The sequence below is a fragment of the Aureimonas mangrovi genome, assembly GCF_014058705.1.
Lineage (GTDB): Bacteria > Pseudomonadota > Alphaproteobacteria > Rhizobiales > Rhizobiaceae > Aureimonas > Aureimonas mangrovi.
Genome location: NZ_CP059692.1, coordinates 3,063,844 through 3,118,293 on the forward strand (window position 1 = coordinate 3,063,844; position 54,450 = coordinate 3,118,293).

The 54,450-nt window shown below is 67.0% G+C and carries 59 protein-coding genes (1 of these 59 only partly in view); 18 read left to right on the forward strand and 41 right to left on the reverse strand.

The features are described 5' to 3' along the window. Positions 1-11: 11 nt before the first annotated feature. The 5 genes from H1343_RS14775 to motA form a co-directional block, all read right to left on the reverse strand. A complete protein-coding gene (locus tag H1343_RS14775; RefSeq protein ID WP_210270044.1) occupies positions 12-1,034 on the reverse strand; it encodes a FliG C-terminal domain-containing protein in 1,023 nt (340 codons plus the stop codon). A gap of 4 nt (positions 1,035-1,038) precedes the next feature. Further along, the gene (gene fliN / locus H1343_RS14780) at positions 1,039-1,395 is read right to left on the reverse strand and encodes a flagellar motor switch protein FliN (protein ID WP_185983605.1); all 357 of its coding nucleotides are present in this window, start codon (positions 1,393-1,395) and stop codon (positions 1,039-1,041) included. Positions 1,396-1,460: 65 nt separating this feature from the next. Beyond that, the gene (locus H1343_RS14785) at positions 1,461-1,772 is read right to left on the reverse strand and encodes a hypothetical protein (RefSeq protein ID WP_210270045.1); all 312 of its coding nucleotides are present in this window, start codon (positions 1,770-1,772) and stop codon (positions 1,461-1,463) included. Next, positions 1,762-2,691 carry a FliM/FliN family flagellar motor switch protein gene (locus tag H1343_RS14790; protein WP_185983607.1) on the reverse strand — a complete coding sequence of 310 codons (930 nt, stop codon included), beginning with the start codon at positions 2,689-2,691 and terminating at the stop codon, positions 1,762-1,764. Before H1343_RS14790 ends, H1343_RS14785 begins: the two co-directional genes overlap by 11 nt. A 1-nt stretch (position 2,692) precedes the next feature. Next, positions 2,693-3,568: a flagellar motor stator protein MotA gene (motA, locus tag H1343_RS14795; protein ID WP_185983608.1), complete on the reverse strand. Its 876-nt coding sequence runs from the start codon at positions 3,566-3,568 to the stop codon at positions 2,693-2,695. A 236-nt stretch (positions 3,569-3,804) separates the two neighbouring features. Here motA and flgF point away from each other — a divergent pair, with 236 nt between their 5' ends. Both flgF and H1343_RS14805 read left to right on the forward strand, forming a co-directional pair. Further along, complete coding sequence (gene flgF / locus H1343_RS14800; RefSeq protein ID WP_185983609.1) at positions 3,805-4,530, forward strand: flagellar basal-body rod protein FlgF; 726 nt, start codon at positions 3,805-3,807, stop codon at positions 4,528-4,530. Positions 4,531-4,583: 53 nt separating this feature from the next. Continuing rightward, complete coding sequence (locus tag H1343_RS14805) at positions 4,584-5,852, forward strand: FliI/YscN family ATPase (protein WP_185985694.1); 1,269 nt, start codon at positions 4,584-4,586, stop codon at positions 5,850-5,852. Between the two features lie 6 nt (positions 5,853-5,858). On the opposite strand, the gene H1343_RS14810 is transcribed toward H1343_RS14805, so the two are convergent. Together H1343_RS14810 and H1343_RS14815 are read right to left on the reverse strand one after the other, a co-directional pair. Beyond that, positions 5,859-8,312: a putative bifunctional diguanylate cyclase/phosphodiesterase gene (locus H1343_RS14810; RefSeq protein WP_185983610.1), complete on the reverse strand. Its 2,454-nt coding sequence runs from the start codon at positions 8,310-8,312 to the stop codon at positions 5,859-5,861. Positions 8,313-8,378: 66 nt separating this feature from the next. Next, positions 8,379-8,738 (reverse strand): DUF423 domain-containing protein, encoded by a 360-nt coding sequence (locus tag H1343_RS14815; RefSeq protein WP_185983611.1) that lies wholly within the window; start codon positions 8,736-8,738, stop codon positions 8,379-8,381. Positions 8,739-8,829: 91 nt separating this feature from the next. Between H1343_RS14815 and cysQ the strand changes: the two genes are divergently transcribed. Then, positions 8,830-9,618, forward strand: a complete 789-nt coding sequence (gene cysQ, locus H1343_RS14820) for a 3'(2'),5'-bisphosphate nucleotidase CysQ (protein WP_185983612.1) — start codon at positions 8,830-8,832, stop codon at positions 9,616-9,618. Here cysQ and mnhG read toward each other — a convergent pair. From mnhG to H1343_RS14855, 7 genes are read right to left on the reverse strand one after another with little or no spacing between them, the layout of a single operon-like run. Next, complete coding sequence (mnhG, locus tag H1343_RS14825; protein ID WP_185983613.1) at positions 9,602-10,021, reverse strand: monovalent cation/H(+) antiporter subunit G; 420 nt, start codon at positions 10,019-10,021, stop codon at positions 9,602-9,604. The genes cysQ and mnhG overlap by 17 nt on opposite strands. Further along, positions 10,018-10,401 carry a cation:proton antiporter gene (locus H1343_RS14830; RefSeq protein ID WP_185983614.1) on the reverse strand — a complete coding sequence of 128 codons (384 nt, stop codon included), beginning with the start codon at positions 10,399-10,401 and terminating at the stop codon, positions 10,018-10,020. The genes mnhG and H1343_RS14830 overlap by 4 nt, the downstream gene beginning before the upstream one ends. Beyond that, a complete protein-coding gene (locus tag H1343_RS14835; RefSeq protein WP_185983615.1) occupies positions 10,398-10,871 on the reverse strand; it encodes a Na+/H+ antiporter subunit E in 474 nt (157 codons plus the stop codon). Before H1343_RS14835 ends, H1343_RS14830 begins: the two co-directional genes overlap by 4 nt. Continuing rightward, the gene (locus H1343_RS14840; RefSeq protein WP_185985695.1) at positions 10,868-12,535 is read right to left on the reverse strand and encodes a proton-conducting transporter transmembrane domain-containing protein; all 1,668 of its coding nucleotides are present in this window, start codon (positions 12,533-12,535) and stop codon (positions 10,868-10,870) included. Before H1343_RS14840 ends, H1343_RS14835 begins: the two co-directional genes overlap by 4 nt. A 60-nt stretch (positions 12,536-12,595) precedes the next feature. Then, positions 12,596-12,973 (reverse strand): Na+/H+ antiporter subunit C, encoded by a 378-nt coding sequence (locus H1343_RS14845; protein ID WP_185983616.1) that lies wholly within the window; start codon positions 12,971-12,973, stop codon positions 12,596-12,598. After that, positions 12,973-13,392 carry a Na(+)/H(+) antiporter subunit B gene (locus tag H1343_RS14850; protein WP_185983617.1) on the reverse strand — a complete coding sequence of 140 codons (420 nt, stop codon included), beginning with the start codon at positions 13,390-13,392 and terminating at the stop codon, positions 12,973-12,975. Before H1343_RS14850 ends, H1343_RS14845 begins: the two co-directional genes overlap by 1 nt. Beyond that, positions 13,389-15,764 (reverse strand): putative monovalent cation/H+ antiporter subunit A, encoded by a 2,376-nt coding sequence (locus H1343_RS14855; RefSeq protein ID WP_185983618.1) that lies wholly within the window; start codon positions 15,762-15,764, stop codon positions 13,389-13,391. The genes H1343_RS14850 and H1343_RS14855 overlap by 4 nt, the downstream gene beginning before the upstream one ends. A 225-nt stretch (positions 15,765-15,989) precedes the next feature. Between H1343_RS14855 and H1343_RS14860 the strand changes: the two genes are divergently transcribed. Next, on the forward strand, positions 15,990-18,113 hold the full coding sequence (locus H1343_RS14860) for a S9 family peptidase (RefSeq protein ID WP_185983619.1): 2,124 nt from the start codon (positions 15,990-15,992) through the stop codon (positions 18,111-18,113). On the opposite strand, the gene H1343_RS14865 is transcribed toward H1343_RS14860, so the two are convergent. Continuing rightward, entirely contained in the window at positions 18,082-18,960 is an 879-nt protein-coding gene (locus H1343_RS14865) for a LysR family transcriptional regulator ArgP (protein ID WP_185985696.1), read from the reverse strand. The two genes, H1343_RS14860 and H1343_RS14865, sit on opposite strands and share 32 nt — an antisense overlap. Positions 18,961-19,034: 74 nt before the next feature. Here H1343_RS14865 and H1343_RS14870 point away from each other — a divergent pair, with 74 nt between their 5' ends. Next, on the forward strand, positions 19,035-19,655 hold the full coding sequence (locus H1343_RS14870; protein ID WP_185983620.1) for a LysE/ArgO family amino acid transporter: 621 nt from the start codon (positions 19,035-19,037) through the stop codon (positions 19,653-19,655). A gap of 9 nt (positions 19,656-19,664) precedes the next feature. Here H1343_RS14870 and H1343_RS14875 read toward each other — a convergent pair whose 3' ends face one another. Then, positions 19,665-20,498, reverse strand: coding sequence for an SDR family oxidoreductase (locus H1343_RS14875; protein ID WP_185983621.1), 834 nt, complete (start codon positions 20,496-20,498; stop codon positions 19,665-19,667). A 95-nt stretch (positions 20,499-20,593) separates the two neighbouring features. Between H1343_RS14875 and H1343_RS14880 the strand changes: the two genes are divergently transcribed. Further along, complete coding sequence (locus H1343_RS14880; protein WP_185983622.1) at positions 20,594-21,523, forward strand: LysR family transcriptional regulator; 930 nt, start codon at positions 20,594-20,596, stop codon at positions 21,521-21,523. Here H1343_RS14880 and H1343_RS14885 read toward each other — a convergent pair. The 4 genes from H1343_RS14885 to H1343_RS14900 all read right to left on the reverse strand — a co-directional run bounded on the left by H1343_RS14885 (position 21,493) and on the right by H1343_RS14900 (position 24,604). Next, positions 21,493-22,392, reverse strand: coding sequence for a cytochrome c (locus tag H1343_RS14885; RefSeq protein WP_185983623.1), 900 nt, complete (start codon positions 22,390-22,392; stop codon positions 21,493-21,495). The genes H1343_RS14880 and H1343_RS14885 overlap by 31 nt on opposite strands. Positions 22,393-22,398: 6 nt before the next feature. Further along, complete coding sequence (locus H1343_RS14890; RefSeq protein ID WP_185983624.1) at positions 22,399-22,851, reverse strand: c-type cytochrome; 453 nt, start codon at positions 22,849-22,851, stop codon at positions 22,399-22,401. 161 nt (positions 22,852-23,012) lie between these two features. Further along, positions 23,013-23,615, reverse strand: coding sequence for a superoxide dismutase (locus tag H1343_RS14895; protein ID WP_185983625.1), 603 nt, complete (start codon positions 23,613-23,615; stop codon positions 23,013-23,015). Positions 23,616-23,728: 113 nt separating this feature from the next. Next, entirely contained in the window at positions 23,729-24,604 is an 876-nt protein-coding gene (locus tag H1343_RS14900; protein ID WP_185983626.1) for a branched-chain amino acid aminotransferase, read from the reverse strand. Between the two features lie 247 nt (positions 24,605-24,851). Between H1343_RS14900 and H1343_RS14905 the strand changes: the two genes are divergently transcribed. Continuing rightward, positions 24,852-25,562 (forward strand): L,D-transpeptidase, encoded by a 711-nt coding sequence (locus H1343_RS14905; RefSeq protein ID WP_185983627.1) that lies wholly within the window; start codon positions 24,852-24,854, stop codon positions 25,560-25,562. Between the two features lie 72 nt (positions 25,563-25,634). Here H1343_RS14905 and H1343_RS14910 read toward each other — a convergent pair whose 3' ends face one another. Then, positions 25,635-25,901: a TM2 domain-containing protein gene (locus H1343_RS14910; RefSeq protein ID WP_185983628.1), complete on the reverse strand. Its 267-nt coding sequence runs from the start codon at positions 25,899-25,901 to the stop codon at positions 25,635-25,637. Positions 25,902-25,974: 73 nt separating this feature from the next. Continuing rightward, complete coding sequence (locus tag H1343_RS14915; protein WP_185983629.1) at positions 25,975-27,621, reverse strand: helicase HerA-like domain-containing protein; 1,647 nt, start codon at positions 27,619-27,621, stop codon at positions 25,975-25,977. A gap of 169 nt (positions 27,622-27,790) precedes the next feature. On the opposite strand from H1343_RS14915, the gene H1343_RS14920 reads away from it, so the two are divergent. From H1343_RS14920 to H1343_RS14930, 3 genes are all read left to right on the forward strand, one after another. Then, positions 27,791-28,138 carry a DUF2267 domain-containing protein gene (locus tag H1343_RS14920; protein WP_185983630.1) on the forward strand — a complete coding sequence of 116 codons (348 nt, stop codon included), beginning with the start codon at positions 27,791-27,793 and terminating at the stop codon, positions 28,136-28,138. Positions 28,139-28,348: 210 nt separating this feature from the next. Next, entirely contained in the window at positions 28,349-30,241 is a 1,893-nt protein-coding gene (locus H1343_RS14925; protein ID WP_185983631.1) for a putative bifunctional diguanylate cyclase/phosphodiesterase, read from the forward strand. A gap of 81 nt (positions 30,242-30,322) precedes the next feature. After that, positions 30,323-31,105, forward strand: a complete 783-nt coding sequence (locus H1343_RS14930) for an N-acyl amino acid synthase FeeM domain-containing protein (protein WP_185983632.1) — start codon at positions 30,323-30,325, stop codon at positions 31,103-31,105. Positions 31,106-31,178: 73 nt separating this feature from the next. Here the strand turns inward: H1343_RS14930 and H1343_RS14935 are convergent, their stop codons facing one another. The 5 genes from H1343_RS14935 to H1343_RS14950 all read right to left on the reverse strand — a co-directional run bounded on the left by H1343_RS14935 (position 31,179) and on the right by H1343_RS14950 (position 35,715). Next, a complete protein-coding gene (locus H1343_RS14935) occupies positions 31,179-32,180 on the reverse strand; it encodes an asparaginase (RefSeq protein ID WP_185983633.1) in 1,002 nt (333 codons plus the stop codon). A 163-nt stretch (positions 32,181-32,343) separates the two neighbouring features. After that, complete coding sequence (locus H1343_RS14940) at positions 32,344-33,129, reverse strand: outer membrane protein (protein ID WP_185983634.1); 786 nt, start codon at positions 33,127-33,129, stop codon at positions 32,344-32,346. Between the two features lie 360 nt (positions 33,130-33,489). Continuing rightward, positions 33,490-34,338, reverse strand: coding sequence for an outer membrane protein (locus H1343_RS14945; protein ID WP_185983635.1), 849 nt, complete (start codon positions 34,336-34,338; stop codon positions 33,490-33,492). 177 nt (positions 34,339-34,515) lie between these two features. Further along, positions 34,516-34,647, reverse strand: coding sequence for a hypothetical protein (locus H1343_RS17120; protein WP_281374662.1), 132 nt, complete (start codon positions 34,645-34,647; stop codon positions 34,516-34,518). A gap of 156 nt (positions 34,648-34,803) precedes the next feature. Then, positions 34,804-35,715 (reverse strand): class I fructose-bisphosphate aldolase, encoded by a 912-nt coding sequence (locus tag H1343_RS14950; protein ID WP_185983636.1) that lies wholly within the window; start codon positions 35,713-35,715, stop codon positions 34,804-34,806. Positions 35,716-35,936: 221 nt separating this feature from the next. Between H1343_RS14950 and H1343_RS14955 the strand changes: the two genes are divergently transcribed. The 4 genes from H1343_RS14955 to H1343_RS14970 all read left to right on the forward strand — a co-directional run bounded on the left by H1343_RS14955 (position 35,937) and on the right by H1343_RS14970 (position 38,444). Beyond that, the gene (locus H1343_RS14955) at positions 35,937-36,245 is read left to right on the forward strand and encodes a hypothetical protein (RefSeq protein ID WP_185983637.1); all 309 of its coding nucleotides are present in this window, start codon (positions 35,937-35,939) and stop codon (positions 36,243-36,245) included. A 193-nt stretch (positions 36,246-36,438) separates the two neighbouring features. After that, positions 36,439-36,672, forward strand: a complete 234-nt coding sequence (gene rpsU / locus H1343_RS14960) for a 30S ribosomal protein S21 (protein WP_185983638.1) — start codon at positions 36,439-36,441, stop codon at positions 36,670-36,672. Between the two features lie 288 nt (positions 36,673-36,960). After that, entirely contained in the window at positions 36,961-37,821 is an 861-nt protein-coding gene (locus tag H1343_RS14965) for a tetratricopeptide repeat protein (RefSeq protein ID WP_185985697.1), read from the forward strand. Between the two features lie 89 nt (positions 37,822-37,910). Continuing rightward, positions 37,911-38,444: a DUF992 domain-containing protein gene (locus tag H1343_RS14970; RefSeq protein ID WP_185983639.1), complete on the forward strand. Its 534-nt coding sequence runs from the start codon at positions 37,911-37,913 to the stop codon at positions 38,442-38,444. Between the two features lie 75 nt (positions 38,445-38,519). Here H1343_RS14970 and H1343_RS14975 read toward each other — a convergent pair whose 3' ends face one another. The 4 genes from H1343_RS14975 to H1343_RS14990 are packed head-to-tail and all read right to left on the reverse strand — an operon-like array spanning position 38,520 to position 41,801. Then, positions 38,520-39,920, reverse strand: coding sequence for an NAD(P)(+) transhydrogenase (Re/Si-specific) subunit beta (locus H1343_RS14975; protein ID WP_185983640.1), 1,401 nt, complete (start codon positions 39,918-39,920; stop codon positions 38,520-38,522). A 3-nt stretch (positions 39,921-39,923) separates the two neighbouring features. Next, positions 39,924-40,343, reverse strand: a complete 420-nt coding sequence (locus H1343_RS14980) for a proton-translocating transhydrogenase family protein (RefSeq protein WP_185983641.1) — start codon at positions 40,341-40,343, stop codon at positions 39,924-39,926. Further along, complete coding sequence (locus H1343_RS14985; RefSeq protein WP_185983642.1) at positions 40,343-41,530, reverse strand: Re/Si-specific NAD(P)(+) transhydrogenase subunit alpha; 1,188 nt, start codon at positions 41,528-41,530, stop codon at positions 40,343-40,345. The genes H1343_RS14980 and H1343_RS14985 overlap by 1 nt, the downstream gene beginning before the upstream one ends. A gap of 46 nt (positions 41,531-41,576) precedes the next feature. Next, positions 41,577-41,801, reverse strand: a complete 225-nt coding sequence (locus tag H1343_RS14990; RefSeq protein WP_425484600.1) for an aa3-type cytochrome c oxidase subunit IV — start codon at positions 41,799-41,801, stop codon at positions 41,577-41,579. Positions 41,802-41,953: 152 nt separating this feature from the next. Between H1343_RS14990 and H1343_RS14995 the strand changes: the two genes are divergently transcribed. After that, positions 41,954-42,205 carry a hypothetical protein gene (locus H1343_RS14995; RefSeq protein WP_185983644.1) on the forward strand — a complete coding sequence of 84 codons (252 nt, stop codon included), beginning with the start codon at positions 41,954-41,956 and terminating at the stop codon, positions 42,203-42,205. Between the two features lie 75 nt (positions 42,206-42,280). Here H1343_RS14995 and H1343_RS15000 read toward each other — a convergent pair whose 3' ends face one another. From H1343_RS15000 to H1343_RS15010, 3 genes are all read right to left on the reverse strand, one after another. Beyond that, entirely contained in the window at positions 42,281-42,844 is a 564-nt protein-coding gene (locus tag H1343_RS15000) for a type 1 glutamine amidotransferase domain-containing protein (RefSeq protein WP_185983645.1), read from the reverse strand. A 133-nt stretch (positions 42,845-42,977) separates the two neighbouring features. Beyond that, entirely contained in the window at positions 42,978-43,529 is a 552-nt protein-coding gene (locus H1343_RS15005) for a regulatory protein RecX (protein WP_185983646.1), read from the reverse strand. A gap of 41 nt (positions 43,530-43,570) precedes the next feature. Continuing rightward, positions 43,571-44,266, reverse strand: a complete 696-nt coding sequence (locus H1343_RS15010) for a P-loop NTPase family protein (protein ID WP_185983647.1) — start codon at positions 44,264-44,266, stop codon at positions 43,571-43,573. 309 nt (positions 44,267-44,575) lie between these two features. Between H1343_RS15010 and H1343_RS15015 the strand changes: the two genes are divergently transcribed. Further along, positions 44,576-45,334 carry a gamma-glutamyl-gamma-aminobutyrate hydrolase family protein gene (locus H1343_RS15015; RefSeq protein ID WP_185983648.1) on the forward strand — a complete coding sequence of 253 codons (759 nt, stop codon included), beginning with the start codon at positions 44,576-44,578 and terminating at the stop codon, positions 45,332-45,334. Here the strand turns inward: H1343_RS15015 and H1343_RS15020 are convergent. From H1343_RS15020 to H1343_RS15040, 5 genes are all read right to left on the reverse strand, one after another. Beyond that, on the reverse strand, positions 45,331-46,374 hold the full coding sequence (locus H1343_RS15020) for a nickel/cobalt transporter (protein WP_185983649.1): 1,044 nt from the start codon (positions 46,372-46,374) through the stop codon (positions 45,331-45,333). The two genes, H1343_RS15015 and H1343_RS15020, sit on opposite strands and share 4 nt — an antisense overlap. Further along, positions 46,362-47,033: a DUF1007 family protein gene (locus tag H1343_RS15025; RefSeq protein ID WP_185983650.1), complete on the reverse strand. Its 672-nt coding sequence runs from the start codon at positions 47,031-47,033 to the stop codon at positions 46,362-46,364. The genes H1343_RS15020 and H1343_RS15025 overlap by 13 nt, the downstream gene beginning before the upstream one ends. Positions 47,034-47,120: 87 nt before the next feature. Continuing rightward, on the reverse strand, positions 47,121-48,623 hold the full coding sequence (locus tag H1343_RS15030) for an SLC13 family permease (RefSeq protein WP_185983651.1): 1,503 nt from the start codon (positions 48,621-48,623) through the stop codon (positions 47,121-47,123). Positions 48,624-48,704: 81 nt separating this feature from the next. Then, complete coding sequence (locus H1343_RS15035; RefSeq protein ID WP_185983652.1) at positions 48,705-49,223, reverse strand: L,D-transpeptidase; 519 nt, start codon at positions 49,221-49,223, stop codon at positions 48,705-48,707. A gap of 24 nt (positions 49,224-49,247) precedes the next feature. Next, positions 49,248-50,180, reverse strand: a complete 933-nt coding sequence (locus tag H1343_RS15040) for a LysR family transcriptional regulator (protein WP_185983653.1) — start codon at positions 50,178-50,180, stop codon at positions 49,248-49,250. Positions 50,181-50,701: 521 nt separating this feature from the next. Here H1343_RS15040 and odc2 point away from each other — a divergent pair. Beyond that, the gene (gene odc2 / locus H1343_RS15045; RefSeq protein ID WP_185983654.1) at positions 50,702-51,835 is read left to right on the forward strand and encodes an ornithine/lysine decarboxylase; all 1,134 of its coding nucleotides are present in this window, start codon (positions 50,702-50,704) and stop codon (positions 51,833-51,835) included. A 112-nt stretch (positions 51,836-51,947) separates the two neighbouring features. Further along, on the forward strand, positions 51,948-52,499 hold the full coding sequence (locus H1343_RS15050; protein WP_185983655.1) for a GNAT family N-acetyltransferase: 552 nt from the start codon (positions 51,948-51,950) through the stop codon (positions 52,497-52,499). A gap of 11 nt (positions 52,500-52,510) precedes the next feature. On the opposite strand, the gene H1343_RS15055 is transcribed toward H1343_RS15050, so the two are convergent. Together H1343_RS15055 and H1343_RS15060 are read right to left on the reverse strand one after the other, a co-directional pair. After that, positions 52,511-53,488, reverse strand: a complete 978-nt coding sequence (locus tag H1343_RS15055; protein ID WP_185983656.1) for a WD40 repeat domain-containing protein — start codon at positions 53,486-53,488, stop codon at positions 52,511-52,513. Then, positions 53,488-54,450 carry the 3' portion of a CobW family GTP-binding protein gene (locus H1343_RS15060; RefSeq protein ID WP_185983657.1) on the reverse strand. The gene runs 162 nt beyond the window's last position, so only the last 963 of its 1,125 coding nucleotides appear in the window; the start codon falls outside the window, past its right edge — the gene reads right to left on this strand; the stop codon is at positions 53,488-53,490. The genes H1343_RS15055 and H1343_RS15060 overlap by 1 nt, the downstream gene beginning before the upstream one ends.

The following is a 54,450-nucleotide window of genomic DNA, read 5'->3' on the forward strand; positions in this document are numbered from 1 at the left end:
GCCCCCGTGCATCAGGCAGCGTCCGGCAGTGCGATGCGGCCTTCGCCGGCAAGCCGCAGCGCGAGGGCGGCGATGGCACGCCGGGCCGAAACGACGGCCGTCGCGTCGAGTTCTCGCGGCTGAGCAAGCTCGGCCTCCACCATGCGACGGGCGCGCGCGGCGAGCGAAGACAGGACCGCTTCGCGCAATTCGCCCTCCGCACCCGCGAGCGCTGTGGTGACGAGGTCGGCCGACACGTCGTCGAAAAGGACGAGGCGCGAGCGGGCGCTGAGCGCCACGATGTCCTCGAAGGAGAACAGGAGCCGGCGCACCACTTCTGCTTCTTCCGGTTTGGTCTCGGCGATGGTGGCAAGAAGCTCGTCAGCCTCGCGCTTGTCCATCCGGTTGACGATCTCGGCGAGGCCGACATGGCGGGCGCTGCGGCTCGCCCGCTCGCGATCTGACAGAAGAACCTCGCGCATCGTCGTCTCGACCAGCGCCTCGATGGCCGGCTGGAGCGGCTTGACGAGCAGCATGCGGCGCAGGACGTCGTTGCGCAGCGGCGCCTCGAAGCCGGCGGCGACGAGCGCGGCGGACTCGGCCGGGAGCTTCGTCAGCACCAGCGCGACGAATTGCGGGTGTTCCATGGCGAGCGAGGCGCGCATTGCCTCGGCGCCCGTCTGCACAAAGGCTTCCCATACGGAAAGCGCGGGGTCGACGGCGGGACCTTCCTCGTCCTGGAGGACGGCCGTCAGTTCCTCGCTTGTCAGCGAAACCTCGAGCAGCTTGCGCATCTCGCGGTCGAGCGCGGTGATGCCCGGGCCGGACTTGAAGGCCTCCTGAAACTCGGAGACGAGTTCGTCGAGTTCGAGCGGCGAGACCGGCGTCTGCCCGGCCGCGCTGCGTCGCAGCGCCCGAATCTCTTCGGGCGAAAGGTGCTTCAGGAGGCGCCCGGCGCCGGCCGGCCCCATTGCCAGCAGCAGCACCGCCGCGCGTGCGGGCCCGGCCAGGCGCGCCGGCGACATGCCCCGTTCGTCGTAGGCCGCGACGCTCATGGCCTCAGGCGGCCGAAGCGCGGGTGCGGGCTGGGCGGGTGCCCGGCGAGACGATCTCGGTGAGGGTGATGCCGAAGCGGGTGTCCTCGTTCTCGAGCACCACCACCTCGCCACGCGCCACGACGCGGCCGTTCACCATCAGGTCCACCGGATCGCCGACATTGGTGTCGAGCTTGACGACCGCCCCGCGGCCGAGCTTGACGAGGTTGGCGACCGGCATCACCGCCGTTCCCAGCACCACCTGCATGGTGACGGGAATGTCCATGATGAGATCGAGGTTTGGCTTGCCGTCCGAGACGGTTTCGACGGCTTCGGCGTCGATCGTGTAGGGCGCGTCGGCCTGGGTCTGGTCGTCGGTCATTTCGGGCTTTCCCTTGCAAGGGATGGATCGGGGCAAAGGGTCGGGAGGACAGCCTCTGTCGCTGCTCAGGCGGCGGAGCGTTCCTCGTGTTCGACGAGCGCGAAGCGCAGATCGGCCGCGCGGATGGCGTGGTCGAGCCGGTCGGCCTGGCGGCGCGCCTCGATGGTTCGCTCCTCCAGCGCGCAGATCGTAGCGAGGCCGTCGCTCTTCAGCGTCACCACCGCGAGCGCGGCCTTGTTGATGGCGCTGTCGGCGGAGGCGAGCGTCTGACGGAAGACGGAGTTCTCGCCGCGCAGCTTGCGCAGTTCTCGGTACATCACGCCGGTGCGCCAGCTCGTGAAGACGAGCGCCGCCACGAGAACGACGTCAGTCAGCAAGGATATCATCGATGAACTCCTCGGTCGGGTCGATCGTCTCTTCGATACGCACGAGATAGGCCTCGCGGCCTCGGCCCATGCGGCCGCGGAACAGGCGCCGGTCCTCGCATTCGACGGTGATGAGACCGTCGACGCGCGTGCCGAGCACGATGGTCTGGCCGACGGCGAGGCCGGCGATGCCGCCGAGCGTCATCGGCTTCTCGTCGAGAAGGGCGGTGAGTTGCATGTCGGCGTGCTGCAGGCGCTCCTCGATCTCGCGCGCCCAGTCGGGGTCGATGGCGGGCGCGGCGGCCTCCGGCAGGCGGTCGAGCTTGCGGCGATGGAGCGCGACGACGCTCTCGGGCAGCGCCACCCGCAGGCGGCTTTCGGCGCGGCCGAGCGAGAAGCGGAAATCGAGCTGGATGTAGTCCACAGGCTCGTCCGCGAAGATTTCAGTGAGGCGAGCGCCGGCCTCGTGCGAGAAGGTGCGTTCGCAGGCGAGTGCCACGTCCATCACGGGGGCGAGGGCGGCATTGCCGAGCGACAATGTCTTTTCGACCACGAGCTTGCAGAAGCGGAGGTCCATCTCGCTCGCGCGCCGGCCGGCGGGACGCCGGGCCGTACCGTCGCCGCCGAACAGGAGCTCGGGCACGAGATCGGCGAAGCGATCGTCGGCAAGGACGAGGGCGGGGTGCGGCCATCCGGACGAAGGGGCAAGGACCGCGATCGTGGCCGGCTCGGCCGTTCCGGAGCCGATCCGCAGAGCCGACGCACCGGCGAACTCGACATGGCCCTCGCTGGAGAAGTCGTGCGCCAGCCAGTCCCTGAGGCCTTCGGCCCACGCGGTGGCGATCGCCTTGAGGCGCGGTAGCCGCTCGGCTTCGACCCGCGAAGCGGAGCGCAGCTTGGCGCCCAGATTGTGATCGGCCGTGAGCGTCATCTCAGGCCGCCTGCGCGGCCGGCGCCGGCGCACCGAGCGTCTCGCTCTCGACCTGGTCGATCGTGGGCCTGTCGTAGGCTGAGATGGTCTTGCGCCCGTACTCCAGCGCGACCTGCGGCATCGCGCCGTTCATGTAGGCGATCAGCGTCTGCTTCACGATGACGTACATGCGCACCTTCTTCTCGCGCACGCTCTTCACCTTGGCCGCGATCGGGCCGACGACGGCGTAGGAGAAGAAGATGCCCGCGAAGGTGCCGACGAGGGCGGCGCCGATCAGGTGGCCCAGAATTTCCGGGCTCTGGTCGAGCGCGCCCATCGCCTTGATGACGCCGAGGACGGCGGCGACGATGCCGAGCGCGGGCAGGCCGTCGGCCATGTCCTGCAGCGCGTGCTTGGGCTTCATCGTGTCGCGCGAGATCGTCTGGATCTCCTCGTCCATCAGGCTTTCGATCTCGTGCGGGCGCACATTGCCGATGATGATGAGGCGGCAGTAGTCGCACACGAAGTGCGTCATCGCTTTGTCCTTGAGGATGGCGGGAAATGCCATGAAGATCGGCGAGGTTTCCGGGCTCTCGATATGCGCCTCGACCTCCGAGCGCGGCTTGCCGCGCATCTCGCGCATCAGCGAGTGGAGAAGGCTCAGGAGATCGAGATAGTCGCGCTGCTTGGGAACGGCGTTCTTGAACGCCTCCATTACCGCCTTGCCCGTATCCTTCACGACCTTCATCGAGTTGGCGACGAAGAAGGTGCCGATCGAGGAGCCGAGGATGATGACGTACTCGAAGGGCTGGACGAGGACGCCGATATGGCCGCCCATCGCCATGAAGCCGCCCAAAAGGCAGGCCAGCGTCACGACCAGACCGAGAATGATGCCCATCGACCCCTGAATCCTTTCGCGCCGAACGCTTTCGGAGGTACGCGGGACGACTTGCGCGAGCCTGTCGGGCGCTGGCATGGTTCCAGGCATACCGTTTCGACCGCAAATACGGCCGCGGCCAGTAGGAAGCCGGCCTTCTGACAGGCTCGGACAAGGCCGCTCGCCGATGCTGGGGCGAAGAGGCCGACGGCATTCGCCGCGCGCTTCGATCCGCCCTTTCATCAGGACCGGCCTTCATGCAGACCTCGATTCCCGTCGCCCTCTCGGCGCAGATCGCGACCGAGAAGCGTCTCGACACGATCGCCCACAATCTCGCCAACCTGCGCACGGCAGGCTTCCGCGCCGAGGAGGTGAAGTTCGAGACGGTCTTGTCGACGACCGAGCGCAGCCGCGTTGCCTTCGTCTCCAGCGGAGATCGTTATCTCTCGACGAGGGCCGGCGAACTCACGGCAACGGGCAACGATCTCGACATCGCCGTCTCGGGCGACGGGTGGCTTGCCTTTCAGGGGCCGAACGGCCCGGTCTACACGCGCGACGGGCGCATGATGATGGGCATCGAGGGCGACCTCACCACCCTCACCGGCCGTCCGATCCTCGATGTGGGCGGCGCGCCGCTGCAGCTCGACCCGGCGGGCGGGCCGATCGAGATCGCACGCGACGGCATGATCATGCAGAACGGCGCTCAGGTGGGAGCCGTCGGCCTCTTCCAGATGCAGCCGGAGACGCAGCTCACGCGCTTCGACACCTCCGGCGTCCTGCCGGACAAACAGCCTGTGCCGGTGGTGGAGTTCGGCGAGACGGGCGTCGTCCAGCGCTTCGTGGAAGGCTCCAACGTCAACCCAATCCTGGAGATCACGCGCCTCATCGAGGTGCAGCGCGCCTTCGAGCAGGCCGCGAGCCTGACACAGGCCTCCGAACGCGCGCTCGATAGCGCGATCGCCGCGCTCGGCGGCGGGCGGTGACGCAGGCAAAGGCCACCTGCGTGGCCGGCCTCGACGAGCCCTCCATCCGCGTCATGGGCCATGTGGTCGACGTCGCGCCCCAGGCGGTGAAGGTCTCGGGGCTCTCGCCCTTCGTGCGCCTCGGGGACTGCATCCTGTGCGAGGGGCCGGAGGGTGAGGAACTCGGCGAGGTCGTGCGCGTCGAGGCCGAGACGACGACCGTCAAACCTTTCGCCGTCGGCTTTCGCGCGCGTGTGCGGGCCCGCGCATGGCGAACAGGCCCCGTCACTCTGTCCCCCTCCCCCGCCTGGAAGGGCCGCGCGGTGGACGCCTTCGGCCACCCTTGCGACGGGCTCTGCCCGATCGAGACCGGCAGTAACCCGCAGGTCGCCGACCGCCTGCCCGACGCCGCCATGAGCCGCGGCCGCATCAAGGATCCGGTCAAGACCGGCGTGAAGGCGATCGACATCTTCACGCCGCTGGTGAAAGGCCAGCGCATGGGCATCTTCGCGGGATCGGGCGTCGGCAAGTCGACGCTGATGGGCATGCTCGCGCGGGCACCCGGATTCGACACGGTGGTCGTCGCGCTCGTCGGCGAGCGGGGCCGCGAGGTGCGCGAGTTCCTCGAGGAGACGATGAAGGGCGAGCTCGGCCGCGTCGTCACCGTGGTCGCGACCGGCGACGAGAGCCCGATGATGCGACGTCTGGCGCCCAAGACCGCGATGTCGGTCGCCGAATATTTCCGCGACCTCGGAGACGATGTCCTCCTCATCGTCGATTCCGTCACCCGCCTCGCCCACGCCGCACGCGACGTGGCGCTCGCGGCCGGCGAGCCGCCGGTCTCGCGCGGCTATCCGCCGAGCGTCTTCTCCGAGCTGCCCCGGCTTCTCGAACGGGCCGGCCCAGGACAGGAGGGCGGCGGCACGATCACCGGTCTCTTCGCCGTCCTCGTCGACGGCGACGATCACAACGAGCCGATCGCGGACGCCATTCGCGGGACGCTGGACGGGCATATCGTGCTCGACCGCGCGATCGCCGAGGAAGGCCGCTTTCCGGCCGTCGATCTCCTCAAGTCGATCTCGCGCCTCTCGGATCTCTCCTGGAGCGCGCAGGAGCGCGATCTGGTCGGCAAGCTGAAGGCGATGATCGCGCGCTTTGAGGACACGCGCGACCTGCGCCTCCTCGGCGGTTACAACAGGGGCGCGGACGGTACGCTCGACCAGGCGGTCGATCTCGTGCCTCACATCTACGCCGCGATGGGGCAGCACCCTGCGGACGGGCCGACGAGTGATGCTTTCGACGTGCTTTCGCGGGCGCTCAAGGCCGGCCTCGGCGTCGCCTGAGAACTTCTATGCCGCGCTCGCCTTGCGCGCGCGGCGCGAGGTCTGCGCGACCTTCGGCAGCTCGCCCGACGCGAAGGTGCCGTCGATCGTCAGGATCAGCCTAGCGAGATCGGAGACCGGGCGAGGCTTGGAGAAAAGATAGCCCTGCATTTCGCGGCAACCCTCGCGACAGAGAAGGTCGAACTGGGCGCGCGTCTCCACGCCCTCGGCGATGACGGCCATGCCCATCGCCGACGAAAGCCCGATAACGGCGCGCACGATCGCCTCGTTTTCGGGCTTGGCCATGCCACGCACGAAGGACTGGTCGATCTTGATCTTGTCGAAGGGAAAACGCGACAGATAGCCGAGCGAGGAATAGCCGGTGCCGAAATCGTCCATCGAGATGGTGGGGCCGAGCGCGCGCAGGGCAGAGAGCGTTTCCAACGTGCCCTCCACCTCGTCGAGGAACACCGATTCCGTCACCTCGAGCTGAAGCCGTGCGGGCGCGAGGCCGCTTTCGCCGAGTGCGCGCGCGACCTTCACCACGAGTTGCGGGCTGCGGAACTGCAAGGGCGACAGGTTGACGGAGACGGCGAGACCTTCCGGCCATGTCGCGGCCTGGCGGCAGGCTTCACCGAGCACCCAGCCACCAATGTCGTCGATCAGGCCCATGCCCTCCGCGACGGCGATGAACTCGCCGGGGGCGACGAGCCCGCGCACAGGGTGGCGCCAGCGCAGGAGCGCCTCGAAGCCGGAAACCTTACCGCGCGCCACATCCACGAAGGGCTGGTAGAACAGTTCAAGCTGGCCCTGCGGCACGGCCAGCTTCAGATCCGCTTGAAGCTGGCGCAGCGCCTCGCTCTCTCGCCGCATCTCTTCGGAGAAGAGGCATAGCCCCCCAGTGCCGCGCGCGCGCTCCATCGCCATCTCGCCGTCGCGCATCACTGCGAACGGGTCGAGCGGCGCGCGTTGGCCGCGCGCCTTCAGATGCACCATGCCGATGCCGACACCGATTTCGATCTCGCCGCCATCGACAGGCACCGGCTCCGCGAACGCCTGCGCGATCGCGCGTGCCAGCGTTCCGCATCCGCCAGGCTGAGGCGCGCGCGTCTGGATCACCGCGAACTCGTCGGCGCCGGTGCGCGCGAGCACGTCACCCTCTCCCAGAAGCGTGCCCAGCCGTTGGGCGGCAACCCGCAGCACCGTGTCACCGACGCTGTTGCCGTAGACGGCATTGATCTGGCGAAAACCGGCGATATCGACGCACAGAACTGCAAGGTCCTGCCGCGTGTTCGCACCCTTCAGCGCCGAATCCAGCGTTTCAAAGAGGCGCTCGCGGTTCGGCAGGCCCGTCAGTGCGTCGCGCCCGGCCAGTTCCTCGATCCGCCTGCTCGCCGCGTGCTGCGCCGTGACGTTCTCGACCGTGATGATGGTGCCGCGCCCCGAAAGGCCGTGACGGCGCACCTCGATCACCTGCCCCTCCGCCGTCTCGCGCACGACGACGCTCGGAGCCTGCGGCTCCATGACGGGTTCGAGCGCCGGATCGGCGGCCAGATCGCTCGCCTTCGCGCCGGGCTTGAGATGGGAGAACATGCGCCGGAACGGGCCGTTGGCGGCGACGAGATTGCGCTTCTCGTCCAGCAGGCAGTAGCCCTCGCTCATGTTGTCGATCGTCGCCTCGAAGCGACGCCGCTCGCGCTCAACATCGTCCTGCAACCGCGCGACCTCGGCCGCACGCATTCGCTCTCCCTCGCGCTTGCGCTCCGCGAGGCGAGACTGGAGCGAGGAGAGCGCACCAAAAACCTCGGCGAAATGCCCCCGCCCCTTCTGCGTCACCGGCCGCTCGACATCTTCCTCGATGGAGCGCACGACCCCTGCTGCTGCGCGCAAGGGGCCGGCAACGCTGGCGGAAAGGAACGCGGCGAAGACGCCGAGCGCGGCAAGAAGCACGACGAGGCCGATCGCCTGCGTTTCCATTGCGCCCGCAAGGCTCGCTCCCGTGCGGTCGCGCATCTGCACGACGTCGGCGCGAAGTTGCGTCACGGCGGAATCGAAGCGGATGCCGATATCCGAAAGTTCTCGCCGCAGCAGGCGCTCCGAGATTTCGCCGTGCGTCGCGCGCAGGCGGCTGACCGAGAACCGCAGCTCGTCGAGCGCGCGCAGGGAGGCGCTGCCGGCCGGCAGGGGCGCGGCTGCCTCGCCCAGTCTGTCCAGCATGATGGTGAGCTCGGCGAGGAGTTCGTCGGCCTGCGGTGCGTCCAGGCGGCCCGTCTGCGCGGCCGTCGCGAGATAGCGCGCCTCCAGCGTACTCGCGCGGGTGTGCGCGGCCTGCACCGCCGCCAGCGGCTCGACGCCGCGCGCGAAGACCTGCCACGACAGGCTGCGGACCCCGAACTGGCCGGCCTGACTCTGCACGAAGAAGCCGAGGGCGATGGCCGCGATCAGCAAGCTGCCGGCGAAGAGGCGGACATTGATCGACATGGAACCCTTGCCCGCGGCCGGTCTCGACGAATTGAGACAATCTGGACGCGTCGCGTTAGGGTTCCGTTACTGCCGCCGCGCCGTGATCCAGCCAAGCGGCACGAGCGACAGCCAGCCGGCCATGAGAAGAAGCCCCCCAGCCGGAGCGGCGGATGCGAAGAGGCGTGTGCCCCATACGGCGCGCGAGACGAGGTCGCCGCCGAACAGGAAGAGCCCGACCAGCCAAAGGGCGGCGGTGAGAAGGGAGAGCGAGCCGGCCCGCGCGGCGAAGGCGGCCAGCGCCAGGAGAGCTGGGGCATGGAGAAGCGTCATGCCCGCCGCGATACCGAGGAGCCGCGGATCGCCGCCATGCGAGGCATAGGCCGCGCCCGCGACACCCGCGGTGCCGACGAGGCCCGCAAGGGCTGCTATCAAGGCTGTCGGCATGGTCTTTCCCGTTTCGATTCACGTCCGGCTCTTCAGTCGCGCTGCGATGGCCTGTATGCCGGAGATAGAGCAAGCGGGAAAAGGAACAGCGATGCCGGCGCCGGAAGAGATGATGCCGGTGATGCGCGAGGCGGCGGTGGCCGCCGGACGGCTGGCGCTGGCGCTGCGCGAAAACGGGCTTCTAGCCGAATCCAAGGCCGACGACAGCCCGGTGACGCAGGCCGACCGTGCGGCCGAGGCGATCATTTCAGAAGCGCTCGCCGGGCATTGGCCGCAAATCCCGGTCGTCGCGGAGGAGGCCTGCGCCATCGCGCTGCCGGACTGCGATCCGGACGCACCCTTCTTCCTCGTCGATCCGATCGACGGCACCCGCGAATACATCTGTGGACGCGAGGAGTTTACCGTCAACATCGCGCTCGTCACCGGCCGCTATCCTGTGGCGGGCGTGGTCTATGCTCCAGCCCTCGACGAGCTTTTCGAGGGCTCGCCCGCCGGCGCGTTCCGTCGGCGCGGGGCGGAGGAGGCCGAGGCGATCAGAGTGCGGAGGGCGGCAGGCCCCATCGTCGCGCTGGCCAGCCGATCGCACCGCACGGCCCAGACCAACCGCTTTCTCGAAATGCTCGGCCCGGCCGAGATCGTCGCGATGGGCTCTTCCCTGAAATTCTGCCGTCTCGCCGAGGGCGCGGCCGACGTCTATCCATGCTTCGGCAAGACCATGGAATGGGACACGGCGGCGGCCCAGGCCGTTCTTGAAGCGGCCGGCGGGGCGGTGGTGGACGCGGCCGACGCACGCCTTTCCTACGGCAAGGGCGCGGGCGGCCGGCCCGACTATCGCAACCCGTTCTTCCTGGCGCGCGGAAACGTCACGGTTCGGATGTGACGGACGTTTCGGTCCGCTTCGGCCGTTGCGGCGCATCGGCCTCGGGGTCGACCCGCTCCACGTTCCGCTTGGGCTCGACGGGCGGCATCTCGTTCAGGACCGAGCCTTCCCACAGCTGATAGCCGGCCGAATGCGCCGCCTTGCCGAGAAGGTGAGCGGACAGCGGCGCGGTCAGGAAGAAGAAGAAGATGGCCGCGATGGCGCGCAGCACTTCGGCGGTCTCCGTCGACAGAATCGCCAGTGCGACGAGCGTCAGCGCCGAACCGACCGTGCCGGCTTTCGCCGCCGCATGGACGCGGGTGTAGAAATCGGGAAAGCGCAGGATACCGATGGCGGCGACCAGCACGAAACTCGTGCCGGCGATGGCGAAGATGCCTGCGACGATGTTTGCGATCGCGGTCATTGCAGCATGTCCTCGCGCGGGAAGGCTTCACGGCGCGGATGGCCGACCTGGTTCTCCTCCTTCGGCGCCTCCTGCACCGGAGAGCGCTCCGTGTCGCCGCGCGCCATGATGAAGCGCGCGAAGGAGATGGTGGCGAGGAAACCGACGAGCCCGAGGGCGATGGCGATATCCACATAGAGCGTGAAGCCGGTATCGATGCCGATGACCGCGACGAAGCCGATCGAGCCGGCGGTGAGCACATCGAGGCCGAGCACGCGGTCCGGCAGGGTCGGGCCCTTCCAGATGCGGATGATCGTCAGCACGAAGGCGATGCTCAGGAGCGCCAGCGACAGGCTCAGCGCGACGTCGAGGAACCGCTCGGAGAGTTCGATGAAGGTCATCGCAACGCCTCCAGAAGCTTGCGCTCGAAGCCCTCGGCGATGCGCCGGCGCTCCATATCGGGGTTCGAACAGTCGAAGGCGTGGATGTAGAGCGTCGTGCGATCCTCGGAGATATCGAAGACGAGCGAGCCGGGCGTCAGGCCGATGAGGTTGGCGAGAAGCGCGATCTCGAAGTCGCGGTCCACCATCAGGCGATAGGTGAAGACGCCCGGCTTGAGCTCCTGCTTCGGCCTCAGGACAGCCGCCGCGACCTTCACCGCCGAGGCCGCGATCTCGTAGATCAGGTAGAACAGGAGCGAGAGAACCTTGCCGCCGCGCGAGAGGTAGCCGCCCGTGCCGATCTGCTCACGGATCAGGAAGAGCGTGAAGGCGGAAAGCGCGAAGCCGAAGAGGAGATTGGCGAGGGAGAATGTGGCCGTGACGACCACCCAGACCAGTGCCAGGACGATGTTGACGACGAAAAGCGTCATCGCTGATCTCCCAGGACGGAGGAGAGGTACGCGCTCGGCGACAGGAGTTCGTTGGCGGCCGTGAAGGTCATCTGCGCGAGCCATTGCGGCCACACACCGGCAACGACCACGAAGAGCGTCAGCCCGACAAGCGGGATCAACGCCAGCGGGCGCCCCGGCGGCGGCGCGCGGAACGTGTCGTCGACGATGGCCTTGGCCTCCACGGGATCGGCCGCGCGACTCAGCGCGGGGAGCGGGCGCCAGAAGGCGAGCGCAAAGATGCGCACGACCGCGATGGTGATGAGAAGGCCGGAGAAGAGCACGGTGAAGGCCAGCCACGGCAGGTCGGCCGCCAGCGTCGAGCGCACCAGGAGCATCTTCGGCCAGAAACCGGAGAAGGGCGGCAGGCCCGCAACGGCGAAGAGGAGGATGAGGAACAGCACCGAGAAGAGAGGGTGCCGCCGCCATAGCCCGCCCATCTCGTGCAGCGAGGAGGAGCCGTTGCGGAAAGCGGCGACGCCGGTGGCCAGATACAGGGCCGTCATCACCACGATGGAATGGATGGCGTAGTAGATCGAGCCCGCGAGCCCCGTGGCGAGCGTGCCCTGCGCGGCAAGGTTGTTCGCGCGCTGCATGACGGTCTGCGTCTCGCCGATGACAGCCGCGGCCCCCGTGACGATGGAAGCCGAGCCGCTTTCGAGAAGCGGCGGCACGGCGAAGCCAACGAAGATCGTTCCGATGCCGGCGATGACGAGATAGTTCAAAAGACGGCGGATGTCCGTCTGTGCAAGGGCGCCCAGTGCACCGACCATCATGGTCAGCCCCGCGATCCAAGCGATGAGCAAGCCCATCCCCTCGCGCTCCGGCGGGAAAAGCATCAGGACGATGCGCAGCATCGCGTAGACGCCGACTTTGGTCAGAAGCCCTGCAAACAGCGCCGACACGACGAAGCGAGGCGTGTGGTAGGAGGCGGGCAGCCAGAAGTTCAGCGGGAATGCCGCCGCCTTCATCGAAAACGAGATGAGGTAGAGAACAGCGATCGTCTGCAGCGCGCCCTCCCCTTCCAGCGCCGCCGACTTCACGGCGACGTCGGCCATGTTGAGCGTGCCGAAGACGCCGTACAGGTAGCCGGTCGTCAGGAGGAAGATCGTCGCCGCAATGAGGTTGAGGAAGCAGTATTTCGTCGCGCCGTCGAGCTGCTCGCGCTCCGAGCCAAGGATCAGGAGCCCGAAAGAGCCGATCAGCATCACCTCGAACCAGACGTAGAGGTTGAAGATGTCGCCCGTCAGGAACGAGCCCGACACCCCGGCCATCAGCATGAAGAGGAAGGGGTAGAAACCGTAGCGACGCTCTTCGGAATCGATCGAGGCGATCGCGTAGATGCCACAGGCGAGCCCGACGAAGCCCGACACGGTCAGGAACAGAGCGCTGGTCATGTCGGCCGTGAAGACGATCCCGAAAGGCGGCCGCCAGCCGCCCATCGCCATCGAGATCGGGCCTGAGCGGGCCACTTCCACCAGAAGCGCGATGTCGGCGACGAGGAGGAAGGCGAGCCCAACGATGGCGACGGTCGGATGCATGCGCATCTGACGGCGCATCATCAACAGCACCGCGCCGAACAGGAAACAGATCACGATCGGCATGATCAGGAGCCATTGGCCGAGCGTGCCCTGGTCGAGGACCATGGCTTGGGCGATCAGTTGGTCGAGGCTCTCTGTGGCGGTCAAGTCGGCTGCTTTCGGGCGTCAGTAGCTGAGGGGCGGCAGCCCCTCGTCTTCGGGTTCGGCAACGCGCATGCGCTGCGTGTCATCGGTTTCAAGATCCTGATAGGCGCGGTAGGCCAGCACCAGGAGGAACACGAAAAGCGAGAAGGAAATCACGATCGCCGTCAGGATCAGTGCCTGCGGGAACGGATTGGCAGTCGCCATCGCCGGCATGTCGAGGCCGGGCGGGATGAGCGGCGGCGCGATGGACTCGATGCCGCCGGCCACGAAGATCGAGAGGTTCACAGCGTTGCCGAGGATCGTCACGCCCATCAGCATGCGAATGATGTGACGGGAGAGGAGAAGGTAGATCGCGAAGGCGAACATGATGCCGACGACGGCGGAAAGGGCGACGACCATCAGTCCGAATACCTCTCTTCCAGCGAGAGCGCGATCGCGCAGATCGCACCGACGATGACGAGATAGACGCCGATGTCGAAGAGAAGCGTTGTCGAAAGCGCCACGTCACCGCCGAGGATCGCCGGGAAGGCCCAGAGGCCGGTCATGAACTGGAAGCCGGCGAAGATCGACACGAAGCCGGCCAGGACCGCCAGCACCAGCCCGAAGGCCGCATAGGCAATCGGGTGGAAGAACAGCGCGCGGCGCACCGCCTCCACACCCACGGCCATGCCGTAGACCGCGATGGCGGATGCCGCGATCAGCCCTCCGATGAACCCGCCGCCGGGCTCGTTGTGCCCGCGAAGGAGCACGAACAGCGAGAACAGGAACATCAGGCTCGTCAGATACGGCGCGGTGACGCGGAAGATGACGGTTCTCACAGGCCCCCTCCCTCCAGTGCCCGGCGCTTGCGCTTGACGCCGGCGCGATCCTTCTTCGAGACGCGGATGCGCACCAGCGCCAGGATCGCCGCGCCCGTGGTCAGGACCACGGCGATCTCGCCCATCGTATCGACGGCGCGGAAGTCGACAAGGATGACGTTCACGATGTTACGCCCGTGCGCGATGACATAGCTGTAGCGTGTGAAGAAGTCCGACACGGAAGTGTCGAGTTCGATCTGCGACACGGTGATGAGGAACAGCGCGAAGCCGAGGCCGCCGGCGATGGCGATCGTCAACTCGGGGATCACCTCCCGGAAGGGCCGCCTGTCCGCCGGCATCAGGCGCAGGCGCGTCATCACGAGGGCCAGGATGGCAACCGAGAGGATCTCCACCATGAACTGCGTGAAGGAAAGGTCCGGCGCGCCGAGCAGCATGAAAAGGAGCGCGACCGCGAGGCCCTGGATGCCGAGCGAGACGACGGCGGCAAGGCGGCTCGGCGCATTCGCCACGACCACGAGGCCAAGGACGAGAATGCCGAGCACGGCCCACTCGTAGAAATAGAGCCTGGGGAATTCGGGGAGCGCGGGCAAGGCGTCGGACCGGATGAGGCTGAACCACAAGGCGCCGATGATCACCACGAAGGTGACGCGCATATAGTAGTCGAGCCGGCCGGGCTGGAGGAAGTTCGTCAGGCGGAACGCGCCCGAGATGAGCCCGCGCATCACCTGGTCGAAGCCGCGATCCGGACCCCAGCCGATGCGTGCGAGGAGGGTGGCGATGCGTGCGCGCACCACTTGTGAGCGGCGATAGAGGAGGACGCCGAGGATGATGGTGACGATTGAAAGGTATAGCGCTGCGCCGAGATGGAAGCCCACCGAGATGGTGATCGCCACCGCCTCGTCGAGCGAGGGCGGCGCCATCGGGTTCGAGATGAACTGGTGCGTGACCTGCGAGAAGATGCCCGCGAAGAGGCCGACCACGCCGAGAAAAAGCGGGCCGAACCATACCAGAATCCCGGTCTCGTGCGCCTTGCGCAGGCCCGTCGGCAACTGGCCGATGAAGGGCTTCAGCGCCACGATGAGGACGGTGGCGAACATCACCGAATTGCCGATGAGCGCGGCGCCCGTCACGAACCAGGCATACAGGCCGCCGGCCTCGGCCGTCGCGGCGTACACCTCCTCCTTGGCGAGGAAGCCGAAGAGCGGCGGCAGGCCGCCCATCGCGGCGGCACCGAGAAGGGCGGCGGCGAAGGTAACGGGCATGGTGCGCCACAGACCGCCGAGCGCGCGGATGTCGCGCGTGCCGGCCCCGTGGTCGATCGAGCCGGCCACCATGAAAAGGCAGGCCTTGGCCAGCGAGTGGGAGATCAAGTAGAGGACCGCCGCCTCCAGCGCGAGCTCGGAGCCGATGCCGATCATCATCACCAGAAGGCCGAGCGAGGCGACCGTCGTGTAGGCGAGCATCAGCTTCACGTCGCTCTGCCGGATCGACAGGAGCGCGCCGACGACAAGCGTGACGCCGCCGAAGACGGGCAGGATGATCTCCCACATCGGCGTACCCCCGAGCACGGGGAAGAAACGCATCAGCAGATAGATGCCCGCCTTCACCATCGTCGCCGAATGCAGATAGGCCGAGACGGGCGTCGGCGCTTCCATGGCGTTCGGCAGCCAGACATGGAACGGCATCTGCGCGGACTTGGTGAAGGCGCCGATCAGGAGGAGGATCAGGACCGGCACGTAAGCGCCGCTCTCGATGATCGCCTCGGGCTGATCGAGGATTTCGGACAGCGACGAGAGCCCTGTCGTCTCGCGGATCATGATCAGGCCGGCGAGAAGGGCGAGGCCGCCGCCGCCCGTGATCACCAGCGCCTGGATCGCACCGCGACGTGCGGCCTCTCGCTCGTGCTCGAAGCCGATCAGAAGGAAGGACGTGATCGACGTCAGCTCCCAGAAGATGAAGAGCGTGATGAGGTCGTCGGCAAGCACGAGGCCGAGCATCGACCCCATGAACATAAGAATAAACGCATAAAACTGCCGAATACGTGGGCTCTTCTCGAGATAGCCCCCCGTATAGACGACGATCAACGCACCAATGCCCAGGATCAACAACGCGAAGGCGTAAGAGAGACCGTCCAGTCGGAAGGACATCCGCACGTCGAACGCGGGAATCCAGTCGAACCCGGCCAGCATGATCTGCCGGCCCTGAACTTCCTCGCTCAACGCAAATATCAAGAGGAAGCCGGCGACAGGGAAGAGCGCAAGAACGAGCGCTGCCATGCGGCCGAAAACTCGCCCGATGGGCGAAGAGAGTGCGGCACCGACGAAGGGAAGAGCGATCGCTAGGTAGAAAAATTGCTCATACCAAGCGCCCATTTCAGCTCTGTCCCCTCGATTCTCGGATCAACTCCGGCCCGTCCGACCCCGATAGCCGATTTTGTATCCAAAGACGTGCTTTTCAAGGCTGAAAAGCTTGTGAACGACGTTCGCGCAAGCTTTTTCTCGCGGTTGGTGGCGCTTCCGCCCCGTTGTGTCGCGCACAGGCCGAACCTACTTTGCGCACGCCGCCCTCCCCTTCGCGTTCATCCGAGACGACATCCCATGTCCAAGCCTGCTTTGCCCGCCGTTCCAGCTCCCGAGCGCCGCCCCGTCGAGAGCGAGTGGCACGGCGCGCAGCGCGTCGACGACTACGGCTGGATGCGCGCCGACAACTGGCAGGAGATGTTCAAGGACACGACCCTTCTCGATCCGGCGATCCGCGCGCATCTGGAGGCCGAGAACGCGTATCAGAAGGCAGCGATGGCCGGCAGCGAGCCCTTGATCGCCACGCTCGTCGCGGAGATGCGCGGGCGCATCAAGGAGGATGACTCGTCCGTACCGGCTCCGGACGGCCCCTTCGCTTACGGCGCGTCCTATCGCGAAGGCGCCGAGTATCCGCGCTTCACGCGCCGGCCGCGCGACGGCGGCGAGGACGAAATCCTGCTCGATGCGGAGAAGGAGGCTGCCGCGCGCGCCTATTTCTCTCTCGGCGGCGTGTCGCATTCGCCGGACCACCGTCATCTGGCCTGGGCGCATGACGACAAGGGCTCGGAGTTCTATTCGATCTCCGTGCGCGACCTTTCGACCGGCACCGATGCGCCGGACCGCATCGAGGACACGAGCGGTTCGGTCGCGTGGGACGATCGCGGGGCGGGCTTCTTCTACACGCGCCTCGACGCGAACCACCGCCCCAGCCGGATCTTCTATCACCGCCTCGGCTCCGATCCCGCGAGCGACGCGCTCGTCTTCGAGGAAAACGACGCTGGCTTCTTCATGGGTATCGGCGAGACGCAGTCACGCCAGTTCGTGGTGATCGACATCCACGATCACGAGACGAGCGAGGCCTGGCTGATACCCTCGGCCAACCCGTCGGCCGAGCCCCGGCTGATCGCCCCGCGCGAGACGGGCGTCGAATACGACGTCGACGAAGGCGAAGGCACCCTCTACATCCGCACCAATGCGGACGGCGCGCGCGACTTCAAGATCGTGACCGCTCCGCCGCACGCGACCTCGCGCCGCGAGTGGCGGGAGTTCGTGCCGCACGAGGACGGACGCCTCATCCTCAACCACCTCGTCCTCAAACGCCATCTCGTCTGGCTGGAGCGGCGCGAAGGCCTGCCGCGCATCGTCGTCAAGCGGCTCTCGGACGGCGAGGAGCATGTCGTCGCCTTCGCGGAAGAAGCCTACTCGCTCGGCCTTTCGGGCACTTACGAGTACGATACGGACACGATCCGCTTCGGCTATTCCTCGATGACGACGCCCTCGCAGACCTTCGATTACGACGTGGAGACGCGCGAGCGCACGCTCCTGAAGACGCAGGAAGTGCCCTCCGGCCACGATCCGCAGGACTACGTGACGCGGCGCATCATGGCGCCGGCGGCCGACGGCGAGACCGTGCCCGTCACGCTCCTCTACCGTGCCGATACGCCGCTCGACGGCTCGGCCCCGGCAATGCTCTACGGTTATGGCTCCTACGGGATCACCATTCCCGCGAGCTTCAACACAAACGTCCTCAGCCTCGTCGACCGTGGCTTCGTCTACGCCATCGCCCATATCCGGGGCGGCAAGGACAAGGGCTTTCGCTGGTACGAAGCGGGCCGGCGCGAGCACAAGGCGAACACCTTCACAGACTTCATCGCGGCAGCCGACCATCTCGTCGCGGAGGGGTTCACGCGATACGAACGCATCGTCGCGCAGGGCGGTTCGGCGGGCGGCATGCTGATGGGCGCCATCGCCAACATGGCGCCCGAGAAGTTCGGAGGCATCGTCGCCGTCGTGCCCTTCGTCGACGTCCTCAACACGATGCTCGACGACACGCTGCCGCTGACGCCCCCAGAATGGCCCGAATGGGGCAACCCCGTCGCCTCGCCGGCCGACTATGCCACGATCGCCGCCTACAGCCCTTACGAAAACGTCGCCGCGCAGGACTATCCGCCGATGCTCGTCCTTGCCGGCCTGACGGACCCACGCGTGACCTATTGGGAACCGGCCAAGTGGGTGGCGCGTCTGCGTGCGACGAAGACCGACGACAATCCGGTCATCCTGAAGGTCAACATGGATGCCGGCCATGCCGGCGCGTCGGGCCGGTTCGCGCGGCTGGAGGAAACGGCGACGATCTACGCCTTCGCCATCGGCCTCGTCGAAGCCGAGACAATCAGGACAGCGCCTGCAAGGCAGCCTGCCTGACGGCCGCGGTCAGCCTGTCGAGCGCGCGCACCGGCAGGCGCAGCGCGATCCAGTAGAGCTCCACCTCGATCCGCGCGCCGGGCACCAGTTCCATGAGGCGCCCGGCGGCGAGATGCTCTTCGGCGAGGGAAACCGGCTGCATGCCCCAGCCGAGGCCGGCGAGTGCGAGATCGAGCATTCCGTGCGTCGAGGGTGCCCACGCCGTCGGGGCGGCAAGGTCAACCCCGAGGGTTTCGCGTGCCCATCGCGCCTGCAAGCCGTCGCGTCGGTCGAAGCGCAGGTGCGGCGCGGTCGCGAGCGAGGCGGCGTCGACGCCGCCGGCGAAATGCCGCTCGACGAAAGCCGGGCTCGCGCAGGCGGCATAGCGTATCGCGCCGAGTCGCACCGTGCGGCAGCCCTGCACCGGTTTCGGGTCGGCGGTGACCACGGCGAGCACTTCGCCCGAACGCAGGCGCTCGGCCGTGTGGTCCTCGTCATCCAGCGTCAAATCGAGAAGAACGCCGGTTTCCTGCGCGAAAGCCGCGGCCGCCTGCGGAAACCACGTGGCGAGGCTGTCGGCATTGACGGCGATGCGCAGGGCCTGCACTTCGGCGCCGCCGCTCAGCGCGGGGGCGAGATCGGCCTCCAACAATCGCACGCGATCGAGATGAGCGCAGAGAGCTCGGCCGAGTTCGGTCGGCCGGCACGGCTGGCTACGCACCACGAGGATCGCGCCCAGGCGCTCTTCCAGCCCGCGCACGCGCTGCGAAACCGCCGAAGGCGTGATGGCGAGCGATGTCGCGGCCCGTTCGAACGAACCTTCGCGGATCACGGCGCCGAGCGCCGCGAGAGACTGGTAGTCGAGCATGAATGAAGCCATGCTTCACTGAATGTAGAAGAACAAGTTTTTCTTTTTTTCGCACTCGGGCGATGAGCCTGCGCATGTCGCCCTCGCTCGCTCCTCTCCTCGCCGGTTTTGCACTCTCGCTGGCGTTGATCGTCGCGATCGGCGCCCAGAACCTCTTCGTCCTGCGGCAGGGCCTTCGCGGCGAGCATGTCGGGCCGATCGTGCTGTTCTGCGGCATCTGCGACGCGGCTCTGATCCTGATCGGCGTCGCCGGCGTCGGGGCCGCACTCGCCGCCATCCCTCAGCTCACAGTGATCATGACGCTCGGCGGCGCGCTTTTCCTCTTCGCCTACGGGCTGATCGCGCTTCGCCGGACGCTGCGGCCCGGCGCGCTCGTCGCCGATCCGTCCGTCGGCGGGAAATCGTTGAGGACCGCGCTCCTCGCGACGGCCGGCTTCACATTCCTCAACCCGCATGTCTATCTCGACACAATGCTCCTGATGGGTACGGCGGGCGCCGCGCAGCCCGCCGCCACGCGGCCGCTTTTCGTGGCGGGCGCGGTAGCGGCGAGCTTCCTGTGGTTCGCAGCCCTCGGCTACGGCGCGCGCCTTCTGCAACCGCTCTTCGCAAGGCCGGCCGCCTGGCGCGCGCTGGACGCTGGCGTCGGCGTCACCATGCTGACGCTTTCGGCGCTGCTCGTGCGCAGCGCGTTGTGAAAGTGCCGGTCAGGCGTCCGGGCGGTCGGCCGAGAAGGCGACCTCCTTCTGCGCACGCACCGCGTCGAGCCGCTTGCCGAGCTCGCGCTCGATGCTCTCATAGGCCGTGCTGCCGAGGGTGAGCCGCAGCGCCGGGTGCTCGGCGTCCCCCGCCGCGATCATCGCGTCCACCGTGCGTTCCGCATCGCCCTTGATGGCGAAGCTGCCGTCGCTCAAGGCCCTGCGGATCGCGCCGGACGGCGTGTCGGCATAGGCCGTGATTGGGTCGGCCATGTCGAGGCCGGCGGCGAAGTTCGTTCCCGTCGGCCCCGGCTCGACGATGACGAAATCGATGCCGAGCGGAGCCACCTCCTGCGCGACGCCCTCGACGAAGCCTTCGATACCCCATTTCGTCGCGTGGTAGAGCGAGAAGTTCGGATAGGCGATCTGGCCGCCTTCCGACGAGACCTGAAGGATGCGCCCGCCGCCCTGGGCCCGAAGATGCGGCAGGCTCGCACGGATGACCGCGATGGAGCCGGTGAGGTTGGTGGCGATCTGGCGCTCGATCTGCACGTCGCTCAGTTCCTCGGCTGCGCCGAAGAGGCCGTAGCCGGCATTGCTGACGATGGCGTCGATGCGTCCGGCTCTCGCGAAGGCCCTGTCGATGGTCGCGCGCACGGCCTCGACCTCGGTGACGTCGAGCCGCAGGATGGTCAGGGCCCCGCCGTACTGAGCGCTGAGATCGTCCATCGCGCTCTCGCGCCGCACGGTCGCGATGACCTTATCGCCGCGTGCCAGAAGCTTCTCCGCCATGATGCGGCCGAGGCCGGAAGATGCGCCGGTGATGAGCCAGGTCTTCGTCATGAAACTCTCCTTCATTGGATGAGCCTCACTTAAAGACGGACGAATTATCCTGTTAGATACGGCAATCGATATGCGCCGGTGAAAGATTGGCACCAATGGGAAAACCCAGCCTCGCGGATCTCTCCGCCTTCGCGGCCGTCGCGCGCCGGCGCAGCTTCCGCAAGGCGGCCGATGCCCTCGGCGTTTCGCGTTCCTCACTGAGCCACACGGTGATCGCGTTGGAGAAGGCGCTTGGTGTCCGGCTTCTCAATCGCACCACGCGCAGCGTCGAGCCCACGCAGGCGGGCGCCGCCCTCCTTTCGCGCATCGAACCGCTGCTCGGCGAGTTCGACGCCGCGATCGACGCCATCTCCGAGGTGGGTGGCACGGTTTCAGGCGCGCTGCGCATCAATTGCGGCGAGGAGGCCGCCGACCGTCTTCTGCAGTCCATCGTGCCGGCCTTCCTCGGTCGCTTCCCGAATGTCGAGCTGGAGATCGCGACCGACGGCCGCCTGGTCGACATTGTCGCGGAAGGCTTCGACGCGGGCGTTCGCCTGCACGAGAGCGTGCCGCAGGACATGACCGCCGTGCCCTTCGGCGGGCCGATGCGCTTTCTGGCCGTCGCCGCGCCCGACTATCTCGCTCGGCACGGAGGACCGATGACGCCGGAGGACCTGCACCGCCATCGCTGTATCCGCCACCGCCTGCCGAGCGGACGGAGCTATCGCTGGGAGTTCGAGCGGCATGGCGAGGCGATGACAGTCGACGTGCCCGGCGCGCTGACGCTCAGCCATACCGGGTTGATGGCCAAGGCTGCCGCTGGCGGCAACGGAATCGCCTTCGTGCCGGAGCCCGTCGCCCGAGAACGGCTGGCATCCGGCGCGCTCGTCGCGGTGCTCGAAGACTGGAGCCCGCCCTTCGCGGGCCTGTGCCTCTATTATCCCGGCCATCGGCACGTGCCGGCGCCGCTGCGCGCCTTTATCGACACCCTAAAGGAGATCGACGGCGACCGCCTCTACTCGACGGCCGGCACCGCGCGCAGATAGGCCGCGATCGCCTCGCGATCCTCAGCCGCAAGAAGCGCCATGTTGTCGATCACATCGGCCATCGCACCGCCCGCGACGTCGAAATCGGGCGTGAAGCCGCTTTCGAGATAATAGGCGATGTCGCTCTCGCTCCAGTCGAGGCCGCCCGGCGTGATGTTCGGCACCGTCCCCTCGCCTTCCGGATTCGGCCCGCCGCCGAGCCAGCGCGCCGTATCGAGCCCGCCATAGCCGCCGAGCGTGCGCGGGGTGTGGCACTCGCCGCAATGCGCCGGCCCCTCGACGAGATAACGGCCGCGCTGGAGTTGCGCGGACGCATCCGACGGCAGGTCCACGACGGGCGCATCCGACAGGAAGGCGCGCTTCCATAGCCCGAGGCCGAAGCGCAGATCGAACGGGAAGGCGATTTCGTTCTGCGGCGCGCGCCCTTCGACGGGCGGCAGCGTCAGCAGGAAGGCGTGCAGATCGGCGACGTCGCCCGGCGTCATCCGCGCATAGGAGGTGTAGGGAAAGGCGGGATAGAGATGCTGGCCGCCCGGCGCGACGCCGCGTTGCATCGCATTGGCGAAATCGGCCAGCGACCAGGCGCCGATGCCGTCCGTCTCATGCGGCGAGATGTTGGGGCCGTGGAAGGTGCCCACGGCGGTCTCCAACGCCTCGCCACCGCCGAGTTCGGGCGCCTCGGCGTCCCCACCGCTCATGTGACAGGAGGCGCAGCCGCCGGCGTTGAAGACCACACGGCCACGCCTGGCATCTCCGCTGCCCTCAGCCGCGACGGCTTCGGGCGGCAGGCGTTGCGGCAGGGCCAGCGCCCACACGGCGCCGGCCGCGACGACGACAACCGATGCGCCGATCGCGACCGCCCGGCGCATCGCCGATCAGTTCCGGCGGACGCGGAAGTCTTCGTGGCAGGCGCGGCAGTTCTGCGAAACCTCGCCGAAGAGCGTGCGGAACTCCTCCAGCGTCTGCGGCGCGGCTTCAGCAGCCCCGGCGGTCGCGACTTCCATCGCCTCTGCGCGTTCGCGGAACTCGTCCGGCCTCTCGAAGATCGCAGGCGCTGCCTCGGTCTCGTCATCCGTCTCGGTGCCGGCCGGGAACAGATCGGCAAAGCCGGTGATGGCTTCGTTCATGGTCGTCAAGACCTCGGCTGCCGTCTGCGGATCGAACTCGGTGTCGCCGCGGATCATCTGGCCGCCGGTGCGAGAGGCGTCACCGATCACGTCCATGCGCTGCTTGCGTTCGGCGATCGGGTCGTGCGTCTCCTGCGCGAAAGATGCCCCGGCAACGCCTGCCAGAAGGCCGACGCAGACGATCAGCGTGGTGCGGTTCATGCGAGCGATTCCCCGAGCTGTCCCGAAGGCGAAGATGGCACGACGAGCCGCATTCAACATGCCGCCAGGATGGAATCGTTCTCAAGAAGGCGTGATGCCAAGGGAAAAGGCCCCGCTCGGGTGAACGGGGCCTTGTCATTCCGGTAACTGCTGGGCTGCGATCAGCCGCGCGCGGCCTCGTAGCGCTCGAGCACGTAATCCCAGTTGATCAGGCTGTCGACGAACGCCTCGAGATATTTCGGGCGGGCGTTGCGATAGTCGATGTAATAGGAGTGCTCCCAGACGTCGACGCCCAGGATCGGCGTCGCGCCCTGGACGAGCGGGTTCTCGCCGTTCGGCGTCTTCACGATCTGGAGCTTGCCGTCCTTGACGGCGACCCAGGCCCAGCCCGAGCCGAACTGGCTCTTGCCCGCCTCGATGAAGTCCGTGCGGAACTTGTCGTAGCCGCCCAGATCCGAATCGAAGGCGGTCTGCAGCGCGCCCGGCAGGCTCTTGCCGCCGCCGTTCGGCTTCATCCACTTCCAGAAGTGGATGTGGTTGTAGTGCTGGGCCACGTTGTTGAAGAGCGGCTGGTTCTGCCCGTGCGACTTCTTCACCACCTCTTCGACGGAGGCTTCGGCCATGCCGGCTTCGGCGGCCAGCTTGTTGCCCATGTCGACATAGGCCTGATGGTGCTTGTCGTGATGGTACTCCAGCGTCTCCTTCGACATGAAGGGCTGAAGGGCGTCGTAGGCGTAAGGGAGTTCGGGAAGGGTGAAGGCCACGGGGCGTCTCCTTTTTCGTCTGCCTTGTGGCAGGGGCGACCGGCGGCCCTCCCCTGCACTGAACTTCGCGCGCGTTACCTAGGGCCGCAAAGGCCCCATGTCAGCACCAAGCGTCACGCATTCGTGCCGGCGCTCTCGCGCGCGAAGCGCCAGTAGAGCTCGCGTGCGCGCTCGGCCACCTTCCCGCTCGGCAGCGCACGTTCCTCGAAGCGGGTGACCGGGACGACCTTGGAGTGGTTGCCGGTCGAGAAGATTTCCTCCGCGGTCTCGAATTCCTCCACGCTCATCGACTTCTCCACCACCTCCATCCCGTCGGCGCGCAGGAGAGCGATGATGCGCTGGCGCGTGATACCGTTGAGGAACGTGCCGTTGGGGATCGGCGTGAAGACCGTGCCGTCGCGCACGGTAAAGACGTTAGACGTGCCGGTTTCGGCGACGTTGCCGACCGCATCGCGGATGAGCGCGTTGTCGAACCCGCGCGAACGCGCTTCCAGGATCGCACGGCCGCTGTTGGGATAGAGGCAGCCGGCCTTGGCGAGCGTCGGCGCCGATTCCGGCGTCGGACGGCGGAAGGGCGAGAGGCCGAGCGAGAAGCCGGCCGACGGGATCATCGGCGATTCGTAAAGCGACAGCGCGAAGCGCGTGGAGGCGGGGTCCGCCGGCACGCCCATGTAGCCGCCGTCCTCGGCCCAGTACATCGGCCGGATATAGACCGCCGTCTCGCCGTCGAAATTGGCGAGCCCTTCCATCGTCAACCGCACGATCTCCTCCGGCGCTACGGTCGGCTCGAGGCCGAGCGCGCGGGCCGAAGCGTTCACGCGCGCCGCATGGCGATCGAGATCGGGGGTGAGCCCCTCGAACCAACGCGCGCCATCGAAGACGGTTGAGCCCAGCCACATGGCATGGCTGCGAGGGCCGACGAGGCCGGGATTGCCCTCCAGCCAGCTCCCGTCAAAGAAGGTGAAAGTGCGCGAAACTTGCGTCGACATGCGGGCTCCCTCGGCTTCCAGCGCCTCGGGCACACAGCCCCGACGGCTCTCCCGTCCCCTTAGGCGCTTCTGAACGCCTTGTCAGCCGCAGGCGTGGGCGGCTCATGCCGCGGACGTGATCGTGACCGCAGGAACGAATGCGGCATTCGCGTGTTCGGATCTCAATCGTAAGTCAACCTGCGCAGCGTAAGAGAACAAGTCCGATCAACGGGCGAACGCGCGCCTCAGGAAATCTCGGTGGCTGGACATGACCTCATCCCTGACAGGCGGGCTAACCCGCCGACATCTACTCATGGGCCTCGGCCTCGGTTCAGCTGCAGCGCTGACGGGCTGCGTTTCAGGGGCCGGTCCGCTGGCCGTCGCCAATTACGCGCCGATCTCGAGCGGCCCGCGCGTTTCGCCCGAATATCTGGCAGCCTACGGCCCGATCTCTGACGGCGGCTACAACATCCCCGGCATCGACTTCACCAAGGTCGATCTGCGGTATCTGCGCCGCGAGGTCGACTATTTCGGTGGCGAGGCACCCGGCACGATCATCATCGATACGCCGACGCGCTTCGCCTATCTCGTGCAGCCGGGCAACCGCGCCATGCGCTACGGCGTCGGTATCGGTCGGGAGGGTTTTGCCTGGGACGGCCGCGCTCGCGTTCAGTGGAAGCGCGCCTGGCCGACCTGGACGCCGCCGAAGGAAATGATCGCGCGCCAGCCGGAGCTCATCGAGTTCGCCGACGGCCAGGCTCCCGGCCTCAACAATCCGCTCGGCGCGCGCGCCCTGTATCTGTTTCAGAACGGCGAGGACACGCTGTACCGCCTGCACGGCACGCCCGAATACTGGACGATCGGCCGCGCTGTCTCCTCGGGCTGCGTGCGCTTCATGAACCACGACATCATCGATCTGTATGATCGCGCGCAGAACGGTGCGACGGTGATCGTCAATCAAGGCGCGACGACGGCCTGATCTGCGTCGGACAATCGCTGAGAAAGGGGGAGTGCCAGCCGGCGCTCCCCCTTTTCTCATGCGTTCAGCAGTTCAGACGCGGTCGAGGCGCTCCCCGGTGATGACTTCGGCCTGACGGCGACGCTCTCCGTCCATCACGTCCAGCCGGCGCTCCAGATTCTCCTGCCGGATCATCGAGGGCAGCAGGAACAGATCGATCAACTGACCGATGCCGAGAAGGCCGAAAGTGAAGATCCACAGGATTCCGGTCCAGAAGCGGCCGAGATAAATCCGGTGCAGACCGCAGATGCCGAGAAGGCAGCACAGCCAGAGAACGAAGGCGGTGGGGCCCGATTTCATCGCGAGGTCTCCCGATAGGCCGCAAGAGGGCGTTCACCCTCATATAGGGAAGAAGAACGCCTCCCGAAATCCGTCAGCGTCCGCGCTTGAAGCCGCCGAGGAGGCCACGAAGGATCTCGCGCGTGACCGTGGAGGCGACCGTGCGGCCGACCTGCTTCATCACTGTCTCGCCGATGCCTTGCCGCTGGTAACCCGAACGCGCGGCGCCCGTCGTCGTGCGCCGCCGCGGCGTCGGCTCGTCCGGAAAATCGGGGATCGGCAGGCGGAGATCGTCATCGGCGGCATCTGCACGCCCCCGTCCCTCTTCGGCGCGACGGGCAGCCGCATCGGCCCGGCGCTCGGCCTCCCTTGAACGCCTTTCGTCGCGCTCGCGCTCCTCGGCCTTGCGGGTTTCCTCCTCGCGGGCGAGTTCGGCCTCCGCGCGGCCGGTGAGAAGCTCGTAAGCCGATTCACGGTCGACCGCCGTGTCGTAGCGCCCGCGCATCGGGCTCGCGGCCATGAGTTCGGCGCGCTCGGCGTCGGTGACGGGCCCGACGCGAGCCGCGGGCGGGCGGATGAGCGTGCGATGGACGACGCCCGGCACGCCGCCATCGCCGAGCGTGGAGACCAGCGCCTCGCCGACGCCGAGTTCGGTGATCGCGGTTCCGGTGTCAAAAGCCGGATTCGGACGGAACGTCTCTGCGGCGATCTTCACCGCCTTCGCCTCGCGCGGCGTGTAGGCGCGCAGCGCGTGCTGGACACGATTGCCGAGCTGGGCGAGCACCGTGTCGGGCAGGTCCGCCGGGTTCTGGGTGACGAAGTAGACGCCGACGCCCTTGGAGCGGATCAGCCGGACGACCTGCTCGACCCGTTCCACCAGCGCGCGAGGCGCGTCGTTGAAAAGAAGATGCGCCTCGTCGAAGAAGAAGACGAGCTTCGGCTTTTCGGCGTCGCCCACCTCGGGAAGCTCCTCGAAGAGCTCGGAGAGGAGCCAGAGAAGGAAGGTCGCGTAGAGGCGCGGATTGCCCATCAAACGGTCGGCGGCCAGCACGTTGACGGTGCCGCGTCCGTCGCGGTCAACATGCATGAGGTCTGCGATGGAGAGCGCAGGCTCTCCGAAGAAGTTCGCCGCACCCTGGTTCTCAAGGATCAGAAGCTGACGCTGGATCGCGCCGACCGAGGCCTTCGCCACGTTGCCGTAGCGCGTGGAGACCGTGTCTGCGTTCTCACCGAGATGGGCCAGCATCGCCTGAAGATCCTTCAGGTCTAGGAGCAGGAGCCCCTCGTCGTCGGCGATGCGGAAGGCGATGTTGAGGATCCCCTCCTGCGCCTCGGTCAGCCCCATCAGCCGCGAGAGGAGCAGCGGCCCCATCTCGGACACCGTGGCGCGCACCGGATGGCCCTTCTCCCCGTAAAGGTCCCAGAAAACCGCCGGATAGAAGTCGTTGTAGTAGGGATCGAGGCCGATCGCCTCGGCCCGCTTGACGAGAAAGTCCTTGGCCTCGCCACGCTCGGAGATGCCGGACAGGTCGCCCTTCACGTCGGCGCAGAAGACCGGAACGCCCGCTTCCGAGAAGCCTTCGGCGAGCACCTGCAGGGTCACGGTCTTGCCGGTGCCTGTCGCGCCGGCGACGAGCCCGTGGCGGTTGGCGTAGCGCAGCTCGAGATAGGCAGGCTCGCCAGGGCTTCCCGTCTCCCCGCGCGCAGCCGATCCCAGATAGATGCGTCCCTCTTCGAGCATTCGGCATTCCCCCGGATATCACCGCCGCAACTGTAGGATAACGCGGCGTCGACAGAAACGGATTTTCCATCGTCGTACCGTTCTTGGTCGTTGCCAGCCTTCGTGCGGTTTGCCATGTTCGCGCCTCGCGGCCTCGCCTTCCGGCGGCCTAAAAGGATTCGTCACGTCCATGCCCGAAATCTTCACCCGCATCGCCGACGCCGCCGACATCTCGCAGGAGACGGCCCGCCAGGCGGTGAGCCATATCCTCGCCTTCATGCAGACGGAAAGCGACGACCCGGCGGTGGGCAAGATGATCGCCGACACGCCCGGCGCGGCCGAGGCTCTTGCCGCCAGCGATGCGGACGGCAGCGGCGGCATCATGGCGCTCGGCGCCAAGCTGATGGGTCTCGGCCTCGACATGGGACAGATCCGCGCGGTCGCCGAGGAGCTCGTGACAGCCGCCAAGGCCAGCGCCGGCGAGGAAACGGTGGATCAGGCGATCGCCTCGGTGCCAGCCCTCGCCCAGTTCGTCTGAACTGCCGGCAAGTCCTCGCCCACCGAATGCCCCTGCGCCTTGCTGTCCTATTGCAGCAACTGCGAAAAATGCAAAGTGTCTCTTAAAGGTCGCTTACGACTCCGCGTTTAAGCTGCCCTGGTCTCGACTTCGGGACGGACACTGGTGCGTAGGATGAGCCTGGACCCGCTATCGACGCTTTTGCCCAGGCCCCGCCATCGGCGGGTGCACGTGACCGAGTCGCTCTACGGCGACCGCAAGAGCTTCGTCGTCGGTGGCCTGGCCGTGTTCTCCGCGGCCTGCGTCACGGCCTGGCGCACCGGCGTGCCGCTCGTCTGGGTCATCGCGGCCGCGATCGGCACGATGACGCTGATCCGGCTCGTGGCCTTCGAGCTTTTCCTCGCGAATGAAACCCATGCGGACCGCCACCCCGCCTTCTGGCGCCGGCTCTACTCGATCCTCGGCGTTGCCCACCTCCTCATCATCGGCTCGTGGTCGACGGCGATCTACTGGCTGGCCGGCGACCACTTTTCCGAACTTTTGTCGATCACGGCGACGCTTGCTTACCTGATCGGCACGCAGGGGCGGAACTTCGCGTCGATCGCGCTGGTGCGCGCCCAGCTCCTCGCCGGCCTGATCCCGATGATCCTCGCCTTCTACGCGCGTTCGCCAGGCTGGTCGATCAGCTTCAGCATCTTCGTCGTCGCCTTCTACTTCTCGGTGATGCAGACGACGCGGCGCATCCGCACGATGTTCCGCCAGGCCATCGAAACCGCCGAGGAGAACTGGCGGCTCGCCCACACGGACCCGCTGACGGGAACGGCCAATCGCATCTCGATGCAGGAGGCGATGGGGCGCGCGGTGGAAGAACGGCAGTCCTTCACACTGCACTATATCGATCTCGACCGCTTCAAGCGCGTGAACGACACGCTCGGCCACATCGCGGGAGACCAACTCCTGCGCCAGACGGCGAACCGTCTGCAGAAGATCATCGGCTCGGGCGGGCTCGTCTCGCGCGTTGCGGGCGACGAGTTCATCGTCTTCCAGCTTGCCGACCTCGACATGCGCACCCCCGCCGACTGCGCGGCCGAAATCATCGACGCCCTGAACCGGCCGGTCGTCATCAACGGCGCGACCATGCCGAACAGCGCCAGTCTCGGCTATGCGCGCTACCCGCAGGACGCGGCCACGATCGACGCCGTCTCGCACTGTGCGGACATGGCGCTCTACGAGGCTAAGTCGAAAGGGGGAGGCCATGCGATCGCCTACCAGCTCGGCACGCCGGACCGCGCGGCCGACCGGCTGCAGCTCGAGAACGACCTGCGTCGCGCACTGCGCGAGAATGCGCTGGAGCTCTACTTCCAGCCGATCGTCCACAACGGCTCGTTCAAGATCTCCGGCTGCGAGGCGCTGGTGCGCTGGCACCACCCCACACGCGGCGCGATCCCCCCGGCCGAGTTCCTGCCCGTCGCCGAGGATGCCGGCCTGATGGGCAAACTCACCGACCAGACTTTCCGCGCGGGCTGCCGCGCTGCGATGCGCTGGCCGGACCATGTGGGCGTCTCGATCAACCTCTCGCCCAGCCAGCTCACCCGCGTCGATCTCCTGTCGATGATCTGCCAGGCGCTGTCCGAGGCTGGCTTGCCACCCGAGCGGCTGGAGGTGGAGATCACCGAAAACCTCTTCATCGAGGATCGCGAGGATTTGCGCGAAGCGCTGGAGGGCATTCGAGGCCTCGGCGTCCGCCTTTCGCTCGACGATTTCGGCACGGGCTATTCCAACCTCGTGCAGATCGCCCTCCTGCCGATCAACAAGATCAAGCTCGACAAGAGCTTCCTGAAGAACATCTCGACCGACGAGCGCAAGGCGGCCGTCCTGCGCGGCGCCGTTCGCTTCATCGCCCCACTCGGGCTCGACGTCGTCCTGGAAGGTGTCGAAACGCCGGAACAGGTGGACTTCGCCGCCTCGCTGGAGGGGCTGACCCACCTTCAGGGCTATGCCTTCGGCGCGCCGATGCCGGACCATATCGTCGAGGGATTCCTCGCCTCGTACAAAGCGCGCCCCGTACTGCCCGCAGTCGCAGAGGCGCCGGTCGACAACACCTCGTTAAGGATAAATTTCTAATTTGATTAAAATTAGCAGGGAATAACCTTTTTCGCACTGCAGCGGCCATAGGGTCCTTCCGTAAGGATAGGAGACGGACCGTTGGCCGACGCGAGCAGCATCCCCCGGCAGTTCCCCCAACCCCGGCCCGATGACGGGTCGATCGTCTACCGCCGGGCCGTCGAGCGCGAGGAACTGGAGGCGATCTACCGGCTGCGCTACCAGTGCTACCGCGCCGAAGAGTTCATTCCCGCACGCGCCGACGGGCGCTTCTCCGACAAATACGACGACGACCCCAACGCCTTCGTCTTCGGCGTCGAGCACGATAGCGCGCTGGTCGCCTCCATTCGCCTGCACATCATTTCCGCCGAGATGCCCTTCGGCGCCGCGCTCGATGTCTACCCCGACATCATCGGCCCGGCGATCGACCGCGGCGAAACCTTCGTCGACCCCTCCCGCTTCGTGGTGGACCGCTCAATGCGCCGCGCGATGGGGCAGATGCCCTTCGCCACCGTGCGTCTTGCGGCGATGGCGGCCGAGCATTTCGAGACCGACCACGTGCTCGCCACCGTGCGGCTGGAGCACATCCCGTTCTACCGGCGCTTCTGCGACATGGAACTGGTGACCGAGCCGCGCTCCTATCCCGGCCTCATCCGCCCGCTGGCGCTGATGGCCGGGCGCTCCTGCGATATCCGCGAGAGCGTCTACCCGCGCCAGAGCCATTTCGCCTCGACGCATCGGGACCGCATCCGCCTGTTCGGACTGTCACGCATGATCGGCCTCGGCATGGCCGACCCGCCGGCCTTCAACGACAACACCGTTGCCGCGTCGCGCAGGCCTTCGGGTCATGCGAAGAACACGGAAGGCGGGAGCGGGTCGGACTGACGAGACTGTCGAGGGTCCGAAGGCGCCTCGCACACCGCTGCAAGGCGCTCTTCGACGAACGTGCGGTGTGACCTCAGGCGCGCCGCACGCGGATTTCACCGACCTCGCGACCCTCCCAGTTCTTCAGCGTGCGCCGGGCCATCGCGTCGTAGCGCTCGGCGAGAGCGGGTTCGCTTTCGCGCAGCATCTCGGCAAGGAGATGAGCCACCGCCGCCTCGGCCGCGCGGGACGTGCCGTCCTGCGCCTTCAGGGCGAAGCCGAGGCCGAGTTCGGGCACAGCGCCGCAGAAGACACCCTCCGCACCGGTCTTGGCGAAGACGCGGCCGGGCGCCGCTTCCATCAGGGTGAGGCACGCGCGGCCGGTGCCTGACATCAGCCAGGGCTCGGCCATGCACGCTTCGATGAGCCGGCGTCCGGCCGCAAGACGTGACGGCTCGGCCCCCTGCCGGGCCGCGAGCTTGGCAAAGCCGCGGGCAAAGCCGGCAAGCGGGGCGGCGGCCGTCGGGATCGAGCAGCCGTCCGTGCCGCACATGGAGGGCGGCAGCGCAGAGCCGGTAAGGTCTTCCATCACCGCCAGCGCGCGGCGCTGCACGGGATGCGCCGCCTCGACATAACCGCGCGTCTCCTCGCCGAGATGGACGGCGGTGCAGAGGAAGCCGGCATGCTTGCCGGAGCAGTTGTTGCCGAGCGGCGTCGGCGCCCCGCCCGTGCGGGCAAGATCGAGCGCGACGGACATGTCGAAGGGCCAGTGGCAGCCGCATTCGAGTGTGGGTTCGCCTAGGCCGGCACGCTCCAGCATCTCGGCCGCGAGGCGCCGGTGCCCCTCCTCGCCCGAATGGGACGCGCAGGCGAGAGACAGCTCGCGATTCGTGAAGCCATAAGCGTCGGCAGAGCCGCTTTCCACGAACGGGATCGCCTGGAAGACCTTCACCGCCGAGCGCGGGAAAACGGGCGTCACGGTATCCCCGTGCGAAAAGACGAGCGCGCCGGCCGCGTCGCAGACGGCCGCCGAGACCCTGTGCAGGCTTTCGACGCGCGCGCCGCGCGTCACCTCGATCACAAGGGGTTCGGCCATCGCATCTCTCCGGTCTTGTCGGGCTTCATCGACACGCTTCGTAGAAGATGGCGGGCGGCTCGGCCAGAGGCTCCATCGGTGGTTGAAACGACGAAGGCCGCCGACCCTTTCGGATCGGCGGCCTTCGCTTTGGCTCACGCCGCGAGCGCGGCGCGTGTCCCGCTTAGTTGAAGCGGAACGAAGCCTTGGCCCACACGGTGTGGAAGTCGAGGTCGTTCGACGAGTTGGTCGAGAAGTCGAACTCACTCGGGCCGCTGGCCTGGGTGTAGTCGACGTTGAAGTCCGACGAACCGAGGTCGGTGTAGAGGTACTCGACGCCGATCGAGAAGTTCTGCGTCACGAGGTAATCGACGCCACCACCGACGGCGTAGCCGACGTCATCGGAGTCTTCCGAGTAATCGACGTTATACAGCGCGCCATCGACAATCGCCGTGGACGGGCCAGCAATGTTGCTGTCGATGCTGGCGTAGGCGAGGCCACCCGTCGCGTAGAGAGCGAAGCGATCGAGCGCAACACCAGCCTTCAGGCGGGCCGTGCCGACGAAATCGATCTCGGACGAGGACGCGACCGAGCCCTGGATCGAGCCAGGAGCGGCACCCGGGATGTCGTAGAAGGCGACCGACTCGGCGTCGATGTAGTTGATGTCCGCAACGGCACCGAAGATGAAGTTGTTCACCTGGTAGTCGTAACCGACGTGCACGCCGCCGATGAAGCCGGCGTCGCCGTCGTCGTTACCGCCGACGAAGCCGCTGTCGCCGATGGAGAACGGGCCGGAGTCCGGGTTGAAGGCGGCGCCAGCCTGGCCACCGACGTAGAAGCCGGTCCAGGTGAAGGCCGGCTCGAAGACGACCGGAGCGGCCGGAGCCATCGGCTCCTCGTAGATCACGTCAGCGGCCATCGCCGGGGTGACGAAAGCGGCGGACGCCAGAAGCAGAGCGAAACGTTTCATGACTGATACTCCAATTGTCGCCTTTGGCGACGTTCGATCATGCGGGCCGATTGTCGTCGTCCCCCGATGATGTGACCCAGCCCGATTAGGCGGCGGTTGAGGCGAATTATGGTCCGCGCGAGACGAAAGTAAGCCTCCGTTCCGCGATCCAGACCGTTGTGTGTCAATCCGGCAACAAGGAACCGAACCGACCATCAACGTTCGCAGACAGAAATACTCCGCCAACCTTAAGGACCACTTAAACGGTTGAGTTAACGCGATTATTTTGAATCGAAGTCGCGTTAACGATTGGCCTGAGGGCAACGAGAAAGGGCGGCCCGGAGGCCGCCCTTCCATCACGAACTGTGTCTTTCGACGACCTTAGTTGAAGCGGTAGGAGAGCTTCGCCGTGATCGTGTGGAAGTCGAAGTCGCCGCCCGACGTGAAGGCGGTGAACTCGCCATTGGCGTTCGCGCCGTTCGTCGTCGAACCGTCGAACGGGCCGCCGTCCAGGACGGTGAGCGAGTCGCCGCCGCCGAGGTTGGTGTAGAGGTACTCGGCACCGAACGAGAGGTTCTCGGTGAGCTTCACCTCCATGCCGCCGCCGACGGAGTAGCCCCAGTCGTCCTCGCCCTCGTAGACGTTGGCCGGACGACCCGCCGCACCGACGACAGCCGGGCTGTTGGTCGAGAAACCGTAATCGACCTCACCGTAGGCGACACCACCGGTGACGTAAGCGAGCGCCATCGGCGTGATCAGGTAACCGGCGCGCAGACGAGCGGTCGCCAGGTAATCCAGGCTGCGCTCGGCCTCGTAGAAGGCGGGCGTGTTCGAGAAGGAGTTCTGGTTCACCGCGATGTCCATCGCGTTGATGTCCAGGATCGCGCCGACGACGAAGTCGTTGATCTGGTAGTCGTAACCGATATGCGCGCCGCCGATGAAGCCGGAGTCGAACGAGGAGTCGAACGAGCTGCCGAAGGCGCCGGCGATCGAGCCGCCAGCCAAGCCCGGAACGGGCGTGTCGTTGCCGAAGGAGGCGAAGATGCCCTGGTCGTCAGGGCTCGACGGGTTGAAGGCGCCGCCGGCCTGGAGACCGAGGTAGAGGCCGGTCCAGCCGGACGCGACCGGAGCGATCGCCACGGGAGCCATCGGCTCTTCATAGATGACGTCCGCAGCGAGGGCCGGTGCCGAGAAGGCGGTGGCAGCGAGAAGAAGAGCAATGCGCTTCATGACCGATACTCCATCGGGCGCCTTGTTTCCGCGCCCCGTTTGTGAGGGGAAGGTCGTGCTTTCGCAGTGAAGCGATCACCCCGCCTTCCGATGACGAGAAGATGCGCCCGTCACATTCGATCAGCAATGGGGGGCGTTGCGCGGTGGATACAGGCTGTTGCATCGGAGCCACTCCGCTCACGAGCGCGGGATCTGCAACTGGCGAACTAAATGACTGACTTGTTTGATCTTTTTGAAAAAAAACGACCTCCTGTCGCCGGTCGCCAGCGCTTTCACGCAAGTGTCATCCAGCAAAATGACCTCGGCCATGCATCCGAAACGGTTCGGAAACGTTCACGCGGCCGCAATGCAGCGGGAGTACCGTCCTCGGCCCCCAAACGCGGCCTTGCACATGAAACCGAGCGCCGGAATCGAAAAAGGCCGGGCTCACCGCCCGGCCTTCCCGTTCCTGCCGCGCCTGTCGGTTCAGGCGTAGATGTCCATCACCTCACCGAGAAGCTTCAAGGCATCTTCCTTCGAGCGCTGGAAGGAGTTGCGGCCGATGATCGAGCCGTTGCCGCCGCCCTCGCGGATGGCCCGCACCTCGTCGAGAAGCTCGTGCGTGTTCTTGGCCGCCCCGCCGGAGAAGACCACGATGCGCTTGCCGGCGAAGGACGCCTGCATGACGTGGCGCACGCGGTCGGCCTGCGAGACGTGCGGGATCTCGTTCTTCTCGTAGGTCGCTTTGGCTTCCGGCAGATCGACGTGGTCGCTCGGCAGCTTCACCTTGATAATGGTGGCTCCCATCAGCGCCGCCATGTGCGCGGCATAGGCGATGATATCGAAGCCCGTCTCGCCCTCCTTCGTGACCTTGCCGCCGCGCGGATAGGACCACACGACCGTCATCAGGCCACGGCTCTTGGCGTAGAGCGTGATCTCGCGCAGTTCCTCCATCATGTCGTAGGAGGCATCCGCGCCCGGATAGATGGTGAAGCCGACACCGACGCAGCCGAGGCGAAGCGCATCCTCCACGGTGCCCGTCAGCGCCTGGTCCTGGGTCTTCACCAGCGAGTTGCCGGAGTTCAGCTTGAGGATCAGGGGCACTTCGCCGGCAAAGGTGTCCGCGCCCTGCTCGAGAAGACCGAGCGGCGCAGCATAGCCCGAGACGCCCGATTCGATCGCGAGTTCATAGAGATAATGCGGGTCGTAGGCGACCGGGTTGGGCGCGAAGGAGCGGGCCGGGCCATGCTCGAAGCCCTGGTCCACGGGAAGAATGACGAGGCGGCCGGTGCCGGCGAGGCGCCCGTGCATCAGCAGACGGGAAAGGTTGGCCTTCAGGCCCGGCGTTTCGCCTTCGTACCAGGACAGGATCTTGCGAACGGTATCGGTTCTCAGCATGGGGCCTCTCGGTTCGATATCGCTGACGCGATCGCACGCGGACGTCCGCCGCATGCTTCGGCAAAGCTTTTGCGGGGCGCGGACGGGATCGGCAACCCTCCGGGCACCTCACCATCGCATTTATATCGGTTCAAAAGCAGGAGGATGACAATTCTCCCTCCCCGCACGCAACCGGGGAGCCGGTGACGAGTTGCAGGAGATGGGAGGCGACGAGGTCCGCCATGGCCAAGCTCGACGACATGCCGCGCGGATTCGGGATTGATCCCGCGGTCTTCGCGCGCCCGCAGAAGCCGGCCGCCTCCGAGCCCCTGCGCCAGGGGCAGCAGCCCGAAACCCGGCAGGTTGATCGCGCCGAACGTCTTCGGGCGGCTCGGCGGCACAGGGATCGCCTCATCGCCGGGATCGAACACGGATTCGAGGTCGAAGGTGAGATCGCCCAGGAACCGAGGCCGCGCCCGTCGATCATGCTGATCTCTCTGACCGTAGGCCTGGTGATCGCCGGCGCTACGCTGGCTCTGGAGTGGTTCTGAGGCGGCATCACCTTCCTTTCGCGCGGCAAACGCGAACGCGCGCGTGGTGCATGAATGAGCCTCGACAAGACCCTCGCAAGCTGCTATCGACGCATCCGCTTGCGGATCGGTGACTTTCCGCACGGGGCCTTTCTCGTTTTCGACCGGGCCTCCATCGTCCAGGCGAAAACTTTTGTAGAAACGGAATCGACCCTTGCAGGTACTCGTTCGCGACAACAACGTCGATCAGGCGCTCCGGGCGCTGAAGAAGAAGATGCAGCGCGAAGGCATCTTCCGCGAGATGAAGATGCGCAACTTCTTCGAGAAGCCGTCCGAGCGTCGTGCTCGCGAGAAGGCCGAAGCCGTTCGCCGCGCTCGCAAGCTGGCCCGCAAGCGCGCGCAGCGCGAAGGCCTCATTCCTGGTGGTCGTCCGGCGCCGACGCGCTGAAAGCACTCCTGGCCGCTTCGACGGCTTGCACTGACGAATGGCGGGGACCCGAGTGGTCCGCCGCCATTTTTCGTGTCGGCGGATTTTCGCGTCGGTCGGCCAATGGTTTATCCGCGGCTACGCCCTTGCCGGATCGCGGCGGATGGGTAGATTCGCATCCGGGGGTCGCGGCGCGAAAGACGCTTCAGACTTGCCTTATGAACCCGGCATCGCCGCAAGCGGCCGTATCGGGACAATGATCTTGGGGCCCGCACCGCCCCGGCGAAGGAGTCTGCCCGCGTGAGCGCCATCCTGTCCTCGAAAATCGACGCCCCCCTCGCCTTCAACCTCCTGCGCACTGCCGGCTTCGCGGCGGCCTGCGGGCTTCTGGCGGCCTGCCAGTCGGCCAACGGCCCGGCGCTTCAACAGGTGATCAACATCGATCAGGCGCAGGCCTCCAGCGAGAACATCGCATCACTGACGGCTGCGGTGAACGCCAACCCGCAGAACCCGGAACCCTACAATGTGCGTGGCAGCGCCTATGCACGCGGCGGCGACAATCGCCGCGCTCTCGAAGACTTCTCGACGGCGATCCAGCTCGATCCGAACTTCTATCAGGCCTATGCCAACCGCGCCCTTGTCTATCGCCAGACGGGAGACAGCGTGCGCGCGGTCGAGGACTACAATCGCGCGATCCAGATCAACGCGAACTACGACACTGCCTATATCGGGCGCGGCAACATCTACCGGCTGGCCGGCCGCAACCGCGAAGCGTTGTCGGACTTTCAACGCGCGATCGATCTGAACACCACCGATCCGCGCGCCTACCACAATCGCGGCCTGCTCTACCAGATCGACGGCCAGCACCGGCAGGCGATCGAGGACTTCTCGTCCGCGATCTCGATCAACGCCAATGCCCCCGAGCCCTATTCCGGGCGCGCCGTATCGTATCTTGCGCTCGGCAACACCGAGGATGCGCGCGACGACATCAACCGGGCGCTGACGCTCGACAACAACCGCGCGGAGTTCTGGGCCAATCAGGGCATCATTCTCGAGGCGATCGGCGGCGAGAACGAGCGTGCCCGCAACGCCTTCGCGCGCGCCGCGCAGCTTGACCCGAACTACCGTCCGGCCCGTGACGGCCTCGCACGTCTCGGCGGCGGGGTCTGATCCCTCACCCCCTTTCGCGGCGCCGCGCGCTCCTGAAACCCTTCGCCCACTCACGAGTTGCAGTGGGCGAGACCTGACGGGAGATATCGATGACGCCGCTTATCCGCTCGACCGCCGTAGCCGCCACCGCCCTCACCGGGGCACTGCTCCTCGCTATGCCGCAGGCGCACGCACAGGCCGGCGTCACGCTCGGCGCGCTTACATGCTACAGCGAGGGTTCAACGGGTTACATCATCGGCTCGTCCGAGAACGTCGCCTGCACGTTCACTCCGGCCAATGACGCGGCCGCCGAAGAAACCTATGTCGGCACGCTGAACCAGTTCGGCCTCGACATCGGTGTCACCGGCGAAACGGTGATGGAATGGGTCGTACTGGCGGGCTCCGCAGACGTCTACCAGCCGGGAATTCTCGCCGGACGTTATGTCGGCGCGAGCGCCAATGCCTCCTTCGCGGCCGGTGGGGGTGCCAATCTCCTCGTCGGCAGGCCGTCCGACGGCCTCACTCTCCAGCCGCTGAGCCTTCAGGCGCAGGAAGGCGTCAACGCCGCCGTCGGGGTGTCGGAGTTCACGATCCAGCCGGCCATGGAAGTGGTCCCCGCACCAAGCGTCGTGGTCGTCGAATAACGCAAACAACCGATCCAAAGAAAAGGCCCGCCGGAGCGATCCGGCGGGCCTTTTTCGTTCGCGCGACGCAAAATGTCAGTGCGCCATCGCCTTGTTGATGTCCTCGACCATCTTCTTGGCATCCGCAAAGAGCATCATCGTGTTGTCCTTGTAGAACAAGGTGTTGTCGATGCCGGCATAGCCGGAGCCCATTGAGCGCTTCACGAAGAGGCAGGTCTGCGCCTGATCGACGTTCAGGATCGGCATGCCGTAGATCGGCGAGGTCTTGTCGTCGCGCGCCGCTGGGTTGGTCACGTCGTTGGCACCGATGACGAAGGCGACGTCGGTCTGCGCGAACTCGGAGTTGATATCCTCCAGTTCGAAGACTTCGTCATAGGGCACGTTCGCTTCGGCGAGCAGCACGTTCATGTGGCCCGGCATCCGCCCCGCGACGGGGTGGATGGCGTACTTCACTTCGACGCCTTCCTTCTTCAGGAGGTCGGCCATCTCGCGCAGCGCATGCTGGGCCTGCGCGACCGCCATGCCGTAGCCCGGCACGATGATGACGCGGGCCGCGTTCTTCATCAGATACGCCGCATCCTCGGCTGAGCCCTGCTTGACCGTCCTGTCGCCCGTGTCGGCGCCGCCGGCCGCTGCGGCATCGCCGCCGAAGCCGCCGAGGATGACCGAGACGAAGGAGCGGTTCATGCCCTTGCACATGATGTAGGACAGGATCGCGCCGGACGAGCCGACGAGCGCACCGGTGATGATGAGAGCAAGATTCTGGAGGGTGAAGCCGATGCCGGCCGCCGCCCAGCCGGAGTACGAGTTCAGCATCGACACGACCACGGGCATGTCCGCCCCGCCGATCGGCACGATCAGGAGAACGCCGAGCGCGAGCGCCGCGACGACGATCAGCCAGAACGCCAAATGGCTTTCGGTCGCCGCGAAGATCACCACAAGCACGACCACCGCCGCGCCGAGCGCGAGATTGATGAGGTGGCGCGAGGGCAGCATGATAGGCTTGCCGCTCATGCGCCCGTCGAGCTTGAGGAAGGCGATGATCGAGCCGGTGAAGGTGATCGCGCCGATGGCGACGCCGATCGACATCTCGACCAGCGCCTGCCCGTGGATGGCACCCACCGCACCGATGCCGATGGATTCGGGCGAATAGAGTGCAGCGGCCGCCACCATGACGGCGGCGAGGCCGACGAGCGAGTGGAAGGCCGCGACGAGCTGCGGCATCGCCGTCATGGGGATGGCGCGCGCCACGTAGGCACCGATCGCACCGCCGATGGCGATACCGAGGACGATGACGACGAGGCCACCGAAGCTCGGGCTCGCCAGAAGCAGCGTCGTGAAGACCGCAAGGCCCATGCCGACCATGCCGAACAGGTTGCCCTGCCGCGAAGTCGTCGGGTGCGAGAGGCCACGCAGCGCGAGGATGAACAGGACGCCGGAGACGAGGTAGAGGAAGGCCGCGAAGCTCTGCGACATCTCTCAGCGCTCCTTCTTCTTGTACATCGCCAGCATGCGCTGCGTGACGAGGAAGCCGCCGAAGATGTTGACCGAGGCGAGCACCAGTCCGACGAAGCCGAAGGTGGTGGCAAGACCCGAGGCCGAGATGCCGACGGTCAACAGTGCGCCGACGATGATGACCGAGGAGATGGCGTTGGTAACGCTCATCAAGGGCGTGTGCAGGGCCGGCGTCACCGACCAGACGACGTAGTAGCCGACGAAGATCGCCAGCACGAAGATCGCGAAGTGGAAGACGAACGGATCGACCAGCGCGTGGGCGACGGTGTCATTCGAAAGGGCCGCCTCGACGGCCAGCGTCTCGACCTGCGTGCGCGCGGCCTCGACGGCGGCACCCGCCGTGTCGAGCGCCTCGCGGGCCGCGTTCAGCGTATCCTGTTCCATCACACCTCTCCCTTCGGCGCATCGCCCACCGTATCGGTCGGTGCCGCTTCGACCGGCGCTTCTTCCTTGGCGAAGGCCGGATGGACGACGCGCCCCTCATGGCTCAGCACCGTCGCCTTCTGAAGCTCCTCGGACAGATCGAGCTTCAGGGCCTTGGCCTCTTTGTCGACAAGGGTCTCGAGGAAGGCGGAAAGGTTGCGCGCGTAGAGGAGCGAGGCGCTCGCGGCGATACGGCCGGCCATATTCAGATGGCCGACGATCTTCGCGGGGCCGACCTGCGCCACCTCGCCCGGCACTGCGCCCTCGACATTGCCGCCGCGCTCCACGGCCAGATCGACGATGACCGAGCCCGGCTTCATCGATTCCACCATTTCGCGGGAGATCAGCTTCGGCGCGGGCCGGCCGGGGATCAGCGCCGTGGTGATGACGACGTCCTGCTTGGCGATGTGCGAGGCGGTGAGCTCGGCCTGCTTGGCCTGATACTCCGCCGACATCTGCTTGGCGTAGCCGCCTGCCGTCTCGGCCGCCTTGAATTCCTCGTCCTCGATCGCGATGAACTTCGCGCCGAGCGATTCCACCTGCTCCTTGGCCGCGGGGCGCACGTCCGTCGCCGTGACCACTGCGCCGAGGCGGCGTGCGGTGGCGATCGCCTGGAGGCCAGCGACGCCCGCCCCCATCACGAAGACACGCGCCGCGGGAACCGTGCCGGCCGCCGTCATCATCATCGGAAAGGCGCGGTCGAACTCGAAGGCCGCGTCGAGCACGGCCTGATAGCCGGCGAGATTGGCTTGGCTGGACAGGACGTCCATCACCTGCGCGCGCGTGATGCGCGGCATGAATTCCATCGCGAAGGCGGTCACGCCGGCCTTCGCCATCGCCTCGACCGCGTCTTCGTGGCCGTAGGGGTCCATCGTCGCGATGACGACCGCCCCCTTGCGATACGTGCTCAGATCTTCGCCGTTCGGGCGGCGCACCTTCAGGACGACGTCGGCGTCCTTCGCGTCCTCGGCCGAGCCGATCGTCGCTCCGGCCGCCTCGAAGGCGTCGTCGGTGATGCGCGAGCCCTCGCCCGCGCCGTTCTCGACGGTAACGGCGAAGCCGAGCCCCGCCAGCTTCTTCACGGTATCGGGCGAGGCCGCGACGCGCGTCTCGCCGCCTTCGCGCTCACGTGGCACGAAAAGCTTCATGGCTTGTCCCCCCTCCAGGATCGGTCGGCGCCCGCCCGGGCGCGTGTCAGCTCAGAACGTAGGCGAGGACTGCGCCCGAAGCGATGAAGACGAAGAGCCCGCCGAGAATGCCCCAGGAGCCGATGAGGCTCGCGAGCATCGCGAGAAGAATGGCGACGATCGCGATCGAGCCGTACTTCACGAGCCAGAGAAAACCGGCATAGGTCCGCTCGTGCTGGGGATAGTCCATCGGGGCGCTGACGATGGGCTCGTTCGAGAAGTCTTCAGCCAAGGGTCCCTCCGGCGGCACGTCGCGTTTCCTGTTGGCACAGGACATATACGAAAGCCGCCACAATCGGCAACGCATTCGTCCGCGGGCGGCGGAACCCCTTCGAAGCCCGGACGCTTCCCTGTTTCAGAGCCCGATTTCGAACGGAGGATCTCATGGCCGACGAAACCAGCAAGCGCCGCGAAGACGAACGGCTCGACGCGAGCCTCAGCGTGCTCGGCGACGAGGCGAAGGAGCCGCATGTCGGCCGCGTTGGCAGCGCACCGCGTCCGGCAGACGACGGCGATATGGAAAAGGAGCTGAACCGGGGCGAGCCGGCACCAGAAGGCGGCAATCTCGACCCGAAGAGCCAGCGTGCGGCGAACGAGGCGATCGCTGACGTCGCCGCCGATGCCGGAAAGCGCTGAACAGCGAGTTCACTGCTCTTTGCAATAGAAGAGGGGCGCCCGATGAGGCGCCCCTTTTCACTGGTTTGACCGCGATCAGGCGGCTTCACGCTTCTCGTGGCGGCCTTCCTCGACCTCCTCGATGATCTTGGCAATGAAGGCCGGAAGATCGTTGGGGTTGCGCGAGGTGATGAGCGCCTGGTCCGTGACGACCTCTTCGTCGTGCCAACGACCGCCGGCATTGACGATGTCCGTCTTGATCGACTTGTAGGACGTGACGTCGCGATCCTTGATGACGCCCGCCTCCACCAGAAGCCAAGGGCCGTGGCAGATCGCGGCAAGCGTCTTCTTGGTGTTGTAGAAATCGTGAACGAATTTCACGGCGGTTTCATCGGCGCGCAGCTTGTCGGGGTTGATCTGGCCGCCTGGCAGGACGAGCGCGTCGTAGTCGTTGACCGTCACGTCGCTGACGAGCTTGTCCACGGGAACGCTGTCGCCCCAGTCGGTCTTGTCCCACCCCTTGATCTCGCCGCTCTTGATCGAGATCACCTCGACCGTCGCGCCGGCCGCCTTCAGCTTCTCGAGGGGCTGCACCAGTTCGGACTGCTCGAAGCCGTCCGTTGCGAGAATGGCAATCCTGGCTTGATTGATGCTCGGCATCGTACTTGTCTCCTTCTGTTTCCGCGCACAGGCGGCACGAGACGAGCTCGTGAGGACGCTGCGCTTTGCGGATTCGAGGGGACAACGGCTGCCGAAGATGCGAGTTCCGCGCGTTGCCGCGCCGCAAGAACATTCAGTGCGCGGGACGATCGCCATCCACCGCGAAGGCCGCATCCGCATAGGAGAACCCCGCGCGCATCATCGCCGCGACGTCCCGGTCCCGGCGCTCCTCGCGCTCTCTTGCACGGTGTGGGCCGAGGCGACGGCGCCGGGCATAAGCGAGGGCGGCCTCGCGCTCGTCGGTCTCGTCGGCCGCCATCGCGGCCTCCGCTGTCTCGCGTTCGACACCCTTCTCGGCAAGCTTGGCGGCGGTCTGCCGGCGAGACGCGCCGCGCCGGCGCAGGCTCGCGACCCGCGCCCGCGCGAACTCCGCGTCGTCGATCAGCTTCAGTTCCAGAAGGCGCGCGAGCGTCTCGTCGATGAGGGCGATGACGTCAGGCGGCTCGCCGTCCCCGTCGTCGGCTTCGCGCAGCCGACGCGCGGCCTTGCGTTCGAGAACGCGGCGCAGATTGCCGCTCGATGAGGCGTAGCGCTCGAGATAATGGACGGCGGCGCGGAACAGATAGTCGGCCGTCACCGGCCTTGCCCGCCGCTTCGCCTCGCCGTTCTTCCTCACCGCGCTCATGCCCTCCGGTTTAGCCGAGAGGGCCGTGAAGGCAAGGCTCCTCAGGCGGCACGGGCGAGCGGCACCGGCGCGCCCTCGGCGGCCTCGCGCCCGAGAAGCCCGACCTCGTAGGCGAGCATCGCCGCTTCGGCGCGGGCGCGGTCGAGGCCGGGCGCCACACGCTCGTCCAGCGTGAAGATCGTGCCGCCATGCAGGAAGGGCGCCTCGTAGGCCGCGCGTTGGACGAGGCCGATCGCGAGGCGCCGCGTCGCGCTCTCTTCGACCGTGGCCTCGATGGCGCGTGCGATGCGGCTCGGAATCGCGGTGACGGCGGTCGCCGCAAAGGCACGCTCGCGGCCGCGCCGGCCCTTGCCCGCATCAGCGGCCAGCAGGCGATCCGTGACGACGGCCGCGCAGACCGAGAGCGGCGAGAAGCGGACCGGGATCAGAGCCTTGTCGGCAAGCCGCGCACCGGCGCGGATCGCGTCGGCGCCGTCGCCGCAATCGATGATGGCGACATCACCGCGGCGGCGGGCCGCGCGCACGAGGCGTTCCAGGCTCGCCTCGTCCTCGGCGGCCTCGACAGTGCAGTGGCGCGGGCGACCGGCCTTCCCGCCCCAGGCGACGAGGTCCGCGTCACGCGAGGCATCGATGAGGACGACCGGAATGTCGGCGGCGGAAGCGACGGCGGCGAGCGTCATGGCGAGCGTGGTGGTGCCGGCCGTCTTGAGCGAACCGATCGAGATCACAGGGGTCATGCGACACGTTCCTTGAGGCGCGCGTCGGCGATCCTGCGGACAGGCCGGCACGCGGTCGGTTGTGGACGAGGCAGCGGCCGGTCCCGTCGCGGCGCCGGCGATGCCGGCCTGTCCGCGAACGCCCCACCGGGCTTCCCGCTCAAGGGACGCTATAGAGCGGACATTGACCGAAGCTTATGGTTAACGAGGCATTAATGGGGCAAGCGGCCTGACGGCATGTCGCGCACCGGCTGCCGCCAGGCGCTCTCCCCAAGCCGCCTCTCTGAGCGTAGAAGAGCGGCCGGACGTTCCATCCTCATGCAGGCCGCCATGACCGAGCCCCTCCTCGTCGCCGTTCCAGCAGACGTGCGATCCTTCGAGAACTACTCCTGGCATGCGAGCCCGGACACCTACCTGAAGGCGATCCTCTCGGTCGCCGGGGCGGTGCCGGTGATCGTGCCCGCGATCGAAGGCATCGACATCGGCGCGCTCCTCTCGCGCTTCGACGGCGTCCTGACCACCGGGTCTGCAACGAACGTGCATCCCGAGCGCTACGGCGCGAGTGCGAGCCCGGCCCACGAGCCTTACGATCCGGCGCGCGACACGCTGTCGCTCGCGATAATCGACGAGGCGTTGAAGCGCGAGATGCCGCTTCTGGCGATCTGCCGCGGCCATCAGGAAATGAACGTCGCCTTCGGCGGCACGCTCGCCACGGAGATCCAGACCCTGGACGGGCGCGCCGACCACCGCGCGCCGACCGCGCCCGAGCAGGCCGAGCGTTTCGCGTTGCGCCATACCGTGGAGGTCGCCAAGGGCGGGCGCCTCGCCGCGATCGTCGGCGAGGCGCCGTTCGAGGTGAATTCGCTGCATCGGCAGGCCGTGGACCGGCTGGGCGAGGGCCTCGTGGCCGAGGCCCTCGCGGAGGACGGCACGGTCGAGGCGATCGCCCCGCGCGATGCGAAGGGATTCGCGCTCGGCGTTCAATGGCACCCGGAATACTGGGCGGCGAGCGACCCAGCCTCGGCCGCGATCTTCCGTGCCTTCGGCGAGGCCTGCCGGCTCTACCGCGACGCGCAGAGGTCGCGCTAGAGCCGCAGGCTGCCGATCAGGAGTGCGAGGCCGAGCAGCATCAGTAGGCTCGCGCCCGCGACCTCGATGACGTCCTGCACAAGCCGCGCCCGACCGCTGCCGAAGCGCAGGGCCGCGCCTTTCGAGAAGACGGCCAAAGCGGCGAGCGCGGAGACCGTGATCGCCGTGCCGGCCGCCATCGCGAAGACCGACAGGACGCCCGCGAGATAGAGCCCGTTGACCAGCGAAAAGGTCAGGACGACGATCGCGCCCGAACACGGCCGCAGCCCCACCGCGATGACGGCCGAGGTAGCGGAGCGAAGGCCGAGGCGCTCGCCTCCGAGCATTGCGGGATCGGCGATGTGCGAGCGCCCGCAGTCGCAGTCATCGCCGCTCGGATCGACACAGACCGAAGCGGCGAAGCCACCGGATGCCGGGCGCATGAGCGGTCCGGCGCGATTCTGGCCGGAAAAGCGTCCCGCGCCCTCGAAGGCGAGGCCCGCCGAGGAAAAGGCGGGCGCGCGCTCGGCCCGGCGGCGCAAAAGCGCGCGGGCCTTCGCGAAGAGCAGCCAGACCCCGAAGCCGGCAACCAGCGCGTAGGAGACAAGTTCGAGCGCGAAGCCCGCCTGCGTCATCGAGACGGACGTGCCGCGCAGGAGATACCAGCCCGCGCCGACCAGCAGCAGCGCCGTCAGGGCCTGAACGAAGGCAGAAACGACAGACAGTGCGATGCCGCGCCTCAACTGCACCTCGTTCGCCAGCATGTAGGACGAGATCACCGCCTTGCCGTGACCGGGGCCGGCTGCATGGAACACGCCGTAGACGAAGGACAGACCGACGAGCCACCACAAGCCCGAGGAGCCGTTGCGGATACCGACGAGCGCCGCCCGCAGGCCGGCGAAGAAGCTCTGCTGCTGAGTTGCGATCCAGGTGAAGAGCGCGCCGGAGCCCGGCTGAACGGCGACCTCCGCGTTGCCGATGCCGAGCGAGGACTGGGCCAATGCCGGCGCGGCGGCAAGGCAGAGCCCGGCAAGAAGGATCGTGCCGCTCAGCCGGCGCATGAAACGCGCGCCTTCGTGGAAAGGACGCTGCCCCACTCGACCCCGTCTTCCGGGACGGACTGGTTGGGATCCAGCATCGAGATGCTGGCCATCCAGTCCGCAGCGGCCGCATCGGGGTCCGGCACGTCGATGGCCTTGGTGCATGTGGACGGCAGGTCGAAGAGCTCGAACGCGGTGTCATCGATGAAGTCGAAGGCGACGAAGAAACTGTCGTCGAAGACCGAGAAGGTGACGGCTGTCGTCTTCAGGTCCACCGTCTCGTCGGCCATCATCTCGAAGAACATGATGAGCTGGCCGTCCTGCCAGAGCGTTCGGATCTGGTCCGGCGGGCGCATCTTCACCTCGCGGCCGGGTATCTCGACGAAGGTGTAGAAACCCCATTCGGCGATGGATTCGCGCACCACCGCGCCGACGGCCGCAAGTTCCTCCTCGTCGAGGACGCCGTCGGCATTCTTGTCGAAGTCGAAGAGGACGGAGGACGAGAAGAGCTCATCCATGCGCCAGATGTTGCGCACCGAACGCAGCGTACCGTCCTCGGTGCCGACGATCTCCATGCGCGAGTCGGCGAAGACATGCGGGTGGGCGGCGACGCCCGCCGCCGTCCCGAGGAGTGCCGCGGCCGCGGTGGCCGCGCGCGCAGCGATGGATCTCTGTGTCATCAAGGACCTTCCCGCTCTCAGCCCCGGCTTTGGCGCGAAAGAATGGCCCAAGTTGGGAGGCGCCCGTCACTCGGGCGCCCCTTCGGATCAGGACGGCGTGACGGCCCGGGCCGGCACCCAGTCCGGCAACTCGCCGAGCGTGACGCCGAAGAATGTCAGCATCAGGCCGTAGGCGAGCGTGGAGATCACGACCATGGCCAGGAGGTTCAGCCACAGGCCCTGGCGTGCCATCTGCGGGATGGTGACGTAGCCTGACGCAAAGACCAGCGCGTTCGGGGGCGTCGCCACCGGCAGCATGAAGGCCATTGAGGCAGCCAACGCGGCCGGCACGGTCAGGAGCAGCGGGTTCTCCCCGAGGCTGACGGCGAGCGCCGCGAGCAGAGGGATGAAGGCCGCCGCCGTCGCAGTGTTCGAGGTGAACTCGGTGAGGATCAGGACGACCACCGTGACGACCACGACGATGCCGATCAGCGGCAGCGGGCCGGCGATCACGCCGAGCTGGTCGCCGATCCAGACGTCGAGCCCCGTCGAGGTGACGGCTGCCGCCAGCGACAGGCCGCCGCCAAACAGGATCAGCACGCCCCACGGCAGGCGCTTGGCGCCGTCCCAGTCGATCAGCGCGCCGCCCTTCGCATCGCCCGAGGGGATGAGGAAGAGGGCAAGTGCCGCGAGGATCGCGATCGAGGTGTCGTTGAGGCCCGGGATGAAATCGTCGAGCACCGTGCGGAAGGTCCAGGCGAGCGCAGTGACGAGGAAGACGATCCCGACGCGGATTTCGGCCGGCGACCACCGGCCGAGCGCGGTCAGCTCGCGCTCGAAGAGTTCGGCTGCGTTCTCGACCTCGCCGCGGTCGAGGCGGATCGAGAAGCGCGTGAGGAAGAGCCAGGCGCCGAAGAGCATGACGAGGGCCACCGGCACGCCGATGATCATCCAGCGCGCGAAGCCGAGGTCGTAGCCGTAGGACTGGTTCAGCGCGCCGGCCAGAAGGGCGTTGGGCGGCGTGCCGATGAGCGTCGCGACGCCGCCGATGGAGGCGGCGTAGGCGATGGCGAGCATCAGCGCGAGAGAGAAGCGCGCCGAGCTTTCGCGCCCTTCCATCAGCCCTGCGACCGAGACGGCGACAGGCAGCATCATCACCGCCGTCGCCGTGTTGGAGACCCACATCGAGACGAAGGCGGTGGCGATCATGAAGCCACCGACGATCCGGTGCTGCTGCGAGCCGGTGCGCGAGACGATGTTGAGCGCGATGCGCCGGTGCAGGCTCCAGCGCTCCATCGCCAGTGCCAGCACGAAGCCGCCCAGGAACAGGAAGATGATCGGATCGCCGTAAGGCGCGGTCGCCGCGCCCGCCGTCGTTGCACCGAGCGTGGGGAAGAGGGCGATGGGCACCAGCGCCGTCGCCGGCACCGGGATCGCCTCGGTAATCCACCACACGATCATCAAGGCCGCGACGGCGACGACTGACCAGGCGGCCGGATCGAGACCGGCAGGCGCCGGCAGGAACAGAAGGACCAGAAAGATCGCGGCACCGATGAGAAGCGGGATCGGCTTCATCGGAAAGCGGTCGTCAGAGACGATCTTGTCTGCCATGTCTGTTTGTCCTCCTCACGCACGGTCGAAGCGGCGCGAATGCCCGTCCGCGCGGGTAACGTCAAGTCCGAGACGACGCGCTCAGCGCAAAACGACGACCTGCGCGCCGACATGGACGCGCTCGAAAAGGTCCATGACATCCGCGTTGCGCATCCGGAAGCAGCCGGCAGAAGCGGCTGAGCCGATCGAGTTCGGCGAGTTCGTCCCGTGGATGCGGTAGGTCCCCCAGCCGAGGTTGATTGCCCGTACGCCGAGGGGGTTGGACGGGCCGGGACCGACCGAGGCCGGCAGGCGCGGGTTCGCCTTGCGCATGGAGGGCGTCGGCACCCAGGTCGGATCGACGCGCTTCTTCGACACCCAGCTCTTCCCGAACCATTGCTCGCTCGGCTTGCCGACGGCGATCTCGTAGCGCAGCGCCGTCTCCGGGGCGGTGACGAGGAAGAGCTGGCGCGCGCCGGTCATCACGACAATCGTGCCTGGCTCGTAGTCGCCCAGAAAGATCGTCTCGCGCGGATCGGGCACCGGCTCGCCGGCAGCGAAGGCCGGCCCGGCGACAAGAGCGGCCGCGGCCTGCAGAAGAACCCGTCGTGTGATACGCATCGCCGGCTCCGAGAAATGAACGCGTCACGCCTCGGCGGGGACTTCCTCCACCTCGCGCGACATCTCATTCTTGCGGAACCAGCTTGCCAAGAAGTCAACGAAGACGCGCGTGCGCGCCGGCAGATGACGGCGGTGCGGGAAGACGGCGTAGATTCCGGCCCCGCGCGGCATGTAGTCGGCAAGGACGCGCACGAGCCGCCCGGAGGCGAGATCGTCTCGGACGATGAACTCCGGCGCGAGCGAGAAGCCGAGGCCCGCGAGCGTCGCGGCGCGCACCGTGACGGGCGAATTCGCGCTGAAGCGCCCCGCGACATTGACCGTAATCGCCTCGCCCGACACCGGATCGAGGAAGGTCCAGTTGTTGAGCGCCCGCGCGTTGGAATCGATCACGACCGGCAGGCTCGAGAGTTCGTTCGGATGGCTAGGGACCCCGTGTTTCTCGATGAGGGCCGGACTTGCACAGATGGCGAAGTCGAGCTGCGCAAGGCGCCGGGCGATCAGCGCAGAGTCATTCAGCCGCGTCATGCGGATCGCAACATCGAACCCCTCCTCCACCAGATTGACGAAGTTGTCGTCCAGATGGATGTCGAGAGAGATATCGGGATGGGCGAGCGAGAACTCGACCAGCGAGAGACCGAGATCGGCGTCTCCGAAGGTGCGTGCAGCTGTCACGCGGATCGCGCCTCGCGCCTCGCCGGTCGCCTCGCGCGCCGCGTCGTTGGCTGCCTGAAGGTCGGCGAGGATCGCCGTCGCACGGGCGAGATAAACCTCGCCAGCCGCCGTCAGCGCCACCTGCCGCGTCGTGCGGTTGATGAGAAGCGCGCCGAGCTCGTCCTCCAGCTCGCGGACGTATTTCGAGATCAGCGCCTTGGACCGCCCCGTCTTGCGCGCAGCCGCCGAGAAGCCGCCGTTCTCGACGACCGAAATGAAGGCACGCATGCGCGTGAGAGTATCCATGCGGCGTTTGAGCTCCCCTCGCCCGGTCCATGCGGCGATGAGGCCGCATGGCTTGCGCGAGTCTGTCCAGCGCCGCGAGAAAATCAATGGTGTCGCGATTTTCCGGTTGTTTGTGACAACGCGTTTTTCTATATCGCGGCTGCCCCATGTCGCACGTGCCTGTGGGCGTCCCCCGGTCCTCATATGCGAGGGTTGCCGGGACGGTACCTGGACGTAACACATCCAGTCGGCTTCGCAGCGAGCGAAGACGAGGACGCCTTGAAGCAACGACGGTCCGGGCCTTTCTGGTCTCTCCCGGTCTCCACAGCCGGGAAAACTATAGAGGCACACCATCCTTGCCCGAAGTGCGGCGGGTCCAAGCCCTCCAAGCCAAGGCACGAACCGATTCGGAACTCCTTCCATCGTGAGGGATTCGGATCATTTCGCGTTTCGCGATGCCTATCCGACCGGGCTTCCACCTGTCGGCCGGGAAGGTATTCGCGCACGCTCTCGTCAACCTTCCGGTTCATGGGAGAGCCCAAATGGCCACGCAGCGTATCATCGACTTCCTCGCCACCCGACGACCCACGGGTCCCTGCCTCGTCGTCGACCTCGACGTCGTCGAGGACAATTTCAACGCCTTCCGCAAGGCGCTGCCCGATTCGTCGATCTACTACGCGGTGAAAGCCAACCCGGCGCCGGAGATCCTCCGCCTGCTCGCTTCGCTTGGCTCCTCCTTCGACTGCGCGTCGGTCACCGAAATCGAAATGGCGCTCGACGCCGGTGCGACGGCCTCGCGCATCTCCTTCGGCAACACGATCAAGAAGGAGCGCGACGTCGCGGCCGCTCACGTGCTCGGCGTCTCGCTCTTTGCGGTAGACTGCGTGGAGGAGGTCGAGAAGATCGCCCGCGCCGCGCCCGGCGCCCGCGTCTTTTGCCGCGTCCTGACCGACGGTGCCGGCGCCGAATGGCCGCTCTCGCGCAAGTTCGGCTGCGTACCGGCGATGGCAATCGAGGTGCTGGAGCACGCACACCGTCTCGGTCTCGGCGCCACCGGCGTCTCGTTCCATGTCGGCTCGCAGCAGACCAACACCGAGGCCTGGGACGGCGCGCTCGCCGACGCCGCCCACGTCTTCGAGACGCTGGCCGAGCGCGGGATCGTGCTCACGCTCGTCAACATGGGCGGCGGGTTCCCGACGCGCTACCTCAAGGACGTGCCGACCGCACAGGCCTACGGTCGCTCGATCTTCGCCGGCCTGAAGCGCCATTTCGGCAACCAGCTCCCGGAGACGATCATCGAGCCGGGCCGCGGCATGGTGGGCGACGCCGGCGTGATCAAGGCCGAGGTCGTGCTCGTCTCGAAGAAGTCGACGGCGGACGAGAACCGCTGGGTCTATCTCGACATCGGCAAGTTCGGCGGCCTCGCCGAGACGATGGACGAGGCGATCCGCTACCCGATCGTGACCGAACGCGACGCCGACGCCAAGACGCCCTGCGTCCTCGCCGGCCCGACCTGCGATTCGGCCGACGTCATGTACGAGAAGACGCCTTACCCGCTGCCCGTCTCGCTGACGATCGGCGACGAGGTGCTGATCGAGGGCACGGGCGCCTACACGACGACCTACGCCTCGGTCGCGTTCAACGGCTTCGAGCCTCTGCGCGCCTACGTCATCTGACGTAGCGCCAGCTTCCACGATGACGGCCCCGGCAGTCTGCCGGGGTATCTTGCCCCTGCCGCGCGATGTGCGGCGGGACCGTCTTCGCTCGTTCCCAGGAAGGATGTGCGCCATGGCCGCGCTGCCTCTCGTCTCGCTCTCCGTCACGGAGGGCTTCCGCCCGCTCGTCACGCTGCGCGCCGAGACGCCGGCCGATCTGCCCGCGCGCGAGGCGCTGCTCGACGCCGCGATGGGCGCCGGGCGCATGCGCAAGTCTTCGGAGACGATCCGCCGCGGTCGCCTGCCGGCCGACGGCCTGTCGCTGGTCGCGGAGGACGAGGACGGGCTTCTGCTGGGCACCGTGCGGCTCTGGCATATCGATGCCGGTGGCGTGCCCGCGCTCCTGCTCGGCCCGCTCGCCGTGCGCCCAGGCTTCGAGGGCATCGGCATCGGAGGTCAGCTCATGCGCCGGGCCGTCGCCGAGGCGCGGTGGCGCGGCCACCGGGCGATCGTCCTCGTCGGCGATGCGCCATATTACGACCGCTTCGGCTTCGGCGCGAAGGTCGCGGCCGGCCTCGCCATGCCCGGCCCGTTCGAGCGTCACCGCATGCTCGGCCTCGAGCTGGAGGCCGGCGCGCTGACGGGTGCCAACGGCGTCATCGCGGCCACCGGCCCCGCCGCCTGACGGCGCGCGTTTCAGCCCGCGATGTCGACGACGCCGGCTTCCCCGCTTTCCGTGCCGAAGGCGAGGAAGCGGCCGTCCTTGTCCCAGCCCATCGCGCTCACGGGGGACTTGCCGCCCCGGCGCAGGAGCGCTTCCTTCTGGTCGGCGAAGCGAACGGCGAGGATCATGCCGTCCTGGTAGCCGATGGCGACGACGTCGTCGCTCGGATGGCAGGCGACGGCCGTGACCATCGTGTCGCCCCGCGTGCCGAGTTCCAGCGGCGCCTTGCCCATCGGACCGTCGCGCCCGGTGAAGGGCCACAGGATGGCGGCGGGCGCGCCGGAGGTGGCGAGGAACTTGCCCTTGGCCGACCACGACCAGCTCTTCACCTTGGCCGGATAGCCGGTCATGCGCATGTGCTTGCCGTCCTCCAGCCGCCATCCGTGCAGGGCGTTCTCCTGCATGACGGTGACGAGGAAGCGCCCGTCGGGGGAGAAGAGGATGCCGGTGTGAGCGCCCTTCCACTCCAGCTCCTGCGGCGCGGCATCGGTGAGGGGAAAGAACAGCGAGGCGCCATCGTAGCGCGCGCTCGCAAGCCGCAGCCCCTTCGGCGCGAAGGCGATGTCCTCGACGCTGCGCGCATGGACGAGTTCGCGCGGCGCGCCCTTGCCGTCCACCACATAGGCCGTGCGGCCGGAGGCGAAGGCGGCGGCGCCCTTCGGCCCGCCAGCGACCGCGCTCACCCATTTGCGGCCGATCTCGGCAAGGGTCGATTGCGTGCCGGAGGCGTCGGTGGCCACACAGCGCCCGTCCTCCCCGCCGGAAAGGAGGCGCGGGGAGAACGGATCGAGCCGGGCCGTGAGCAGGCCGCCTTCGTGCGTCTCCAGAACCGTCTCGCCGCCGGCCGGAAAGCGGATCGTGCCGTCCGCAAGCGCGAAGACGGGCCGCTCCTTCAGGAACAGCGCCGCCTCGACATGGGCCGTGTAGTCGTAAGGTGCGATCTGCGGCATCAGGCGGGCACGCCCGCCTTCGCCATGCAGGCCTCGAAGCCCGCTTCGAGCGCCTTGCGATCGAGATCGCGCCCGATGAAGACGAGCCGGCTCACGCGAGCCTCGTCCTCGCGCCAGGCGCGCTGGTGGTCGCCCTCGACGATCATGTGCACGCCCTGAAGCACGTAACGGTCGGGATCGCCCTCGATGGCGAGAATGCCCTTCAGGCGCAGGATGTTCGGCCCTTCGGTCTGGGTCAGCGTCTGGATCCACGGGAAGAAGCGATTCTTGTCGATCTCCCCGCCCGACAACGACACCGAGGTCACCGTCACGTCGTGGATCGGCGCCGCCTCGCCGTGATGGTCGTGGTCATGATCGTGGTGGTGATGATCGTGATCGTGGCCGTGATGGTGGTGGTGATCGTGGTCGCAATCCGGCCCGCAGACATGCTCGTCATGGGCCGCGTGCGCCTCGTTCAGGAACTCCGGATCCTCGTCCAGAACCCGCGCGAGATCGAAGGCGCCCTGCCCGAGAACGCGCTTCAGGTCGATCTCGGAGCGCTCGGTCCGGTGAATGACGGCCTGCGGATTGATCGCGCGCACCGTCGCCTCGACGCTCGCCAGTTCCTGCGGGGTGACGAGGTCGGTCTTGTTGATCAGGACGACGTCGGCGAAGGCGATCTGGTCCTCGGCCTCGCGCGAATCCTTCAGGCGGAGCGGAAGGTGCTTGGCATCGACGAGCGCGACCACGGCATCGAGCTGCGTCTTTGCCCGCACGTCGTCGTCCATGAAGAAGGTCTGCGCGACGGGCACCGGATCGGCGAGGCCGGTGGTTTCGACGATGATGGCGTCGAACCGTCCCTTGCGCTTGGTCAGGCCCTCCACGACGCGCACGAGATCGCCGCGCACCGTGCAGCACACGCAGCCATTGTTCATCTCGTAGATCTCTTCGTCGGTCTCGACGATGAGGTCGTTGTCGATGCC

Bases quoted from the DNA above. Each gene is read 5' to 3' on its own strand.
- H1343_RS14775 (WP_210270044.1), bottom strand. From the start codon at position 1,034: ATGAGCGTCGCGGCCTACGACGAACGGGGCATGTCGCCGGCGCGCCTG.
- fliN (WP_185983605.1), bottom strand. From the start codon at position 1,395: ATGACCGACGACCAGACCCAGGCCGACGCGCCCTACACGATCGACGCC.
- H1343_RS14790 (WP_185983607.1), bottom strand. From the start codon at position 2,691: ATGACGCTCACGGCCGATCACAATCTGGGCGCCAAGCTGCGCTCCGCT.
- motA (WP_185983608.1), bottom strand. From the start codon at position 3,568: ATGGGCATCATTCTCGGTCTGGTCGTGACGCTGGCCTGCCTTTTGGGC.
- flgF (WP_185983609.1), top strand. From the start codon at position 3,805: ATGCAGACCTCGATTCCCGTCGCCCTCTCGGCGCAGATCGCGACCGAG.
- H1343_RS14805 (WP_185985694.1), top strand. From the start codon at position 4,584: ATGGGCCATGTGGTCGACGTCGCGCCCCAGGCGGTGAAGGTCTCGGGG.
- H1343_RS14810 (WP_185983610.1), bottom strand. From the start codon at position 8,312: ATGTCGATCAATGTCCGCCTCTTCGCCGGCAGCTTGCTGATCGCGGCC.
- H1343_RS14815 (WP_185983611.1), bottom strand. From the start codon at position 8,738: ATGCCGACAGCCTTGATAGCAGCCCTTGCGGGCCTCGTCGGCACCGCG.
- cysQ (WP_185983612.1), top strand. From the start codon at position 8,830: ATGCCGGCGCCGGAAGAGATGATGCCGGTGATGCGCGAGGCGGCGGTG.
- mnhG (WP_185983613.1), bottom strand. From the start codon at position 10,021: ATGACCGCGATCGCAAACATCGTCGCAGGCATCTTCGCCATCGCCGGC.
- H1343_RS14830 (WP_185983614.1), bottom strand. From the start codon at position 10,401: ATGACCTTCATCGAACTCTCCGAGCGGTTCCTCGACGTCGCGCTGAGC.
- H1343_RS14835 (WP_185983615.1), bottom strand. From the start codon at position 10,871: ATGACGCTTTTCGTCGTCAACATCGTCCTGGCACTGGTCTGGGTGGTC.
- H1343_RS14840 (WP_185985695.1), bottom strand. From the start codon at position 12,535: ATGGTCCTCGACCAGGGCACGCTCGGCCAATGGCTCCTGATCATGCCG.
- H1343_RS14845 (WP_185983616.1), bottom strand. From the start codon at position 12,973: ATGGTCGTCGCCCTTTCCGCCGTCGTCGGCATCATGTTCGCCTTCGCG.
- H1343_RS14855 (WP_185983618.1), bottom strand. From the start codon at position 15,764: ATGGGCGCTTGGTATGAGCAATTTTTCTACCTAGCGATCGCTCTTCCC.
- H1343_RS14860 (WP_185983619.1), top strand. From the start codon at position 15,990: ATGTCCAAGCCTGCTTTGCCCGCCGTTCCAGCTCCCGAGCGCCGCCCC.
- H1343_RS14865 (WP_185985696.1), bottom strand. From the start codon at position 18,960: ATGCTCGACTACCAGTCTCTCGCGGCGCTCGGCGCCGTGATCCGCGAA.
- H1343_RS14870 (WP_185983620.1), top strand. From the start codon at position 19,035: ATGTCGCCCTCGCTCGCTCCTCTCCTCGCCGGTTTTGCACTCTCGCTG.
- H1343_RS14875 (WP_185983621.1), bottom strand. From the start codon at position 20,498: ATGACGAAGACCTGGCTCATCACCGGCGCATCTTCCGGCCTCGGCCGC.
- H1343_RS14880 (WP_185983622.1), top strand. From the start codon at position 20,594: ATGGGAAAACCCAGCCTCGCGGATCTCTCCGCCTTCGCGGCCGTCGCG.
- H1343_RS14885 (WP_185983623.1), bottom strand. From the start codon at position 22,392: ATGCGCCGGGCGGTCGCGATCGGCGCATCGGTTGTCGTCGTCGCGGCC.
- H1343_RS14890 (WP_185983624.1), bottom strand. From the start codon at position 22,851: ATGAACCGCACCACGCTGATCGTCTGCGTCGGCCTTCTGGCAGGCGTT.
- H1343_RS14900 (WP_185983626.1), bottom strand. From the start codon at position 24,604: ATGTCGACGCAAGTTTCGCGCACTTTCACCTTCTTTGACGGGAGCTGG.
- H1343_RS14905 (WP_185983627.1), top strand. From the start codon at position 24,852: ATGACCTCATCCCTGACAGGCGGGCTAACCCGCCGACATCTACTCATG.
- H1343_RS14910 (WP_185983628.1), bottom strand. From the start codon at position 25,901: ATGAAATCGGGCCCCACCGCCTTCGTTCTCTGGCTGTGCTGCCTTCTC.
- H1343_RS14915 (WP_185983629.1), bottom strand. From the start codon at position 27,621: ATGCTCGAAGAGGGACGCATCTATCTGGGATCGGCTGCGCGCGGGGAG.
- H1343_RS14920 (WP_185983630.1), top strand. From the start codon at position 27,791: ATGCCCGAAATCTTCACCCGCATCGCCGACGCCGCCGACATCTCGCAG.
- H1343_RS14935 (WP_185983633.1), bottom strand. From the start codon at position 32,180: ATGGCCGAACCCCTTGTGATCGAGGTGACGCGCGGCGCGCGCGTCGAA.
- H1343_RS14940 (WP_185983634.1), bottom strand. From the start codon at position 33,129: ATGAAACGTTTCGCTCTGCTTCTGGCGTCCGCCGCTTTCGTCACCCCG.
- H1343_RS14945 (WP_185983635.1), bottom strand. From the start codon at position 34,338: ATGAAGCGCATTGCTCTTCTTCTCGCTGCCACCGCCTTCTCGGCACCG.
- H1343_RS17120 (WP_281374662.1), bottom strand. From the start codon at position 34,647: ATGGCCGAGGTCATTTTGCTGGATGACACTTGCGTGAAAGCGCTGGCG.
- H1343_RS14950 (WP_185983636.1), bottom strand. From the start codon at position 35,715: ATGCTGAGAACCGATACCGTTCGCAAGATCCTGTCCTGGTACGAAGGC.
- H1343_RS14955 (WP_185983637.1), top strand. From the start codon at position 35,937: ATGGCCAAGCTCGACGACATGCCGCGCGGATTCGGGATTGATCCCGCG.
- H1343_RS14970 (WP_185983639.1), top strand. From the start codon at position 37,911: ATGACGCCGCTTATCCGCTCGACCGCCGTAGCCGCCACCGCCCTCACC.
- H1343_RS14975 (WP_185983640.1), bottom strand. From the start codon at position 39,920: ATGTCGCAGAGCTTCGCGGCCTTCCTCTACCTCGTCTCCGGCGTCCTG.
- H1343_RS14980 (WP_185983641.1), bottom strand. From the start codon at position 40,343: ATGGAACAGGATACGCTGAACGCGGCCCGCGAGGCGCTCGACACGGCG.
- H1343_RS14985 (WP_185983642.1), bottom strand. From the start codon at position 41,530: ATGAAGCTTTTCGTGCCACGTGAGCGCGAAGGCGGCGAGACGCGCGTC.
- H1343_RS14995 (WP_185983644.1), top strand. From the start codon at position 41,954: ATGGCCGACGAAACCAGCAAGCGCCGCGAAGACGAACGGCTCGACGCG.
- H1343_RS15000 (WP_185983645.1), bottom strand. From the start codon at position 42,844: ATGCCGAGCATCAATCAAGCCAGGATTGCCATTCTCGCAACGGACGGC.
- H1343_RS15005 (WP_185983646.1), bottom strand. From the start codon at position 43,529: ATGAGCGCGGTGAGGAAGAACGGCGAGGCGAAGCGGCGGGCAAGGCCG.
- H1343_RS15010 (WP_185983647.1), bottom strand. From the start codon at position 44,266: ATGACCCCTGTGATCTCGATCGGTTCGCTCAAGACGGCCGGCACCACC.
- H1343_RS15015 (WP_185983648.1), top strand. From the start codon at position 44,576: ATGACCGAGCCCCTCCTCGTCGCCGTTCCAGCAGACGTGCGATCCTTC.
- H1343_RS15020 (WP_185983649.1), bottom strand. From the start codon at position 46,374: ATGCGCCGGCTGAGCGGCACGATCCTTCTTGCCGGGCTCTGCCTTGCC.
- H1343_RS15025 (WP_185983650.1), bottom strand. From the start codon at position 47,033: ATGACACAGAGATCCATCGCTGCGCGCGCGGCCACCGCGGCCGCGGCA.
- H1343_RS15030 (WP_185983651.1), bottom strand. From the start codon at position 48,623: ATGGCAGACAAGATCGTCTCTGACGACCGCTTTCCGATGAAGCCGATC.
- H1343_RS15035 (WP_185983652.1), bottom strand. From the start codon at position 49,223: ATGCGTATCACACGACGGGTTCTTCTGCAGGCCGCGGCCGCTCTTGTC.
- H1343_RS15040 (WP_185983653.1), bottom strand. From the start codon at position 50,180: ATGGATACTCTCACGCGCATGCGTGCCTTCATTTCGGTCGTCGAGAAC.
- odc2 (WP_185983654.1), top strand. From the start codon at position 50,702: ATGGCCACGCAGCGTATCATCGACTTCCTCGCCACCCGACGACCCACG.
- H1343_RS15050 (WP_185983655.1), top strand. From the start codon at position 51,948: ATGGCCGCGCTGCCTCTCGTCTCGCTCTCCGTCACGGAGGGCTTCCGC.
- H1343_RS15055 (WP_185983656.1), bottom strand. From the start codon at position 53,488: ATGCCGCAGATCGCACCTTACGACTACACGGCCCATGTCGAGGCGGCG.